The sequence below is a fragment of the Pseudomonas sp. xss_2 genome (assembly GCF_043104195.1).
Classification (GTDB): domain Bacteria; phylum Pseudomonadota; class Gammaproteobacteria; order Pseudomonadales; family Pseudomonadaceae; genus Aquipseudomonas; species Aquipseudomonas urmiensis.
In genome coordinates, this window is record NZ_JBICKL010000088.1 from 1 (window position 1) to 50,236 (window position 50,236).

General features: G+C 60.2%; 50 protein-coding genes and 1 riboswitch. Of the genes, 23 read left to right on the forward strand and 27 right to left on the reverse strand.

Going from position 1 to position 50,236, the window contains the following annotated elements:
* Positions 1–145: 145 nt before the first annotated feature.
* A complete protein-coding gene (gene arfA / locus ACF8K2_RS22210) occupies positions 146–310 on the forward strand; it encodes an alternative ribosome rescue factor ArfA (RefSeq protein ID WP_186556672.1) in 165 nt (54 codons plus the stop codon).
* A gap of 61 nt (positions 311–371) precedes the next feature.
* Complete coding sequence (locus tag ACF8K2_RS22215; RefSeq protein ID WP_392467645.1) at positions 372–1,688, forward strand: lytic murein transglycosylase; 1,317 nt, start codon at positions 372–374, stop codon at positions 1,686–1,688.
* A gap of 82 nt (positions 1,689–1,770) precedes the next feature.
* Here the strand turns inward: ACF8K2_RS22215 and ACF8K2_RS22220 are convergent, their stop codons facing one another.
* The 13 genes from ACF8K2_RS22220 to ACF8K2_RS22280 all read right to left on the reverse strand — a co-directional run bounded on the left by ACF8K2_RS22220 (position 1,771) and on the right by ACF8K2_RS22280 (position 14,288).
* On the reverse strand, positions 1,771–2,709 hold the full coding sequence (locus tag ACF8K2_RS22220; RefSeq protein ID WP_186556670.1) for an LD-carboxypeptidase: 939 nt from the start codon (positions 2,707–2,709) through the stop codon (positions 1,771–1,773).
* 134 nt (positions 2,710–2,843) lie between these two features.
* Entirely contained in the window at positions 2,844–3,860 is a 1,017-nt protein-coding gene (gene lipA / locus ACF8K2_RS22225) for a lipoyl synthase (protein WP_225915626.1), read from the reverse strand.
* A 2-nt stretch (positions 3,861–3,862) separates the two neighbouring features.
* Positions 3,863–4,510 carry a lipoyl(octanoyl) transferase LipB gene (gene lipB / locus ACF8K2_RS22230; RefSeq protein ID WP_186556669.1) on the reverse strand — a complete coding sequence of 216 codons (648 nt, stop codon included), beginning with the start codon at positions 4,508–4,510 and terminating at the stop codon, positions 3,863–3,865.
* Positions 4,510–4,785, reverse strand: coding sequence for a DUF493 domain-containing protein (locus ACF8K2_RS22235; RefSeq protein ID WP_186556668.1), 276 nt, complete (start codon positions 4,783–4,785; stop codon positions 4,510–4,512). Before ACF8K2_RS22235 ends, lipB begins: the two co-directional genes overlap by 1 nt.
* 76 nt (positions 4,786–4,861) lie before the next feature.
* Positions 4,862–6,022, reverse strand: a complete 1,161-nt coding sequence (locus tag ACF8K2_RS22240; RefSeq protein WP_186556667.1) for a D-alanyl-D-alanine carboxypeptidase family protein — start codon at positions 6,020–6,022, stop codon at positions 4,862–4,864.
* A 308-nt stretch (positions 6,023–6,330) separates the two neighbouring features.
* On the reverse strand, positions 6,331–7,326 hold the full coding sequence (locus ACF8K2_RS22245) for a septal ring lytic transglycosylase RlpA family protein (protein ID WP_186556666.1): 996 nt from the start codon (positions 7,324–7,326) through the stop codon (positions 6,331–6,333).
* On the reverse strand, positions 7,326–8,336 hold the full coding sequence (gene mltB, locus ACF8K2_RS22250) for a lytic murein transglycosylase B (protein ID WP_186556665.1): 1,011 nt from the start codon (positions 8,334–8,336) through the stop codon (positions 7,326–7,328). Before mltB ends, ACF8K2_RS22245 begins: the two co-directional genes overlap by 1 nt.
* 17 nt (positions 8,337–8,353) lie before the next feature.
* A complete protein-coding gene (gene rodA, locus ACF8K2_RS22255; protein WP_186556704.1) occupies positions 8,354–9,457 on the reverse strand; it encodes a rod shape-determining protein RodA in 1,104 nt (367 codons plus the stop codon).
* A 38-nt stretch (positions 9,458–9,495) separates the two neighbouring features.
* Positions 9,496–11,394 carry a penicillin-binding protein 2 gene (gene mrdA / locus ACF8K2_RS22260; protein ID WP_392467649.1) on the reverse strand — a complete coding sequence of 633 codons (1,899 nt, stop codon included), beginning with the start codon at positions 11,392–11,394 and terminating at the stop codon, positions 9,496–9,498.
* 17 nt (positions 11,395–11,411) lie between these two features.
* On the reverse strand, positions 11,412–11,879 hold the full coding sequence (rlmH, locus tag ACF8K2_RS22265) for a 23S rRNA (pseudouridine(1915)-N(3))-methyltransferase RlmH (protein ID WP_009397919.1): 468 nt from the start codon (positions 11,877–11,879) through the stop codon (positions 11,412–11,414).
* Between the two features lie 12 nt (positions 11,880–11,891).
* Positions 11,892–12,311, reverse strand: a complete 420-nt coding sequence (rsfS, locus tag ACF8K2_RS22270) for a ribosome silencing factor (RefSeq protein ID WP_186556663.1) — start codon at positions 12,309–12,311, stop codon at positions 11,892–11,894.
* A gap of 44 nt (positions 12,312–12,355) precedes the next feature.
* Positions 12,356–13,048 carry a nicotinate-nucleotide adenylyltransferase gene (nadD, locus tag ACF8K2_RS22275; protein ID WP_186556662.1) on the reverse strand — a complete coding sequence of 231 codons (693 nt, stop codon included), beginning with the start codon at positions 13,046–13,048 and terminating at the stop codon, positions 12,356–12,358.
* On the reverse strand, positions 13,017–14,288 hold the full coding sequence (locus ACF8K2_RS22280) for a glutamate-5-semialdehyde dehydrogenase (protein ID WP_392467651.1): 1,272 nt from the start codon (positions 14,286–14,288) through the stop codon (positions 13,017–13,019). Before ACF8K2_RS22280 ends, nadD begins: the two co-directional genes overlap by 32 nt.
* 318 nt (positions 14,289–14,606) lie before the next feature.
* Here ACF8K2_RS22280 and ACF8K2_RS22285 point away from each other — a divergent pair, with 318 nt between their 5' ends.
* Positions 14,607–15,299, forward strand: a complete 693-nt coding sequence (locus ACF8K2_RS22285) for a DNA-3-methyladenine glycosylase (protein WP_392467653.1) — start codon at positions 14,607–14,609, stop codon at positions 15,297–15,299.
* Positions 15,300–15,302: 3 nt separating this feature from the next.
* Positions 15,303–16,619: a bifunctional DedA family/phosphatase PAP2 family protein gene (locus ACF8K2_RS22290; protein ID WP_392467654.1), complete on the forward strand. Its 1,317-nt coding sequence runs from the start codon at positions 15,303–15,305 to the stop codon at positions 16,617–16,619.
* Between the two features lie 82 nt (positions 16,620–16,701).
* Here ACF8K2_RS22290 and ACF8K2_RS22295 read toward each other — a convergent pair whose 3' ends face one another.
* From ACF8K2_RS22295 to ACF8K2_RS22305, 3 genes are read right to left on the reverse strand one after another with little or no spacing between them, the layout of a single operon-like run.
* On the reverse strand, positions 16,702–17,292 hold the full coding sequence (locus ACF8K2_RS22295) for an LON peptidase substrate-binding domain-containing protein (RefSeq protein WP_392467656.1): 591 nt from the start codon (positions 17,290–17,292) through the stop codon (positions 16,702–16,704).
* Between the two features lie 9 nt (positions 17,293–17,301).
* On the reverse strand, positions 17,302–18,018 hold the full coding sequence (locus tag ACF8K2_RS22300; protein WP_186556657.1) for an LrgB family protein: 717 nt from the start codon (positions 18,016–18,018) through the stop codon (positions 17,302–17,304).
* Positions 18,015–18,377 carry a CidA/LrgA family protein gene (locus ACF8K2_RS22305; RefSeq protein ID WP_186556656.1) on the reverse strand — a complete coding sequence of 121 codons (363 nt, stop codon included), beginning with the start codon at positions 18,375–18,377 and terminating at the stop codon, positions 18,015–18,017. Before ACF8K2_RS22305 ends, ACF8K2_RS22300 begins: the two co-directional genes overlap by 4 nt.
* A gap of 159 nt (positions 18,378–18,536) precedes the next feature.
* On the opposite strand from ACF8K2_RS22305, the gene ACF8K2_RS22310 reads away from it, so the two are divergent.
* From ACF8K2_RS22310 to ACF8K2_RS22320, 3 genes are all read left to right on the forward strand, one after another.
* Positions 18,537–18,992 (forward strand): MaoC family dehydratase, encoded by a 456-nt coding sequence (locus tag ACF8K2_RS22310; RefSeq protein ID WP_392467659.1) that lies wholly within the window; start codon positions 18,537–18,539, stop codon positions 18,990–18,992.
* A 202-nt stretch (positions 18,993–19,194) separates the two neighbouring features.
* Complete coding sequence (locus tag ACF8K2_RS22315) at positions 19,195–20,928, forward strand: C13 family peptidase (RefSeq protein ID WP_392467660.1); 1,734 nt, start codon at positions 19,195–19,197, stop codon at positions 20,926–20,928.
* Between the two features lie 26 nt (positions 20,929–20,954).
* Positions 20,955–21,599 (forward strand): oxidoreductase, encoded by a 645-nt coding sequence (locus ACF8K2_RS22320; RefSeq protein ID WP_186556653.1) that lies wholly within the window; start codon positions 20,955–20,957, stop codon positions 21,597–21,599.
* Between the two features lie 43 nt (positions 21,600–21,642).
* Here the strand turns inward: ACF8K2_RS22320 and ACF8K2_RS22325 are convergent, their stop codons facing one another.
* From ACF8K2_RS22325 to ACF8K2_RS22340, 4 genes are all read right to left on the reverse strand, one after another.
* A complete protein-coding gene (locus ACF8K2_RS22325; RefSeq protein WP_186556652.1) occupies positions 21,643–21,930 on the reverse strand; it encodes a YceK/YidQ family lipoprotein in 288 nt (95 codons plus the stop codon).
* Positions 21,927–22,556, reverse strand: a complete 630-nt coding sequence (gene ubiX, locus ACF8K2_RS22330; protein ID WP_392467662.1) for a flavin prenyltransferase UbiX — start codon at positions 22,554–22,556, stop codon at positions 21,927–21,929. The genes ACF8K2_RS22325 and ubiX overlap by 4 nt, the downstream gene beginning before the upstream one ends.
* Positions 22,556–23,905 carry a UDP-N-acetylmuramate:L-alanyl-gamma-D-glutamyl-meso-diaminopimelate ligase gene (mpl, locus tag ACF8K2_RS22335; protein ID WP_264236624.1) on the reverse strand — a complete coding sequence of 450 codons (1,350 nt, stop codon included), beginning with the start codon at positions 23,903–23,905 and terminating at the stop codon, positions 22,556–22,558. The genes ubiX and mpl overlap by 1 nt, the downstream gene beginning before the upstream one ends.
* A gap of 66 nt (positions 23,906–23,971) precedes the next feature.
* A complete protein-coding gene (locus ACF8K2_RS22340; protein ID WP_392467664.1) occupies positions 23,972–26,020 on the reverse strand; it encodes a sigma-54-dependent Fis family transcriptional regulator in 2,049 nt (682 codons plus the stop codon).
* A gap of 268 nt (positions 26,021–26,288) precedes the next feature.
* On the opposite strand from ACF8K2_RS22340, the gene ACF8K2_RS22345 reads away from it, so the two are divergent.
* The 11 genes from ACF8K2_RS22345 to ACF8K2_RS22395 all read left to right on the forward strand — a co-directional run bounded on the left by ACF8K2_RS22345 (position 26,289) and on the right by ACF8K2_RS22395 (position 37,871).
* Positions 26,289–27,809 (forward strand): aldehyde dehydrogenase family protein, encoded by a 1,521-nt coding sequence (locus ACF8K2_RS22345; RefSeq protein WP_186556648.1) that lies wholly within the window; start codon positions 26,289–26,291, stop codon positions 27,807–27,809.
* Positions 27,810–28,033: 224 nt separating this feature from the next.
* Positions 28,034–29,482, forward strand: coding sequence for an ethanolamine permease (gene eat / locus ACF8K2_RS22350; protein ID WP_392467666.1), 1,449 nt, complete (start codon positions 28,034–28,036; stop codon positions 29,480–29,482).
* Positions 29,483–29,531: 49 nt separating this feature from the next.
* Positions 29,532–30,926, forward strand: a complete 1,395-nt coding sequence (locus tag ACF8K2_RS22355; RefSeq protein WP_392467668.1) for an ethanolamine ammonia-lyase subunit EutB — start codon at positions 29,532–29,534, stop codon at positions 30,924–30,926.
* 8 nt (positions 30,927–30,934) lie between these two features.
* Positions 30,935–31,753 (forward strand): ethanolamine ammonia-lyase subunit EutC, encoded by an 819-nt coding sequence (gene eutC, locus ACF8K2_RS22360; protein ID WP_186556645.1) that lies wholly within the window; start codon positions 30,935–30,937, stop codon positions 31,751–31,753.
* Positions 31,754–31,862: 109 nt separating this feature from the next.
* Positions 31,863–32,321: a GNAT family N-acetyltransferase gene (locus ACF8K2_RS22365; protein ID WP_186556644.1), complete on the forward strand. Its 459-nt coding sequence runs from the start codon at positions 31,863–31,865 to the stop codon at positions 32,319–32,321.
* Between the two features lie 275 nt (positions 32,322–32,596).
* A complete protein-coding gene (locus tag ACF8K2_RS22370; protein WP_186556643.1) occupies positions 32,597–33,244 on the forward strand; it encodes a DedA family protein in 648 nt (215 codons plus the stop codon).
* A 7-nt stretch (positions 33,245–33,251) separates the two neighbouring features.
* Positions 33,252–34,067, forward strand: coding sequence for a zinc-dependent peptidase (locus tag ACF8K2_RS22375; RefSeq protein WP_312151758.1), 816 nt, complete (start codon positions 33,252–33,254; stop codon positions 34,065–34,067).
* 105 nt (positions 34,068–34,172) lie between these two features.
* The gene (ppa, locus tag ACF8K2_RS22380; RefSeq protein ID WP_110737970.1) at positions 34,173–34,700 is read left to right on the forward strand and encodes an inorganic diphosphatase; all 528 of its coding nucleotides are present in this window, start codon (positions 34,173–34,175) and stop codon (positions 34,698–34,700) included.
* Between the two features lie 188 nt (positions 34,701–34,888).
* On the forward strand, positions 34,889–35,587 hold the full coding sequence (locus ACF8K2_RS22385) for an XRE family transcriptional regulator (RefSeq protein ID WP_392467671.1): 699 nt from the start codon (positions 34,889–34,891) through the stop codon (positions 35,585–35,587).
* Positions 35,588–35,981: 394 nt separating this feature from the next.
* Positions 35,982–37,208 carry a tyrosine-type recombinase/integrase gene (locus ACF8K2_RS22390; RefSeq protein WP_392467673.1) on the forward strand — a complete coding sequence of 409 codons (1,227 nt, stop codon included), beginning with the start codon at positions 35,982–35,984 and terminating at the stop codon, positions 37,206–37,208.
* Complete coding sequence (locus tag ACF8K2_RS22395) at positions 37,209–37,871, forward strand: hypothetical protein (protein WP_392467675.1); 663 nt, start codon at positions 37,209–37,211, stop codon at positions 37,869–37,871. It begins immediately after the preceding gene.
* Here ACF8K2_RS22395 and ACF8K2_RS22400 read toward each other — a convergent pair.
* Positions 37,861–38,964: an inovirus-type Gp2 protein gene (locus ACF8K2_RS22400; protein ID WP_392467676.1), complete on the reverse strand. Its 1,104-nt coding sequence runs from the start codon at positions 38,962–38,964 to the stop codon at positions 37,861–37,863. The two genes, ACF8K2_RS22395 and ACF8K2_RS22400, sit on opposite strands and share 11 nt — an antisense overlap.
* Positions 38,965–39,287: 323 nt before the next feature.
* Positions 39,288–39,527, reverse strand: a complete 240-nt coding sequence (locus ACF8K2_RS22405) for a helix-turn-helix transcriptional regulator (protein ID WP_392467678.1) — start codon at positions 39,525–39,527, stop codon at positions 39,288–39,290.
* A 353-nt stretch (positions 39,528–39,880) separates the two neighbouring features.
* On the opposite strand from ACF8K2_RS22405, the gene ACF8K2_RS22410 reads away from it, so the two are divergent.
* Both ACF8K2_RS22410 and ACF8K2_RS22415 read left to right on the forward strand, forming a co-directional pair.
* Complete coding sequence (locus ACF8K2_RS22410) at positions 39,881–40,210, forward strand: hypothetical protein (protein ID WP_392467696.1); 330 nt, start codon at positions 39,881–39,883, stop codon at positions 40,208–40,210.
* Between the two features lie 69 nt (positions 40,211–40,279).
* Entirely contained in the window at positions 40,280–41,248 is a 969-nt protein-coding gene (locus tag ACF8K2_RS22415) for a DUF932 domain-containing protein (protein ID WP_392467680.1), read from the forward strand.
* 37 nt (positions 41,249–41,285) lie between these two features.
* On the opposite strand, the gene ACF8K2_RS22420 is transcribed toward ACF8K2_RS22415, so the two are convergent.
* Positions 41,286–41,531 carry a helix-turn-helix domain-containing protein gene (locus tag ACF8K2_RS22420; RefSeq protein ID WP_392467682.1) on the reverse strand — a complete coding sequence of 82 codons (246 nt, stop codon included), beginning with the start codon at positions 41,529–41,531 and terminating at the stop codon, positions 41,286–41,288.
* 142 nt (positions 41,532–41,673) lie between these two features.
* Between ACF8K2_RS22420 and ACF8K2_RS22425 the strand changes: the two genes are divergently transcribed.
* Complete coding sequence (locus ACF8K2_RS22425) at positions 41,674–42,366, forward strand: hypothetical protein (RefSeq protein ID WP_392467684.1); 693 nt, start codon at positions 41,674–41,676, stop codon at positions 42,364–42,366.
* Between the two features lie 107 nt (positions 42,367–42,473).
* Here ACF8K2_RS22425 and ACF8K2_RS22430 read toward each other — a convergent pair whose 3' ends face one another.
* Positions 42,474–43,559, reverse strand: a complete 1,086-nt coding sequence (locus tag ACF8K2_RS22430; RefSeq protein WP_392467686.1) for a BsuBI/PstI family type II restriction endonuclease — start codon at positions 43,557–43,559, stop codon at positions 42,474–42,476.
* Entirely contained in the window at positions 43,560–45,365 is a 1,806-nt protein-coding gene (locus ACF8K2_RS22435) for a class I SAM-dependent DNA methyltransferase (protein WP_392467688.1), read from the reverse strand.
* A 683-nt stretch (positions 45,366–46,048) separates the two neighbouring features.
* Here ACF8K2_RS22435 and ACF8K2_RS22440 point away from each other — a divergent pair.
* A complete protein-coding gene (locus ACF8K2_RS22440; protein WP_392467690.1) occupies positions 46,049–46,939 on the forward strand; it encodes an alpha/beta hydrolase in 891 nt (296 codons plus the stop codon).
* A 37-nt stretch (positions 46,940–46,976) separates the two neighbouring features.
* Here ACF8K2_RS22440 and ACF8K2_RS22445 read toward each other — a convergent pair whose 3' ends face one another.
* Positions 46,977–47,951 (reverse strand): zeta toxin family protein, encoded by a 975-nt coding sequence (locus tag ACF8K2_RS22445; protein WP_392467691.1) that lies wholly within the window; start codon positions 47,949–47,951, stop codon positions 46,977–46,979.
* An 87-nt stretch (positions 47,952–48,038) separates the two neighbouring features.
* Positions 48,039–49,244, reverse strand: coding sequence for an RtcB family protein (locus tag ACF8K2_RS22450; RefSeq protein ID WP_392467693.1), 1,206 nt, complete (start codon positions 49,242–49,244; stop codon positions 48,039–48,041).
* A 93-nt stretch (positions 49,245–49,337) separates the two neighbouring features.
* A riboswitch (FMN riboswitch) is annotated at positions 49,338–49,479 on the forward strand.
* Positions 49,480–49,559: 80 nt separating this feature from the next.
* Here ACF8K2_RS22450 and ribB point away from each other — a divergent pair.
* Complete coding sequence (gene ribB, locus ACF8K2_RS22455; protein ID WP_264236603.1) at positions 49,560–50,210, forward strand: 3,4-dihydroxy-2-butanone-4-phosphate synthase; 651 nt, start codon at positions 49,560–49,562, stop codon at positions 50,208–50,210.
* Positions 50,211–50,236: the final 26 nt, after the last annotated feature.

Here is a 50,236-nt window from a genome sequence, read left to right on the forward strand (position 1 = left end):
GGATCGGTGCTATTGCTGTAGGAGCTGGCTTGCCTGCGATGGGCCGCAAAGCGGACCCATTCACTGATCATATAAACAATCAATTGGCCCACCCGTTCCAAGCGACCTACAGTGCGCCCGTCACTCACTACGCTGGACCTTCAAGATGAGCAAAAAGCCGAAAAAACACGGCCCGAACAAGGCCAAATCCATCATCGCCCAGCCACTGTTCCGCAGCCGACAGGAACAACCAGGCAAAGGCAAAGGCAGCTACCGCCGCGAAGCCTTCCAATCGAGAGATTGGGAGGCTTGTTACTTTTTGGCCGCATGAAAGCATCAAAAGCGCAGGCATGGTATGGTCGGCACCTGACCTGTAATTCCTGGATCTGTGCATGCTCTTCAGTCTGTTCCCACGCTGGCAACCCCGCCAGCTGATCGCGGCCTCCAGCCTCATCCTGCTCGTCGCCTGCGCGGAGAAACCCACCGCCGCCGACGCTCTGCCGCTGGCCCCTGCCCAGCCCGCTCCGGTGGTCAACCTGCCCGGCAGCACACCTGACGTCAGTACTGAAATCCAGCCCCTGCAGACCTTCGCCCAATGGCAGGCGGGCTTCCGTCAGCAAGCACTGCAGGCCGGCATCAGCGCAAGTTTGTTCGACCGCGCCTTCAGCGGCGTCACACCCGATATGGACGTGATCAAGGCCGACCGCAGCCAGCCCGAGTTCACCCGTCCAGTGTGGGAATACCTCGATGGCGCGCTGTCGCCACTGCGCGTGCGCAACGGTAAGAAGTTGCTTGAGCAAAATGCCGAGCTGCTGTCGCGCATCGAACAGCGCTACGGCGTAGATCGCCAGGTGCTGGTATCGGTGTGGGGCATGGAGAGTAACTTCGGCCAGTTCCAGGGCAACAAGTCGGTGATCCGCTCGCTGGCGACCCTGGCCTACGAAGGCCGTCGCCCGCAGTTTGCCCAGGATCAGCTGATTGCGGCGCTGCAGATCCTGCAGAACGGCGACATCCAGCCCGAGGCAATGCGTGGTTCGTGGGCCGGGGCGATGGGCCAGACCCAGTTCATTCCGACAACCTACAACACCCACGCGGTGGACTTCGACGGTGATGGCCGTCGCGATATCTGGAACAGCACCGCCGATGCCCTGGCATCCACCGCCCATTACCTGCAAAGCTCAGGTTGGAAGCGTGGTCAACCGTGGGGCTTCGAAGTCCAGGTGCCGGCCAGCTTCGATTACTGGATCGCCGACGGTGCCCAGCGCAAGACGGTCAGCGAGTGGCTGCAACTGGGCGTGAAACTGCCCAGTGGCACGCAACTGCCTGCCGGTAGCAACCAGCTGTCGGCCGCGCTGCTGCTGCCTGCCGGCGCCAAAGGCCCTGCCTTCCTGGTGTTGGACAACTTCCGCGCGATTCTCAAGTACAACAACTCATCATCCTATGCCCTGGCGGTAAGCCTGCTGGGTGATCGCTTCTCGGGCTGGGGCTTCATTGCTGGCAGCTGGCCGAAAGAAGATCTGCCATTGAGCCGCAGCGAGCGCATCGAGTTGCAGAACTTGCTCAATGCCAGCGGGCATGAGGCGGGCAATGCTGATGGCATCATTGGCGCCAATACTCGCAAGGCGATTCGCAATGCGCAGCAAGCGCAAGGGATGCCGGCGGATGGCTACCCGACGCATAAGTTGCTCGACAGCCTGCGTAGCCGCTAGCGAGCTGTCGCGGGGCAAGCCCGCTCCCACGTTACGTCCACTGACGTTTACAACGTGGGAGCGGGCTTGCCCCGCGATAGCCTTACGACCTGAACAACGTCTGCTCCAAGCTCAGGCTGTGCTTTTCGCTGTCCAAGCGCACCCGCGCTCCCAGCGGCAAGCAAATATTCGGATCACAATGGCCACTGCGCCATCCGGCCAGCACCGGCACCGCCAACGGCGCGAAGATATCCTCCAGCAGCGGCGTCATGGCCGAAACCGTAACCCCGGCAAAATCCCCCACCAGCACCCCACGCACACCCTCCAGCTTGCCAGCCAGGCGTAATTGGGTCAGCAACCTGTCGACCCGGTACAGCGGCTCGTTGACATCCTCGATGAACAAGATGCTGTCGCGTGTATCGATCTCAGCCAAGGTGCCCAGTGTGGCCCCTAGCAACGACAGATTACCGCCCACCAGACGCCCGCTGGCAGCGCCTGGCAGCACGCTGGTCAATGGGTAGTTGTGCGGATGGGCAATCGCCGCGCCCTGCCCCAGCCGCCCGCGCAACTGCTCCAGCAAGGAACTGACCGTCGGCTCCAGCTTCTCTCCCAGTAGATCGGCATTGAGCATGCCGCCATGGAAAGTGAGCAATCCTGCGCGCTGGTTGATCGCCGTGTGCAGCGCGGTGATATCGCTATAGCCGATCAACGGCTTGGGATGGCGCGCGATAAGCTCGAAGTCGATCTGGTCGAGCAGGCGCATGCTGCCGTAACCACCGCGCATGCACAGGATGGCGTCGATCTGCGGGTCGCTGAAGGCATCATGCAGATCCTGCAAACGCTGCTGATCGGAGCCGGCCAGGTAGCCTTGGGCCTGGCTGACACCGGGGTAGATGCGGCACTGGTAGCCGCGGTCGGTAAACCATTGACCAGCCTTGGCCTGATCCAGCCGCGCAGGGCCTGCGGGAGCAATGATGGCGAAGCAGGCATTGGTCGGCAGCGCCTGGGGCAATGGGGCAACCCCGCGTTCAACACAGTTCATCGAGCAACTCCTTGTAGGGACGGGCGAGCCACGATGAGCGAAAGCATCAGCCTTGCCCAGCGGGTAACGATCCCCCAATAAAAATGCCGATGGCGCCTCTCGGCGCGCATCGGCATGTTTGACTCAAGCCAGGCTCAGAGCTTGATCTTGGCTTCGTGCGCCTGCTGGTCAGCATGGTAGGACGAACGCACCAACGGCCCGGATGCGACGTTCTTGAAGCCCATCTTGTAGCCTTCCTCGGCGAACCAGGCGAAGGTGTCCGGATGGACGAAACGCTGCACCGGCAAGTGGCTGCGCGAAGGCTGCAGGTACTGACCGAGGGTGAGCATGTCGATGTTGTGCTCACGCATGCGATGCATCACTTCAATGACTTCCTCGTCGGTCTCGCCCAGGCCCAGCATCAAGCCGGACTTGGTCGGGACATGCGGCACCAGCTGCTTGAACTTCTCCAGCAGGTCCAGCGACCAGTCGTAGTCCGAACCAGGACGGGCGGCCTTGTACAGGCGCGGCACGGTCTCAAGGTTGTGGTTGAACACATCAGGCGGCTCTTGGGCGGTGATCGCCAGCGCCACGTCCATGCGTCCTCGGTAGTCCGGTACCAGGGTTTCCAACTGCACGCCTGGCGACAGCTTGCGGATTTCGCGAATGCAATCGGCAAAGTGCTGGGCACCGCCATCACGCAGGTCGTCACGGTCAACCGAGGTGATCACCACGTACTTCAGGCGCAGATCGGCGATAGCCACGGCCAGGTTGTGCGGCTCATCCACATCCAGTGGCTTCGGTCGGCCGTGGCCAACGTCGCAGAACGGGCAGCGACGCGTGCAGATGTCGCCCATGATCATGAAGGTCGCAGTACCACCGGAGAAGCACTCGCCCAGGTTCGGGCAGGAGGCCTCTTCGCAAACGCTGTGCAGCTTGTGCTTGCGCAGCAGTTGCTTGATGCGATCTACCTCGGGAGAAACCGGGATGCGCACGCGGATCCAGTCAGGCTTCTTCGGCAGCTCTTCGGTGGGGATGATCTTGACCGGGATACGCGCCACCTTGTCGGCGCCACGCAGTTTCACCCCAGCTTCCACCTTCTTCGGCGCAGGGCGCGGGGTGACATCCTGGGATGGGATCAGGTTCGGCACGGCTTCTTGCACAATTGTCATATTCAGTCGATTCCGCCCGTGAGGGTCGTCTGCTCAGCATAGTCGAGGTGCTTGACCAGCTGTCCGCGCAGCCTTGTCCTGACCTCGGTGAGTTCGATCGGACCTGCCAGATCACGTAGCTGGGTCATGGCCAGCCCCGCATACCCGCAGGGGTTGATTCGGCGAAATGGCGCTAAGTCCATGTCCACGTTCAGGGCAAGGCCGTGGAACGAACGACCATTGCGGATTCGCAGGCCGAGCGAGGCGATCTTCGCCCCGTCGACATATACACCCGGCGCATCGGGTTTGGCGGCGGCGTCGACCTCATAGCTGGCGAGCAGATCGATCAGGCTGTGCTCGATCCGGCTGACCAGCTCCCGCACGCCAAAGCCCAGCCGGCGCACGTCGAGCAACAGGTAGGCCACCAGCTGCCCGGGGCCATGGTAGGTCACCTGGCCGCCGCGATCGGTCTGCACCACCGGGATGTCGCCCGGCACCAGCAGGTGCTCGGCCTTGCCGGCCTGGCCCTGGGTGAAGACCGCAGGATGTTCGACCAGCCAGATTTCGTCCTGGCTGTCCGCTCCACGCTGCTCGGTAAAACGACGCATAGCCTCCAGCACCGGTTCATAGGGCTGCAGGCCAAGCTCGCGAAAACCGAGACAAGCGGGCATCAGAGCACCATTTTCACGATGCCGGTAGCGCGCAGGGCGCTGTTGATATCGTGCAGCTGGTCCTCGCTCTCGGCAACGATGTGCAGTTGCACCGTGGTGTACTTGCCTTCCTTGCTCTGACGCTCGGCCAGAGTGGCCATGTCGACCTTGGCGTGCTTCTTGAGGATTTCGATCACCGTGTCCTTGAAATTGACTACGGTGTCGCCAATCACCTTGATCGGATAATCGGCGCAGGGGAATTCAATCTTGTGCGACTTGACGTCAGGTTCGCTCATGGCGGAAACGGCCTCGTAAGCCGTGGCAACAACGACGCTCCCGCTGGAGTGAGCGGGAGCGTGGCAGGTCACGTTATCAGTTGAACAACCCGTAGAAGAATAGACGAATGCTATCCCACATACGGCGGAAGAAACCACCTTCCTCGACGCCATCGAGGGCGATGAGGTCAGCGCTGTGGACCACTTTCTCGTCCAGTTTGACTTCCACTTTACCGATCACGTCACCTTTGGCGATTGGCGCGGTCAGTTGTGGGTTCATGGTCATCGAAGCGGCCAGGCGCTTCAATTGGCCTTTAGGCATAGTCATGGTCAGGTCGTTGGCCAGGCCCGCCTTGACTTGGCTGGTGGCGCCCTTCCAGACCGGAGCCTGAGTCAGCTCGGTGCCCTTCTGGTAGAAGGTCTGGGTTTCGAAGAAGCGGAAACCGTAGGTCAGCAGCTTCTGGGTTTCGGCAGCACGCGATTGCTCGCTGTTGGTGCCGAACACCACGGCGATCAGGCGCTGGCCGTCACGTACCGCCGAGGCGACCATGCAGTAGCCGGCTTCGTCGGTGTGGCCGGTTTTCAGGCCATCGACGGTCTTGTCACGCCACAGCAGCAGGTTGCGGTTCGGCTGCTTGATGTTGTTCCAGAAGAACTCTTTCTGCGAGTAGATCGCGTAGTGAGCCGGGTCTTCGTTGATGATCGCACGCGCCAGCAGGGCCATGTCGTGGGCCGAGGAGTAGTGCTCCGGGTTCGGCAGGCCGGTCGGGTTCATGAAGTGGCTGTTGCCCATGCCCAGATCGGTAGCGGTCTTGTTCATCATGTCGGCGAAGGCATCTTCGCTGCCGGCGATGTGCTCGGCCAGGGCGACCGACGCGTCGTTACCCGACTGGATGATGATGCCGTGCAGCAGGTCGCTGACGCTGACCTGGGTGCCGACCTTGATGAACATGCGCGAACCACCGGTACGCCAGGCGTTTTCGCTGACGGTGACCGGGTCGTTTTCGCCGATCTGGCCACGACGGATGTCGAGGGTGGCGATGTAGGCAGTCATCAGCTTGGTCAAGCTGGCTGGCGGCAGGCGCTCGTCACCGTTGTTTTCGACCAGCACGTTGCCGCTGGACGCGTCCATGAGTACGTAGGACTTGGCGGCCAACTGCGGTGGCGATGGCATCATCTGCTCCGCTGCGAAGGCAGCAGGCGTGATCATCAGCAGTACGGGCAGGCAAAGTCGTTTGGCAAGGTTGGTGATGTTCATCCGTCTCTCGAAAATCGCTAATGGTCTGATGTTTCGTGGGCAAGGCCCAACGGCTAGTCAGTCTAGTTATGCGAGCTGCGCTGCAGCCCAAACCCGAGGCCAGGGGCCTTGCGGGAAAAAACGGCCATTGTACATGGGCGCGTCTGGCAATTCATGACAAAACAGACAGGTCGGCGTCGACTTCTTCGCGGGCAAGCCCGCTGCCACAGGGTCATCGCTGTCCTTGTGGCAGCGGGCTTGCCCGCGAAAGGGGTGACGCAAATCAGTGCGTCGTGCCCCTTCAGTCCACCGTCTGGCGCAGGAGTTCCCTAGTCGGTCACCAGCTTGGCCTGGCCAAGATTGGCCATGCGCACGCTGTCCTGGGTCTGTTGGACTTCGCCCTGGCTGCTCATCGGCCCCAGGCGTACGCGGTGCAGGGTCTGCTGGTTACGTACGATCGAGCTGATGAATACCGGGGCGCTGACCATGGTGCTGAGTTTGGAGCGCAGCAGTTCAGCTGCGTCCGGGTTGGCGAATGCGCCCACCTGAAGGTACATGCCGCCATTGGCGCTTGGCGCGCTGTTGCTGGCGATCTGCACCGGTACTACCGCCGCAGCATGTTGCTGCGCTGGCGGAGTCCATTGCTCGACCTTGCCCGTGCTGGCTGGCAGCGCTTGGGTCTGGGCCACTTGCGGTTCCTTGAGCACCAACGGCGCCTGCTGACCACGCTGGGCCCACCACTGCTGCGGGTCGATCCCCTCGACGCGCACCCGCGCGGTGCCGGTTTCGGCGTAACCGAGTTTTTTCGCCGCCGCGTAGGACAGGTCGATGATGCGGTCCGAATAGAACGGGCCACGGTCGTTGACCCGCAGGATCACGCTACGGTGGTTGTCCAGGTTGGTCACCCGCACGTAGGCCGGCAGCGGCAGGGTCTTGTGCGCTGCGCTCATGCCGTAGAGGTCATAGACCTCGCCATTGGCGGTGTTCTGGCCATGGAACTTGGTGCCGTACCAGGAGGCAGTGCCCTCGGCCCGGTAGTTGCGCGAGTCCTGGATCGGGTAGTAGGTCTTGCCCAGCACCGTGTACGGGTTGGCCTTGTAATTGCCAGTGTGCACGGTTGGCGTGGCGTCAGGGATCTTGTTGACATCCACGTCCCACCACGGCGCGCCGTCCTTGTGAGCGCGGTTGATGTCCAGGCCAGGTTGCGAACGAACCACGTTGCCGCCGCTTTGCTGGGCCGGACGGCTGGACGAGCAGCTGGCCAGGACCACGCCAACGGCGATGCAGGTCAGCAGCTTGAAGGAATTCAGAGAAAATACGCGCATTACTTGACGCCCCGTGCAAGAACCAGCTGTTCCGAGAGCTGATGCACCGCCATGGCGTACATCACACTGCGGTTGTACCGCGTGATCGCATAGAAGTTCTTCAAGCCCATCCAGTATTCCGGACCGTTTTCACCCTCGAGCTTGAAGGCGGTCACCGGCAGATCATCGCGCAGCGCATCATGGCTCGACCAACCCAGGGCTTTCAACTCCCCGACCGTCTTGACCGGCTCGATACCCGTGGTCAGGCCTTCATCGGCCCGCTCGCCACGCACCTGGGCGCGACTGACCACGCCCTCGCCCGCAACCCAGCCGTGGCGCTTGAAGTAGCTGGCCACGCTGCCGATGGCGTCATCGGGGTTGTTCCAGATATTGATGTGGCCATCACCGTCGAAGTCCACGGCATAGTTGCGAAAACTGCTCGGCATGAACTGCGGCAAGCCCATGGCGCCGGCGTAGGAGCCCTTGAGCATCAGCGGATCGAGCTGCTCCTCCCGGGCCAGCAAGAGAAACTCGCGCAGCTCCTTGCGGAAGAACTCGGCCCGTGGCGGGTAATCGAAGCCCAGGGTCGACAACGCGTCGATCACCCGGTAGTTGCCGGTGTTGCGACCAAAGAAGGTCTCCACGCCGATGATCGACACGATCACTTGGGCCGGCACCCCATATTCCTGCTCGGCACGGGCTAAGGTGGCCTCGTGCTGACGCCAGAAGTCGACCCCGCGGGCAATGCGCGCGTCGGTAATGAACATCGGCCGGTATTCTTTCCACGGCTTGACCCGCTCGGCCGGACGCGAAATCGCATCGAGGATCGACTGCTTGCGCTGCACCTCGCGGAACACGCCCATCAGTTGTTCGCCGGCAAAACCGTAGTCGCGGGTCATTTCGCCAACGAACTCGGCCACCTGTGGCGAGCCGTCATAGTCGCCGGCATTGGCTTGCTGGACAGCGCCGAACAGACCGATTGCGCCGATCCACGGCAGACAACGGGCAGCCCAGGTACGCACTGCTTGCATGAAATTGGTCACCTTATTCAAACCTGCGCGATCCATTTGCGGTGTGTGTGGATCGACATCAGAACGCCAAACGCTGACAGCAGCGTCACCAACGAAGTTCCGCCATAACTAATGAAGGGCAGCGGCACCCCCACTACGGGTAACAAACCGCTAACCATACCGATATTGACGAATACGTATACAAAGAAGGTCATCGTCAGGCTGCCCGCCAGCAGCTTGCCGAACAGGGTCTGCGCCTGGGCCGTGATCACCAGGCCGCGGCCGATCAGCAGCAGGTAGACGATCAACAGCAGGCAGATCCCGACCAGACCGAACTCCTCGCCGAGCACGGCGATGATGAAGTCGGTGTGGCTTTCAGGAAGAAAATCCAGGTGCGACTGGGTACCGAGCAACCAACCTTTGCCAAACACCCCGCCCGAGCCGATCGCGGCCTTGGACTGAATGATGTTCCAGCCGGTGCCCAACGGGTCGCTTTCCGGGTCGAGGAAGGTCAATACCCGTTGCTTCTGGTAGTCGTGCATGACGAAGAACCACATCGCCACGGCCACCGGCACCGCGGCGGCCAGCACGCTGATAATCCAGCGCCAGCGCAGGCCCCCCATGAACAGCACGAACGCGCCCGAGGCGAGGATCAGCAGCGCGGTACCCAGGTCAGGCTGGCGGACAATTAGAATGAACGGCACGCCGATCAGCACCAGGCTGATCGCCACGTGCTTGAGATCCGGCGGCAAGGTGCGCTTGGACAGATACCAGGCCAAGGTTGCCGGCATGATGATCTTCATGAATTCCGAAGGCTGGAAGCGGATCACCCCCGGGATGTTGATCCAGCGGGTCGCGCCCATGGCGTTGTGGCCCATGACGTCGACCACCACCAGCAGACACACCCCGGTCAGGTACGCCAACGGCACCCAACGGGCCATGAAACGTGGTTCGAGCTGGGCGATGATGAACATCGACACCAGGCCGATGCCGAACGAGGTGGCCTGCTTCATCAGCAAGTCCCAGTTCTTGCCGCTGGCCGAATAGAGCACGAACAGGCTGCCAGCGGCGAGGGTCAGCAGGATGATCAGCAGCGGGCCGTCGACATGGATGCGCTGCAGGAAGCTGGCGCGCCGACGCATCACGTCTTCGCTGGAGAGCATGCGATCAAAGTTGTTCATCATTGCGGCGCTTCCTGGGCGACGGTGGGCGGCGCGAACTCGGTTTTCAGCCGGCCGCTCTCATCGAGCAACCAGGCATCCATCACCTGACGCATCACGGGGGCGGCCACACGGCCACCGGCTTCGCCGTTCTCGATCATCACCGAGACCACGATCTTGGGGTCTTCTGCGGGCGCAAAGCCAACGAACAAGGCGTGGTCACGATGGCGCTCCTGGACTTTGTTGCGGTCGTACTTCTCGCCCTGCTTGATCGCCACCACCTGGGCGGTACCGCTCTTGCCGGCAATCCGATACTGGGCGCCAGCGGCGGCGGCGCGGGCAGTACCGCGGGCGTTATGCATGACCTGCTCCATCCCATGGGTGACTCGGGTCCAGTCGGACTTGTCGCGCAGGATGATGTCATCGATCGGGTTTTCGTCCACCGGCGGCTGGCCTTCGATGGTCTTGGCCAGATGCGGCCGGAACCACTTGCCTTTGCTGGCGATCAGCGCCGTAGCCTGGGCCATCTGCAAGGGCGTGGTCTGCATGTAGCCCTGGCCGATACCCAGGATCAGCGTCTCGCCCGGGAACCAGGCCTGACGACGGGTGGCGCGCTTCCACTCACGGGTCGGCATCAAGCCGGAAGACTCCTCGAACATGTCCAGCGAGACTTTCTGGCCGAGGCCGAACTTGTTCATGTAAGTGGACAGGCGATCAATGCCCATCTTGTGCGCCAAGTCGTAGAAGTAGGTGTCGTTGGAACGCATGATCGCCAGGTCCAGATCGACCCAGCCATCACCACTGCGGTTCCAGTTTCGGTATTTGTGGTCATAGTTGGGCAACTGGTAGTAGCCCGGGTCGAATACCCGGCTGCTGGCGGTGACCACGCCACTGTCCAGCCCGGCAATCGCCACCGCCGGCTTGATGGTCGAGCCTGGCGGATACAGGCCGCGCAAGACGCGGTTGAACAGCGGCCGGTCGATCGAGTCGCGCAGCTCGGCATAGGCCTTGAAGCCGATACCGGTGACGAACAGGTTGGGGTCGAAGCTCGGCTGGCTGACCATCGCCAGGACTTCACCCGAGCGCGGATCCAACGCCACCACCGCGCCACGCCGCCCGCCCAGGGCAAGCTCGGCCGCTTCCTGCAACTTGATGTCCAGGCTCAGGACGATGTCCTTGCCAGGAATCGGGTCGGTACGCTTGAGCACCCGCAGGACACGACCGCGCGCGTTGGTCTCGACTTCCTCGTAACCGACCTGGCCGTGCAAGGCGTCTTCATAGAAGCGCTCGATGCCGGTCTTGCCGATATGGTGGGTGCCGCTGTAGTTGACCGGATCGAGGGTTTTCAGCTCTTTCTCGTTGATCCGCCCGACGTAGCCGACCGAATGGGCGAAATGCGCACCTTGTGGGTAATGGCGCACCAGCTGCGCCGCCACCTCAACCCCCGGCAGGCGGAACTGGTTCACCGCCACCCGGGCGATCTGTTCTTCGCTGAGCTCGAACAGGATCGGCACCGGCTCGAACGGTCGGCGCCCCTGCTTCATGCGCTTCTCGAACAGCGCACGGTCATCCGGGGTCAGCTCCAGCACCTCGACGATCACGTCCAGCACTTCCTGCCATTTGCCGGAGTTACCGGCCCGCTCGCGGGTCATGGTCAGGCTGAAGCTGGGCCGGTTATCGGCGATGATCACCCCATTTCGGTCGAAAATCAGCCCACGGGTCGGCGGAATCGGCTGCACATGCACCCGATTGTTCTCCGACAAGGTGGAGTGATAGTCGTACTGGATGATCTGCAGGTAATACAGCCGCGCGATCAGCACGCACACCAGCAACATGATCGCCACAGCGCCGACCACGACGCGGTTGCGCACCAGGCGGGCGTCTTTCTCGTGGTCTTTGAGGCGAATCGGCTGCGACATCGGGCGGGCTTACAGGCTCATTTGTGGTAGGGATGCCCGGACAACACGGTCCAGGCGCGGTAGATCTGTTCGCCGATCAGTATCCTTACCAACGGATGCGGCAGGGTCAGCGGCGACAGCGACCAGCGCTGTTCGCTACGCGCGCACACCTCCGGCGCCAGGCCCTCCGGCCCACCCACCATCAAATTCACCGTGCGCGAATCCAGGCGCCAGCGATCCAGCTCGACCGCCAACTGCTCGGTGCTCCAAGGCTTGCCGTGCACCTCAAGGGTGACGATACGCTCGCCCGGCTGCACCTTGGCGAGCATGGCCTCGCCCTCCTGACGAATCAGGCGAGCGACGTCGGCATTCTTGCCCCGGGTGTTCAGCGGTATTTCCACCAGCTCCAGCGACAGCTCCGAAGGGAGGCGCTTGGCATATTCATGCCAGCCTTCCTCGACCCACTTGGGCATACGCGAGCCGACCGCGATCAATCGCAGACGCACGGCGCTTCCTTATTACTTGGTGAGCTTGTCGAAGAACTCGTTGGCACCGGTTTCCGAGCTGTGGTGCTTGCCATCGGCGGCACGGCTCTGCTCGGCACCCATCCACAGGCGCTCCAGGTCGTAGAACTGACGCGCTGCGGCGGTCATCATGTGCACGATGACGTCGTTGAGGTCGAGCAGGACCCAGTCGCTCTCGCCCTTGCCTTCTTCGCCCAGCGGCTGCACGCCCTTAGCCTTGACCAGTTCGCGAACCTTTTCCAGCATCGCGTTGATCTGGCGGTTGGAGGTACCGGTGGCGATGATCATGTAGTCGGTCAGGCTGTGCTTCTCGCGTACGTCGATGACCTGGATGTCCTGGGCCTTGACGTCTTCCAGTGCGGCCTTGGCCAGCTCGACCAGTTCTTCGGCCTTGATGATGTTTTGCTTGGTCATATAAAACTCGTTCAACTCATTGAATGAGGCGCCCAATGGCGCCGTCAGTTGGACGCACGATACAGATCGTGCGCCTCGATATAGGCCAGTACTGCGTCCGGCACCAGGAACCGCACCGACTTGCCGCTGGCCAGCAGCTGTCGGATTTGCGTGGCAGACACCGCGAGCGGCGTCTGCCAGACGAACGAAATATGCCCCGCCGGGCCAGACATGGCGGCGGGATCGCTCTCCGAGCGCGCCGCCAGAAGGTTGCGCAGCTCGTCAGGGGGTTCGACATCGGCATCCGGGCGTTGCAGCACCAGGATGTGACAGTGTTGCAGCAACTCTTCCCAGCGATGCCAGCCAGGCAGGCCGCAGAATGCGTCCCAACCCAGCACCAGGAACAATTGGTCGTCGTCCGCCAGCTCGGCCCGGATCGATTCCAGGGTGTCGATGGTGTACGACGGCTTGTCGCGTGCCAGCTCCCGGGCATCAACGCTCAGGCATTCGACCCCGCTAACCGCGCTTTGCACCATGGCCAGGCGATCCTGCGCCGACACCTGTGGCGTGTCGCGGTGTGGCGGTCGAGCGTTGGGCAGCAGGCGCAGCTCGTCCAGGCCCATGAATTCGGCCACTTCCAGCGCGCTGCGCAGGTGGCCGATATGCACCGGGTCGAAGGTACCGCCGAGAATGCCGACGCGCCGCACTGGCTGGGCGGTGCTCAACTCAGCAGGACTCCTGGCCGCGCAGTTGACCATCGCCGATCACTACATACTTCTCGCAGGTCAGGCCTTCCAGGCCGACCGGGCCGCGGGCGTGCAGCTTGTCGGTGGAAATCCCGATTTCTGCGCCCAGGCCATATTCGAAGCCGTCGGCAAAGCAGGTCGGGGTATTGAGCATCACCGACGCCGAGTCGACCTCGGCCATGAAGCGCCGGGCCTGGCCCTGGTGTTCGGTGATGATCGAATCGGTGTGGTGCGAGCCGTAATGGTTGATGTGCTCGATAGCCTGGTCCAGGCCGTCGACCACACGAATCGACAGGATCGCGTCGAGGTATTCGGTGTGCCAGTCGTCTTCACTGGCAGGCTTGGCCTCGATGATCGCCTGGGTACGCTCGCAGCCGCGCAGCTCGACGCCCTTGTCCTGGAAGCGGCGGGCCATTTCCGGCAGGAAATCGCTAGCCACGCTTTGATCGACCAGCAACGTTTCCATCGCGCCACAGATGCCGTAGCGGTAGGTCTTGGCGTTGAAGGCCACGCGCCAGCCCTTGTCCAGATCAGCGTGCTGATCGATATAGACGTGGCAGATGCCATCGAGGTGCTTGATCACCGGCACGCGGGCATCACGGCTGATGCGCTCGATCAGACCACGGCCGCCGCGCGGGACGATGACATCGACGAACTCCGGCATGCTGATCAGTGCGCCGACGGCGTCGCGATCGGTGGTCTCGACCACTTGCACTACCGCCGCCGGCAGGCCGGCGGCAGCCAGGCCACGCTGGATGCAGGTGGCGATGGCGCGATTGGAATGAATCGCCTCGGAGCCGCCACGCAGGATGGTGGCGTTGCCCGATTTGAGGCACAGGCTGGCAGCGTCAATGGTCACGTTCGGGCGCGACTCATAGATGATGCCGATCACCCCGAGCGGTACGCGCATCTTGCCCACCTGGATCCCCGACGGGCGGTAGCTCATGTCACGGATGGCGCCGACTGGGTCCGGCAGGCTGGCAACCTGGCGCAGGCCAGTGATCATGCCGTCGATGCGCGCCGGGGTCAGGGCCAGACGGTCGAGCAGAGCTGGCTCAAGGCCATTGGCACGGCCAGCGGCCAGGTCCTGTTCATTGGCTGCGGTCAGCTCGCTGCGGGCAGCGTCCAGCGCGTCGGCGGCGGCCTGCAGGGCGCGGTTCTTCTGCGCGGTGCTGGCACGGGCGATCACACGAGAGGCCTCGCGGGCGGCGCGACCCAGGCGGGTCATGTAGTCAAGAACGGACTCAGTCATGGGCTCGGTGTCTTGGCGAAAGGGGAAATCGGCTGATTATAACTGGCACGCCCCTATACGCCCAGCGGCGGGTGGCGGATGGTAGAAGATGGCGGGGGTAATGGGTAGGAAAGATGTAACGGGCCTTATCAGAAATTTCCTTGTCCGAACCGACGCTATCGCGGGACAAGCCCGCTCCCACGGGGATTTCTCACAGTCTGCGTGGGAGCGGGCTTGCCCCGCGATGAGGTCTTCACTAACAGCGCACAAGCGCTCAGTTCAGCCTCGATTAAGCGATTAATTGCTATGATCCGCGCCACTCAACCACGAACGATCAGCATGCCCGACCCAGCCCCCTGCCCGGCACGTGCCCTGCCCGACAGCTTTTTCGACCGTGACGCCCAGACCCTGGCCAAGGCATTGCTGGGCAAGGTCATTCGTCATCGCCACGGCAATCTCTGGCTGGCCGCGCGGATCATCGAGACCGAAGCCTACTACCTGAGCGACAAAGGCAGCCACGCCTCGCTCGGCTTCACCGAAAAACGCAAGGCGCTGTTTCTCGATGGCGGGCACATCTACATGTATTACGCCCGTGGCGGCGATTCGCTCAATTTCAGCGCCCATGGGCCTGGCAACGCCGTGCTGATCAAATCCGCCTACCCGTGGCTGGACGCCATCTCCGATGCCAACAGCCTGGCACAGATGCAGCTGAACAACCCTGACGCCAACGGCAACATCCGCCCAGACGAGCGCCTGTGCGCCGGGCAGACCTTGCTCTGCCGCGCGCTGGACCTGAAAGTGCCGCACTGGGACGCCAAGCGCTTCGACCCAGATCGTCTCTATGTCGAAGACTGCGCCATCAGTGTGCCGCAGATCATCCAATGCGCGCGCCTGGGCATCCCGCACGGGCGCGACGAACACCTGCCGTACCGTTTCGTCGATGCTCAATTTGCCCGCTTTTGCACACGGAACCCGCTGCGTCGGGGCCAAGTCGAAGGCCGGGACTACTTCATTCTGGAACAAGGAAGCTGACTCATGGGCCAATGGCTCGACAGCCTGACCGGCTGGCTCAGCGCCAACCCGCAGTGGCTTGGCCTGGCAATCTTTCTGGTGGCGTGCATCGAATGCCTGGCCATCGCCGGCATCATCGTACCGGGCACAGTGCTGCTGTTTGCGGTCGCGGTGCTAGCCGGTAGTGGCGCCTTCACCCTCGGTGAAACCCTGCTGCTGGGCTTTGCCGGCGGGCTGCTCGGCGATGCGCTGTCCTACAGCATCGGCAAGTACTTCCACCAGAACATCCGCCGCCTGCCATTGATCCGCCATCACCCGGAATGGATCGGCAGCGCCGAGACCTACTTCCAACGCTACGGAATCGCCAGCTTGCTGGTCGGGCGCTTCATTGGTCCACTGCGGCCGATGCTGCCGATGGTCGCAGGCATGTTCGACATGCCCCTGCCGCGCTTTATCGCCGTCAGCATGGTGGCTGGCGCCGGTTGGTCGGTGGCCTACCTGCTGCCCGGCTGGGCCACTGGCGCGGCCATGCGCCTGCCCTTGCCCGAAGGCTTCTGGCTCGATGCCGGGCTGATCGCCGGGACACTGGCGGTACTGATCGGCCTGAGCCTCAATAGCAGCATCCGCGACCAGCGCCATGGCACCCGCTTGATCGCTGCCCTGAGCTTCCTGGCGCTGGCCGGGCTGTTCATCGGCTGGCCTTATCTGCACGAGTTCGACCAGGGCGTGATGACCCTGGTGCAAGAGCATCGCAGCCAGGCCGTGGATGGCGTGGTGGTGCTGGTTACCCGCCTGGGCGATTTCCGTACCCAGCTGTTCCTTGGCGCGCTGCTGACTGGCTTGCTGTTATTGGCGCGGCAATGGCGCCATGCCCTGTTTGCCGGCGCGGCGTTGATGGGTACTGCGCTGGCTAACGGCACGTTGAAGTGGTTGTTTGCGCGGGCACGACCTGAAGTGCTGACCGACCCGCTGACCAGCTACAGCATGCCCAGCGGACATAGTTCGGCGTCGTTTGCGTTCTTCTTGGTGATGGCCATTTTAGCCGGACGTGGCCAACCGCCGCGGATGCGGCTGACCTGGGTGCTGCTTGGCTGCCTGCCGGCGCTGTCGATTGCGCTGTCGCGGGTGTACCTGGGCGCGCATTGGCCGACCGACATTCTCGCCGGTGCGCTGCTGGCGTGCTGTGTGTGCGCTGTGAGCCTGACCCTGGTGCAGTATCGCCAGCCGCTGAACGCCTTGGGCCAGCGGGTTTGGTGGCTGGTGTTGCCGGCGTGCGTGGCGTTGTTGGCGTTCTTTGCCTTGCATGCGTTGCCGCAGGCTTTGCTGCGTTATCAGTATTGAGTGAGTCAGGGCCGGCCTCATCGCGGGGCAAGCCCGCTCCCACGCCAAGGATGTGAATGGAGCCGCACAGGCAAACGACCTATCAGGCAAACAACTCGCCCTGAATCCGCTCGAGCAGGTTCTGAATTGCCGCCAAACGCTCCTGCGGCGAATCGATCGTCAGCAAATCCAACTTGTCCTCTTCCATGAACGGCAATAGGTAAGCCAGCTGATTGGCCAACGACAGCTGGCCGTCGACCGGCCGAGGCATACCCAGTGCCTCGACCATCGGGTGCTCACCCAGGGCCAGCAGCAGCGCGAGTAAATCATCCTCATGCTCGGTCAATTCGCTGTCCGCGCCGTCCGCCAGCCAGTGCACCTCGCCCAGCAGCAACTGGTCCTTCTGCACCTCGGTCTGGATCACCTCGAAGCGCCGCACGCCCTCGACGCGGATCCCCAGCAAGCCGTTGTCCTGTTGGGTGAAATCGCGAATCAGCGCCTCACAGCCAATCGAAGCCACCACCGGCGGCGCCTTGCCAACCTGCTCGCCCTCCAGGATGCATACCACGCCAAAACCACTGCCTTGCTTCATGCAGCGGCCGATCATGTCCAGGTAGCGCGCCTCGAATATCTGCAAGTCGAGCATGCAACCTGGAAACAGCACGGTATTGAGCGGAAACAGCGGTAGCGTCATCACAAATCCTCAGGCCACCAGGCTAACCGCCAACGGCAGGAACACCGCCGTGGCCACACCCATCAGGCTCATCGCCAACGCGGCGAAGGCGCCGCATTCGTCACTTTCCTGCAAGGCCACCGAAGTGCCCACCGCGTGCGCGGTCACGCCCAGCGACATGCCCCGCGCCTCCGGGCTGAGCACGCCAAAGCGGGTCAGCAGCGCCGGGCCGAAAATCGCCCCGATCACTCCGGTAATCAACACGAACACCGCCGCCAACGCGGCCACGCCACCGATTTGTTCGGCCACCAGCATGGCAATCGGCGAGGTCACCGACTTTGGCGCCATGGTCATCAGGATCATGTGCTCTGCACCGAACCACCAACCCAGCAACAGGCACGCCAGGGTGGCGAACAGGCCTCCGATTACCAGCGTAGTAAATGTCGGCCAGAACAGCTGGCGAATGCGCCGCAGGTTCAGGTAGAGGGGTACCGCCAAGGCCACCGTGGCCGGGCCGAGGAGGATATTCATGATCTCGGTGCTTTTGCGGTACTCGGCATAGTCGATACCACAGGTGACCAGCACGCCGATCACCAGCAGCATCGACACCAGCACCGGCTGCAGGAAGATCCAGCGTGTTTTCTCATAGCCTGCCAGCACGATCTGGTAGGCCCCCAAGGTGATGCCGATGCCAAACAGGGGGTGATGAATGACCGCGTTGAGCGCGCCGTGCCAGTCGAGGGTCATGGTTGCTCCTCGCGTTTGCCTTGGCGATGGATGAGCTTTTGCATCAATACGCCGACGAACACCAGGGTGGCCAGGCACGACAGCACCAGCGCACCGACAATTGCCCAAAAGTCTGCGGCAATGTCATTGGCATACACCATCACTCCTACCGCCGGCGGTACCAGCAACAGCGGCAAGTAGCGCAGCAGACTGGAAGCGGCCTCGTTCAGCGGCTTGCCGACCTCGCCGCGAATCATCAGGAACACCAGCAACAGCAGCAGGCCAATGATCGGCCCAGGCAGAATGGGCACACACAGATGGTTGATTGCCGTACCCAGCAGTTGGAACAACACCAGCCAGGTCAAACCACGCAACAGCATAAGCATCTCCTTCGGGCATGGCGGCCATTATAAGCACGCGTTGGTTATGCCTATAAGCCGATATTCGCCGAAAACATGGCAACTTGACCGCAACCGCGCGACGTGCTGATCTTGGACTTTCGTACCACCCGAACAGCAATGACAATCCGGAGAGTCACGATGCCCTATGTACCTGTTGCAGAGCTTTCGCAGTACGTTGGAAAGGAACTGGGACGTTCCGAATGGCTGAAAATCGATCAGCAGCGCATCAACCTGTTCGCCGAGGCTACCGGCGACTTCCAGTTCATCCATGTCGACCCTGAAAAAGCCAGCAAGACCCCTTTCGGCTCCACCATCGCCCATGGTTTCCTCACCCTGTCGCTGATTCCCAAGCTGATGGAAGACATCCTGGTCCTGCCTGAAGGACTGAAGATGGTGGTCAACTATGGCCTGGACAGCGTGCGCTTCATCCAACCGGTGAAGGTCGATAGCCAGGTTCGGCTCAAAGTCGAGCTGACCGATGCCACCGAGAAGAAGCCGGGGCAATGGCTGCTCAAGGCTACCGCAACCCTGGAGATCGAAGGCGAAGAGAAACCCGCGTATATCGCTGAGCCGTTGTCGCTGTGCTTCGTCTGATCCTTCCCTGCACTGATCTGTAGGCGCTGACGAAGCCTGCAAGCGAGGGTGTATTGCCCTCGCTTTAGCGACTTAATGCCGTGGGGCTGCTGGGCAGCCCATCACAGGCTGCGTCAGCCCCACGCATTCCCTGGCTCGCCAGCGCTGTCTGTGCCAGCGCATTCTGCGGCATACTCGGTAGATCTATCGCCCGGAATCCGCCATGCGTCCTCTGCTGCCCCTCGCCCTGACCTTGTTGCTCGCCGCCTGTGGCGAAGGCGAACCGCTGTCGCCGCCAGACGCGCGCCTGCCCGATGGTGGCCGCTACCGCGGTGAAGTGGTCAACGGCCTGCTGCAGGGCGAAGGCCGCATCGACTACCCCAACGGCAGTTGGTACGCCGGCACCTTCAACAATGGCCAATGGCATGGCCAAGGTGAATGGCACGGCAGCAATGGGGAGGTCTACCGCGGGCAGTTCGCTGGCGGCCTGTTCGATGGCCTGGGCGACCTGACCACCCCCGGCAGCCACTATGCCGGTACCTTCAAGCACGGCCGGCGCGATGGCGAAGGCACCCTCAAGCAGAACGACCAGGTCTATCGCGGCCAATTCAAGGACGACCAGTACCACGGTGCCGGCGAGCTGGATTTGGCCGATGGCAGCCGCTATCAAGGCCTGTTCGCCAAGGGCAAGCCCAATGGCGCCGGGGTGCGCAGCGATGCCAGTGGCAACCAGTTCAGCGGCCGCTTCATCGATGGCCAGCTGCAAGGCAGCGGCACCTACGACAGCGTCGAGGGCGAGCAGTACATCGGTGAGTTCAAGGACAATCGCCTGGAAGGCCGCGGCCGCTACGAGAACGTCGACGGCGACGTGTGGATCGGCGAATTCAAGGACGGCTCGCTCGACGGCGAAGGCGAACTGCTCGGCAGCGATGGCAGCCGTTACAAGGGTGGCTTTCGCCAATGGCGCTTCAATGGCCAAGGCCACCTGCACCTGGCTGACGGCAGCCAGTACCTGGGCGGTTTCGTCGATGACGCTTACCAGGGCCATGGCCGGCTGACCCAGGCCAACGGCCGGGTCGAGAGCGGCTACTGGGTCAAGGGTGTGCGGGTGCGTGACGAAAAAGGCAAGCTGTTGCCCGACCCGCTGGACCTGGCCCTGCTCAATCAAGGCAAACTGCTCGCAGACGCCCTGGCCAAGGTCCCGCACTCCAAGCCGCCGATCCAGCTCTACAGCCTGGTGGTCGCTGGCGATGGCCAGCAGAGCGTATTCCTGCGCGAGGCCGACTACGTCAGCAACATGCTCAAGGTACGCTTTGGCGCCCATGGCCAGATCACCCTGGTCAACCACCGCGATCACCTGACCGACCGCCCCATGGCCACCCGCGAGAACCTCACCCGCGCCGCCAAGACCCTGGCCGAGCGCAGCGGTCCGGAAGACCTGGTGTTCGTCTATCTGACCAGCCATGGCAGCCACGACCATCAACTGGTGCTCGACCAGCCGCGCCTGCAGTTGGCCGACCTGTCCGCCGACGAACTGGCCAGTTCATTGGCGCCGTTAAAAGATCGCGACAAAGTCATCGTCATCTCCGCCTGCTATTCAGGGGGCTATATCGCCCCGCTCAAGGACGACCGGACCTTGATCATGACCGCCGCGCGCCCCGACCGGGTGTCATTCGGTTGCTCGGAAGAAGCCGACTTCACCTATTTCGGCGATGCCCTGTTCGCTGAAGCGCTGAACCAGACCGACGACTTGAAACAGGCGTTTGAACTGGCGCGCGCCAGCGTTGCCGAACGGGAAGCAAGGGAAGGCTTCGAAGCCTCGGAACCGCAGCTGTGGGCGCCGCCCGCCGTGCTCTCGCACTGGCAGCGCCTACGCCGGCAACAGGCCGAGCAAGCCTTGCGCAATGAAGCTCAGACAGCCACCCCGGCGCAGGAAAAAAACCCTGCCAGCCACTAAGCTGTGTGTAACAAGGGAGAGACATCATGTACTTGACGCCTCAGCATGTCCTGCTTGCCGGAGCCACCGGTCTTACCGGTGAACACCTGCTCGACCGCCTGCTCAACGAACCGACCATCAGCCGGGTGCTGGCGCCAACTCGCCGACCCCTGGCCGAGCACCCGCACCTGGAAAACCCAGTGGGTGACCCGGCAGTGTTTCTCCCGCAGTTGGGCGGGCGCGTCGATATCGCGTTCTGTTGCCTGGGCACCACCCTCAAGCAGGCAGGCTCGGAGTCGGCCTTCCGCGCAGTAGATCTGGACATGGTCGTGGCCTTCAGCAAGCGTGCCCGGGAGATGGGCGCGCGGCACCTGCTGGTGGTCAGCGCGATTGGCGCCGATGCCAAGTCGTCGATTTTCTACAACCGGGTAAAGGGCGAGATGGAAGAGGCGCTCAAGGCCCAGGACTGGCCACAACTGACCATCGTGCGGCCGTCGCTGTTGCTTGGCGAGCGGATCGAACCGCGCCTGGGCGAGCGTTTGGCGGCGCCGTTCTCCAAGTTCATGCCGGGCAAATACCGCGGCATCGAGGCGTGCACCTTGGCACGTGCGCTGTGGCGGCTGGCGCTGGAGGAGGAAGACGGGATTCGGGTTGTGGAATCGGATGAGCTGCGCAGGCTTGGCCGCAAGTGATGGTCACTTAAGATCCTGGGGCCGCGTTGCGGCCCCAACACTCTCACAGACCACCAGTAGCGTTGAAGCTCACCCCAAGCGCCGTCAACACCGACAATGGCAGCAACAAGGTATCGAGCAACAGGCTCCCCGGTAAATCCAACCGCGGATAAGCCGGCGCCTCGGCGCCAAACCTATCCAGCGGGCAACAGCCGCCGTTCATGACATACCAATCCAGACGCGTCCCGGCATACACCAAGGGCGCCCCCGGCTTGCTGGCATCCAGCGTACGCACCGTGGCGCAGCCACCCAGCTGGGCCAGCACCAGCAACCCCAGCAACGCCCGCCTCAATCATCGACCCCATAATGATGCTCGCCCCAACGCGGCAGCATGTCCTGCGGGATGTTCAGCAGATTGAGAATCCGCGCGACAACGAAGTCGACCAGATCATCGATGGTCTGCGGCTGGTGATAGAAGCCCGGCGCCGCCGGCAGGATCACCGCGCCCATCTGCGACAGCTTGAACATGTTCTCCAGGTGAATGGTGGAGAACGGCGCCTCACGCGGCACCAGAATCAACTGGCGACGCTCTTTCAGGGTGACGTCGGCAGCGCGTTCGATCAGGTTGTTGCAGGCGCCTGTAGCGATCGCCGACAACGTCCCCGTCGAGCACGGCACCACCACCATCGCCGCTGGTGCTCCGGAGCCGGAGGCCACCGGCGACATCCAGTCTTCCTTGCCGTACACGCGGATCTGCCCATCGGCGGCGCCGGTGTATTCTGTGAGGAAGGCCTGCATCGCCTGGGGCTTGGCTGGCAGCAGCACGTCGGTCTCGGTGGCCATCACCAGTTGCGCGGCCTTGGAGATGAGAAAGTGCACCTCTCGGTCCTCGCGCACCAGGCAGTCGAGCAGGCGCAGGCCGTACTGCGCCCCGGAGGCGCCGGTCATGGCCAGGGTGATGCGTTCCGGCCCGCTCATCACTGCAACGCCTCGGCCAGTTTGCCGTGCAGGCCGCCGAAGCCGCCGTTGCTCATGATCACCACGTGGGTGCCCGGCCGTGCCTGGCCTTTGACCCGCTCGATGATCGCTTCCAGGCTGTCGGCAACCACGGACGGCACCTTGCACTGGGCGGCAGTGGCTGCCAGGTCCCAGCCGAGGTTGGCCGGGGCGTACCAGATGACCTGGTCGGCGTCGTTGACGCTTTCCGGCAAGCCATCGCGGTGAGCGCCCAACTTCATCGAGTTGGAGCGCGGCTCGATCACTGCAATCACTGGCGCTTCGCCCACCCGCTTGCGCAGGCCGTCGAGGGTGGTGGCAATGGCGGTCGGGTGGTGGGCGAAGTCATCGTAGATGGTCACGCCCTGTACTTCGGCGACCTTTTCCATCCGCCGCTTGACGCTCTTGAAGGCGCTCAGACCGTCAATCGCCATCGCTGGCACCACGCCCACGTGGCGGGCAGCGGCCAAGGTAGCCAAGGCGTTGGCGACGTTATGCTGGCCGGTCATCTCCCACTTCACGATGCCTTGGGCAACCCCGTCGAACAGCACTTCAAAGTGCGAGCCATCGGCACTGAGCAGGCGCGCTTGCCACTGGCCGCCTTCACCCGTGGTTTGCACCGGCGTCCAGCAACCCATGCCGATCACCCGCTCCAAGGCTTGCTCGGTGGTCGGATGGATGACCAGGCCTTCGCTTGGAATGGTCCGCACCAAGTGATGGAACTGCCGCTCGATAGATGCCAAATCCGGGAAGATGTCTGCGTGATCGAACTCAAGGTTATTGAGGATCGCGGTACGCGGGTGGTAATGCACGAACTTCGAACGCTTGTCGAAGAAGGCGCTGTCGTATTCATCGGCCTCGACTACGAAGAACGGCGTGTCGCCCAGGCGCGCCGACACCGAGAAGTTCTGCGGCACGCCGCCGATCAGGAAGCCCGGGCTCATGCCGGCATGCTCCAGGACCCAGGCCAGCATGCTGCTGGTCGTGGTCTTGCCATGAGTACCGGCCACCGCCAGCACCCAGCGCCCCTGCAGCACATGGTCGGCCAGCCACTGCGGGCCGGAAACGTACGGCAGGCCCTTGTTCAGGACATATTCGACCGCAGGGTTGCCGCGCGACATGGCATTGCCGATCACCACCAGATCCGGCGCCGGTTCCAGCTGGGCAGGGTCGTAGCCCTGGGTCAGCTCGATGCCCTGGGCCTGGAGCTGGGTGCTCATTGGCGGATAGACGTTGGCATCGGAGCCGGTGACCCGATGGCCCAGCTCCTTTGCCAGGACCGCCAGGGAACCCATGAAAGTGCCACAAATACCAAGAATATGAATGTGCATGATCGACCTCGCAAAACGTCGAGGCAGGGTAGCCCAGGGCGAGCGAAATCGCACCCGCTGTTTCGTTCAGCCAGCCCTGGCGATGCCGTGTTTGCGAAGTTTTCGATACAAGGTATTGCGGCTGATGCCCAGGTGGCTGGCGACGTTGGTCAGGTGCCAGCGGTTTTGTTCCAACACAGCCAACAAGACACTGCGTTCAGCATCCTCTAGAGGAAGATCGGCGCGTAAAGGTAGATCGGCGTGCAGAGGTAGATCAGCGTGTGGAGGTAGATCAACGTGTGGAGGTAGATCAACGTGGGAGCGGGCTTGCCCCGCGATAGCGCCGGCGCAGACACCAGCGAACTGACCCATGTCGCTATCGCGGGGCAAGCCCGCTCCCACGCAATCCGTATTAGATCGCACCAGCACAGGCAAGTCGGCATAGGTAATGCGCTGGTTGTCGCACAGCGCCACCAGCGTGCGCAGCACATTGCGCAGTTGCCGCACGTTACCCGGCCAGGCGAATGCCAACAGCGCCTGGCGCGCCTGCGGCTCGATCTCGATGCGCTGCCCTTCAGCTTCCTGGCGCAACAAAAAGTCCAGCAGCGGCGCTTTGTCACTGCGCTCACGCACCGCCGGCAACGCCACTTCCAGGCCGTTGAGCCGGTAGTACAAGTCTTCACGGAAGCTGCCCTGCTCCACCCGCTGCAAGAGGTTGCGGTGGGTAGCGCTGATGATCCGCACATCCACCGCCTGCGCCTCACCACCAATCGGCACCACCTGGCGATCCTCCAGCACCCTGAGCAGACGCGTCTGCAACGCCAGCGGCATATCGCCGATTTCATCGAGCAACAACGTACCGCCATCGGCCTGCAGCAGTTTGCCGCGCATGCCTTCCTTGCGCGCACCGGTGAAACTGCCACCGCGATAACCGAACAACTCGCTCTCGATCAAACTCTCTGGCAGCGAAGCGCAGTTGATGGCCACAAAAGGCTTGTGCCGACGCTGACTGGCCTGGTGCACGGCCTGGGCGAACGCCTCCTTGCCGCATCCAGTCTCGCCGCGCAGCAGCAGCGGCACGTCGCGCTCGAACACGCGAACGGCGCGGCTGAAATCAGCTTTCAGGGCCGGATCGAGCAGACAGATCTGCGCCTGCGCCTCGGCCGTTTGCAGCGGCATCGCCGCTGGCACTGCCCAAGCTGCTGTGCGGGCCTGGCCACGCAGGCTGGCGAACACCTGGCGACCGTCGCGGGTATGCAGTGGCCAGACTGCGCTGCCCTGCGGCGTGGCACGGCCGAGCAAATCATCATGGCTACAGGCAAAAAACATATCCACAGGCTTGCCCAGCACTCCACCACGAATAGTGCCGAGCAGATTCAACGCACTCTGGTTGACCGCACTGATCCGCCCTTCGCCATCGAATGCCAGCAACCCTTCACTGAATAGCCCGACCGATTCGGCCTGCAAATGGAAACGCAGCAGCCACTGATGCTCGAAATGGCGCAGGAAATAACAGCTCTCGATCATCTTCGCCGAGAGGTTGACCAGCGCCATGGTATGGAACTGGCTCTGGCGCGAGACATCGGGCCGCGCCGAAGATACGTCGAGTACCGCCAGCAGCTCGCCATGCGGGTCGAACACCGGGCTCGCCGAGCAGGTCAGCCCGGTGTGGCGGCCACGAAAATGCTCGTTCTGATGGATGGTCAGCGCCTGACGCTCGACCAGACAGGTGCCAATGCCATTGGTGCCCTCGCTGGCCTCGCTCCAGTCGGCGCCCAACCACAGCCCGGCGCGCTCGAAAATACGCCGCTCGGTAGGCGCGGTGACGCAATTGAGGATCACCCCACGGGCGTCGGTCAGCAATACCGCGTGCCCCGCGCCCGATAGCTGCTGGTGCAGGCTGTTCATTTCGGTGCCGGCGATCTGCAACACCTGGCGCAGGCGTTCGCGGGTTTCCAGCAGGCGCCCGTGTTCGAGCACCACCGGCGCCTGGCCACGGTCAGGGTCGAGGTGATAGTCCTCCAGGCAGCGCAGCCAGGAGCGGGCGATCGAAGGGTCGCTAGCAGGTCCGCTGCCCTCGCCACGGGCAACTGTCAGGACTTGATGGGCATGGCGGCTGAACGCATTGCTCTGCATTTGTTGTTGTGCTCCGCAGATAGAGACTCAGGGCCAGCATCCTCCACCCGGCAAGGCTTTGCAATGGCGCACTGACCCACAGGTCACGCAGCGTGTCATTAGCGGTACAAACTGTCACTGCGCCCGTGCCATAGCGGGTACACAGGGACTCAACAATACCGGAATGAGCGCAGTAACTCCTTGATTCACAAGGAGCGCCCGGCAGTGGCCCAAGCTTTGCTCTACGCTTTCCAACTCCCCAACAAACACAATAGCCAGGAGAGACACCATGCGTTACGCACATCCCGGTACCGAAGGCTCCAAGGTCAGCTTCAAGAGCCGTTACGGGAACTTCATCGGTGGCGAGTTCGTAGCTCCGGTCAAAGGGCAATATTTCGAAAACACTTCTCCGGTGAACGGCAAGCTGATCGCCGAATTCCCCCGCTCCACTGCCGAAGACATCGACAAGGCGCTGGACGCCGCGCATGCCGCCGCCGACGCCTGGGGCCGCACCTCGGTGCAGGACCGCTCCAACGTCCTGCTGAAAATCGCCGACCGCATCGAGCAGAACCTCGAACTGCTGGCCATCACCGAAACCTGGGACAACGGCAAGCCGGTGCGCGAAACCCTCAACGCCGACATCCCACTGGCCGTGGACCACTTCCGCTACTTCGCTGGCTGCATCCGCGCCCAGGAAGGCGGCGCCGCCGAGATCAACGAAGGCACCGTGGCCTATCACATCCACGAACCGCTGGGCGTGGTCGGGCAGATCATTCCGTGGAACTTCCCGATCCTGATGGCCGCCTGGAAACTCGCCCCGGCCCTGGCCGCCGGTAACTGCGTGGTGCTCAAGCCGGCCGAGCAGACCCCACTGGGCATCACCGTGCTGGTCGAGCTGATCGGCGACCTGCTGCCGCCGGGCGTGCTCAACGTGGTGCAAGGTTATGGCCGTGAAGCGGGCGAGGCCCTGGCCACCAGCAAGCGCATCGCCAAGATCGCCTTCACCGGCTCCACCCCAGTCGGCTCGCACATCATGAAATGCGCAGCCGAGAACATCATCCCGTCCACCGTCGAGCTGGGCGGCAAGTCGCCGAACATCTACTTCGAAGACATCATGCAGGCCGAGCCGAGCTTCATCGACAAGGCTGCCGAAGGCATGGTCCTGGCGTTCTTCAACCAAGGCGAAGTGTGCACCTGCCCTTCGCGGGCGCTGGTGCAGGAGTCGATCTACCCGCAGTTCATGGAAGCGGTGCTGAACAAGGTCAAGAAGATCAAGCGTGGCGACCCTCTGGACACCGACACCATGGTCGGCGCCCAGGCCTCGCAGCAACAGTTCGAGAAAATCCTCTCGTACCTGGACATCGCCCAGGAAGAAGGCGCCGAGCTGCTCACTGGCGGCAAGGTGGAAAAACTCGAAGGCGCCCTGGCGACCGGCTATTACATCCAGCCGACCCTGCTCAAGGGCAACAACAAGATGCGCGTGTTCCAGGAAGAGATCTTCGGCCCGGTGGTCAGCGTCACCACCTTCAAGGACGAAGCCGAAGCGCTGGCGATTGCCAACGACACCGAGTTCGGTCTGGGCGCCGGCGTGTGGACCCGTGATATCAACCGCGCCTACCGCATGGGCCGTGGGATCAAGGCAGGCCGGGTGTGGACCAACTGCTACCACCTGTACCCGGCGCACGCGGCGTTTGGCGGGTACAAGAAGTCGGGGGTGGGCCGTGAGACGCACAAGATGATGCTCGATCATTATCAGCAGACCAAGAACCTGCTGGTGAGCTACGACATCAACCCGCTGGGCTTCTTCTAAACCGCGTCACGCCCTTCGCGGGCAAGCCCGCTCCCACAGGTACACCACTGCATTTGAAACTGTGTTGTCCCTGTGGGAACGGGCTTGCCCGCGAAGAGGCCGCCACTGACTTTTACCATTCCAGACCGGATCGCCCGAACGAACCGCTCTGGCTCGCTTCCTGCAGTACCCATCACCATCGGTCGGAAGCCTTCCGGCCACCAAGAAAAACAACAGGTGAATCTATGCCAAGCGATCAATCCACCGGCACGCCGGCAGGTGCTTCCGTCGACTTCGAAAAAGTCGGCTCAGACTATTTCCAGCAACGTGAACTGAAAAAAGGCGCCGCCGGCTGGGTCTTGCTGGTCGGCCTGGGGGTCGCCTACGTGATCTCCGGCGACTACGCCGGGTGGAACTTCGGCCTGGCCCAAGGCGGCTGGGGCGGCATGTTCCTCGCCACCCTGCTGATGGCCACCATGTACCTGTGCATGTGCTTCTCGCTGGCCGAACTGTCGTCGATGATCCCCACCGCAGGCGGCGGCTACGGCTTCGCCCGCAGCGCCTTCGGCCCCTGGGGCGGCTTCTTGACCGGTACCGCGATCCTCATCGAATACGCCATCGCCCCGGCCGCTATCGCGGTGTTCATCGGCGCCTATTGCCAGTCACTGTTCGGCATCGGCGGCTGGATGATTTATCTCGCCTTCTACATCGTCTTCATCGGCATCCACATCTTCGGTGTTGGCGAGGCGCTGAAACTGATGTTCATCATCACCGCGGTGGCGGCGATTGCCCTAGTGGTGTTCCTGATCGGCATGGTGCCCCATTTTGATGCAGCCAACCTGTTCGATATCGCCCCAACCAGCGCAGCAGGCGCCAGCAGCTTCCTGCCATTCGGCTACATCGGCGTGTGGGCGGCGATCCCCTATGCGATCTGGTTCTTCCTGGCGGTCGAAGGTGTGCCATTGGCTGCCGAAGAAACCAAGAACCCCAAACGCGACCTGCCGCGCGGTCTGATCGGGGCGATGCTGGTGCTGCTCGCCTTTGCCCTGCTGATTCTGGTGATCGGCCCGGGTGGCGCGGGTTCCGAAGCGCTCAAGGCCTCGGGCAATCCTCTGGTCGAGGCGCTGTCGAAGGCTTACGGCGGCTCAACCTGGATGGGCAACTTCGTCAACCTGGTCGGCCTTGCTGGCCTGATCGCCAGCTTCTTCTCAATCATCTACGCCTATTCGCGGCAGATCTTTGCGCTTTCTCGCGCCGGCTACCTGCCACGCAAATTGTCCGAGACCAACAAAAGCAAAGCGCCCGTGCTGGCCCTGGTCATTCCGGGGATCATCGGTTTCGCCCTGTCGCTGACTGGCCAGGGTGACTTGCTGATCCTGGTCGCGGTGTTCGGCGCCACCCTGTCGTACGTGCTGATGATGGCCGCACACATCACCCTGCGTATTCGTCGCCCCAAGATGGAGCGTCCGTACCGCACCCCAGGCGGCATCTTCACCTCGGGCGTGGCCCTGGTCTTGGCGTGCCTGGCCGTGGTCGCCGGATTCCTGGTCGATCCGCGCGTGGTGATTGGCGCGGCAGTGATCTATGGGGTATTAATTGCCTACTTTGCTTTCTACAGCCGCCACCACTTGGTAGCGGGGACGCCGGAAGAGGAATTCGCCGCGATCCAAAAGGCCGAAGAGGCCCTGCACTGATCGCCGATATGCGCCGCAGCTAGCTCCTGCGGCGCTCTGGAGAGTCTGTATGGCAAGTTTCGTACACACGGTAGGCAACCTGGTCTACCGATTCGACAGCCTCAAGGAAGTCATGGCCAAGGCCAGCCCGGCGCGCTCGGGCGACTTTCTGGCTGGGGTCGCGGCCAGCAACGACGGCGAACGGGTCGCCGCGCAGATGGCCCTGGCCAACATCCCGCTCACGCATTTTTTGAGTGAGGCGCTGATCCCTTATGAGCAAGACGAAGTCACCCGGCTGATCATCGACAGCCATGACGCCGAAGCCTTTGCCCCGGTCAGCCACCTGACGGTGGGCGGCCTGCGCGACTGGCTGCTCGGCGAAGACGCCACGCAAGACAGCCTGCGCGCCCTCGCCCCCGGCCTGACCCCGGAGATGGCTGCGGCAGTGTCGAAAATCATGCGCGTGCAGGATCTGGTGCTGGTCGCGCAGAAAATCCGCGTGGTGACCCAGTTCCGCGGCACCATGGGCCTGCGCGGTCGGCTGTCGACCCGCCTGCAACCGAACCATCCGACCGATGAACCGGCCGGGATCGCCGCGAGCATCCTCGACGGGCTGCTGTATGGCAACGGTGACGCCATGATCGGCATCAATCCGGCCACCGACAGTATTTCTTCGATCTGCGCCATGCTGGAAATGCTCGATGCGATCATCCAGCGCTACCAGATCCCCACCCAGGCCTGCGTGCTGACTCACGTCACCACCTCGATCGAGGCGATCAACCGCGGCGTGCCGCTGGACCTGGTATTCCAGTCCATCGCCGGCACCGAAGCGGCCAACGCCGGCTTTGGCATTAACCTCAATGTCCTGCAGGAAGGCTATGAAGCCGGCCTGTCGCTCAAACGCGGCACCCTCGGCCAGAACCTGATGTATTTCGAAACCGGCCAAGGCAGCGCCCTGTCGGCCAACGCTCACCATGGCGTTGACCAGCAGACCTGCGAAACCCGCGCCTATGCCGTGGCCCGCCATTTCAAGCCGTTTCTGGTCAACACCGTGGTCGGCTTCATCGGCCCGGAATACCTGTACAACGGCAAGCAGATCATCCGCGCCGGCCTGGAGGACCACTTCTGCGGCAAGCTGCTGGGCGTGCCGATGGGCTGCGACATCTGCTACACCAACCACGCCGAAGCCGACCAGGACGACATGGACACCCTGCTGACCCTGCTGGGAGTGGCCGGGATCAACTTCATCATGGGCATCCCCGGCTCCGACGACATCATGCTCAATTACCAGACCACCTCGTTCCACGACGCGCTGTATGCGCGCCAGACCCTGGGCCTCAAGCCCGGCCCGGAATTCGAGGCGTGGCTTGAGCGCACCGGCATCTTCACCCAGGCCGATGGCCGCATTCGCTTTGGCGACAACCTGCCGCCCGCTTTCCGCCAAGCCTTGGCGCAGCTGGCCTAGAGGTGACCATGGAACGACACACGCCCACCCACGACAACCCCTGGTTGGCCCTGCGCAATCTCACCCCGGCGCGGATTGCCCTGGGCCGCAGCGGCATCAGCCTGCCGACCGGCGCCCAGCTGGATTTCCAGTTCGCTCATGCCCAGGCCCGTGATGCGGTGCACCTGGCCTTCGATCACGCCAGCCTGCGCAGCCAACTGAGCGAACGCGGCCGCGACAGCCTACTGCTGCACAGCGCCGCCAGCGACCGCGACCAGTACCTGCAACGCCCAGATTTAGGCCGCCGGCTGAACCAGGAGTCGGTCCAGCAACTGCGCGAGCACGCCCAAGCCAATCCGGGTGGCGTCGATCTGGCCATCGTCGTCGCCGACGGTCTGTCGGCCCTGGCCGTACACCGCCATACCTTGCCGTTGCTCGCGCGCTTCGAAGAGCAGGCCGCCGCTGACGGCTGGAGCAGTGCCCCGGTGGTGCTGGTCGAGCAAGGCCGGGTTGCCGTGGCCGATGAAGTCGGCGAACTGCTTGGCGCACGCATGACCGTGATGTTGATCGGCGAACGCCCTGGCCTGAGCTCGCCAGACAGCCTTGGCCTGTACTTCACCTACGGCCCCAAGGTCGGCCTGACCGACGCCTATCGCAATTGCATTTCCAACGTACGCCTGGAGGGTTTGAGCTACGGCATGGCCGCTCACCGCCTGTTGTACCTGATGCGCGAAGCCTGCCGGCGCCAGCTGTCGGGGGTGAATCTTAAGGACGAAGCCGAGGTCCATAGCCTCGACACTGAAAACTCTTCAAGCAAAAGCGGAAACTTCCTACTTGGGGAAGAGTAAAAATCATGTCACGGAAGGTGGATTGCGCTTCTAGCCTGCATTGGGGCAGCATGCCCTTGAAAGCTGCTGGCAATCCGCTGTTTCCCCAAATGGACTCTGAGGGCCGCACATGCGCATCATCAAGGCAACCCTGGAACACCTCGACCTGCTCAACCCGTTGTTCGTGAAGTACCGCGAGTTCTATGGGCAGTTGCCCTATCCGGACAGTTCGCGCAGCTTCCTCGAGAAGCGCCTCAGGCTCAAAGAGTCGGTGATCTACCTGGCGCTGGCGGATGATGACGACAGCAAGCTGCTGGGTTTCTGCCAGCTGTATCCGAGCTTCTCGTCGCTGTCGCTCAAGCGCGTGTGGATTCTCAACGACATCTACGTGGCCGAAGACGCCCGGCGCATGCTGGTGGCCGACCACCTGATGCGCGAGGCCAAGAAAATGGCCAAAGAAACCAATGCCGTGCGCATGCGGGTGTCGACCAGCAGTGATAACGAGGTGGCGAAGAAAACCTACGAATCCATGGGCTTTCGCGAAGATACCGAGTTCACCAGCTACATTTTGCCGATCAACCAGGATTGAGCTACCCCACGCGAGGTCGCTATGCGGGTCGTGGCCAAGCGTGGGAGCGGGCTTTCCCCGCGATTGCGGCCGCCCGTTCCCACGTAGCCCTCATCCCAGCCAAAACCATCGTAACCCGCCGCTACAATCTCCCCGGGCACAATCTCCCCTTGTCCGTATAATGCCCCTCCTACATGTGTGAAAATTTACCCACTCGCAGGTAAACAAGCCTACGGCCTTGCCGATCTCCGTCTTTGCGCGCCCGTAGTCGCGGGTCAAGAACACAGGTGCTGTACATGGATTTCAACCCGCTGGACCTTATCCTGCATCTCGATGCCTACCTCGATCTGCTGGTCACCAACTACGGCCCCTGGATCTACGCCATTCTGTTTGCCGTGATCTTCTGCGAGACCGGCCTGGTGGTGATGCCCTTCCTGCCCGGCGACTCGCTGCTGTTCATCGCTGGTGCCGTGGCCGCAGGCGGCGGAATGGACCCAGTACTGCTGTCCGGCCTACTGATGGCGGCGGCAATCATGGGCGACAGTACCAATTATGTGATCGGGCGAACGGCGGGCGAACGCTTGTTCAACAAACCCGATTCGAAGATCTTCCGCCGCGATTACCTGCAGCGCACCCACGAATTCTACGAGCGCCACGGCGGCAAGACCGTGACCCTGGCGCGTTTCCTGCCGATTCTGCGCACCTTTGCGCCGTTCGTCGCCGGCATCGCCCACATGCATTACCCGCGCTTCCTGGCCTTCAGCGTCGCTGGCTCGCTGTTGTGGGTCGGCGGCCTGGTCACCCTGGGCTTCTTCTTCGGCAATGTGCCGTTCATCAAGCAGCACCTGTCGCTGATGGTCGTCGCCATCATCGTCTTGTCGCTGGTGCCGATGATCCTCGGTTTGCTGCGTGGCCGCTTCGGCCGCGCCGCCAAGGCGCACTGACCGGCCCATGTGGTCGTTACGCGCCTGGCGGCGTCGACGTACCCTGGCCCGTTATCCGATCGATGCCCAGCTGTGGCAGGCTGTTCGTGAACAGCTGCCACTGCTCGACGGTATCAGCGAGGAAGAAGACCGCTGGCTGCGCGAAGCCTGCGTGTTGTTTCTGCATGACAAGCACCTGACCACCCTGCCCGGCGTCGAGCTGGACGACCAGCAGCGCCTGCTGCTCGCCGCCCAGGCCCAGTTGCCACTGCTGCACCTGGGCGACCTGGACTGGTATCAAGGCTTTCACGAAATCATCCTCTACCCCGACGACTTCAAAAGCCCCCAGCGCCACCGCGACGCCAGCGGCGTCGAGCACGTGTATGACGGCGAACACAGCGGCGAAGCCTGGCAACAAGGCCCGGTGATCCTGGCCTGGGACGGCGTGCTCAGCGGGGGTGGCTGGGAGGCCTACAACCTGGTGATCCACGAGCTGGCGCACAAACTCGACATGCTCAACGGCGACGCCAACGGCCTGCCGCCACTGCACAGCGACATGCACGTCGGCGACTGGTCCAAGGCCATGCAACAGGCCTACGACGATCTCAACCGGCAGCTGGACGCCAACCCTGACGCCGAGACCGCCATCGACCCCTACGCTGCGGAAAACCCCGGCGAATTCTTTGCCGTCACCAGCGAGTATTTCTTCAGCGCCCCCGACCTGCTGCACCAGGCTTATCCACAGGTGTACCAGCAATTGGCGCTGTTCTACCGCCAGGATCCATTAGCACGCCTGAGCCAACTGCAGGCCGAACATCCGCTGTACCGCGATCATCAGCACTGACATGCTCCTGCACACGCCCGCACATCAGGCAGGGCGTGGCGTGGCCCAGCAGAATATGCCTATAATCGCCGCCAATTTTCCGATCAGACACGGGGGCACTGCCCAATGAGCTACAGCAAGATTCCGGCTGGCAAAGACCTGCCGAACGACATCTACGTCGCCATCGAGATCCCGGCTAACCACGCGCCGATCAAATACGAGATCGACAAAGACAGCGACGCGCTGTTCGTCGACCGTTTCATGGCTACCCCGATGTTCTACCCAGCCAACTACGGCTACATCCCCAACACCCTGGCTGACGACGGTGATCCGCTCGACGTGCTGGTCGTGACCCCTTACCCGGTCGCTCCAGGCTCGGTCATCCGCGCCCGTCCAGTCGGCATCCTGAACATGACCGACGACGGCGGCGGCGACGCCAAAGTCATCGCCGTACCGCACGACAAGCTGTCGCAGCTGTACGTCGACGTCAAAGAGTACACCGACCTGCCAGCGCTGCTGATCCAGCAGATCGAGCACTTCTTCGCGAACTACAAAGATCTCGAGAAGGGCAAGTGGGTCAAGATCGAAGGCTGGGACGGCGCTGACGCCGCCCGTGCCGCGATCACCAAATCGGTTGCAGCCTACAAAGGCTAAGCCCGATGGGTATCTAGAGCCCCGCTTCGGCGGGGCTTTTTTGTGCCTGCTCAACGGCGGTAAGGGCAATATCCAAGAAAAGTCCTACTCAGTCCTAGGAGCCGTCTCTCAATACACGCCATTTCTCACACACCACGCAAACCTCAGGTTCATTTTCCCGCAGCCGCTTGCCCGCTAGACTCGGCCCCATGACTACCTCTGGTGACCGCCTAAAGTCACTCCTTCAGGAGTGCGAACTAACCCCTTCCGACTTCGCTGCCCAGCGCGGCGTCACGCCCCAGCACGTCAACAACTGGTTCAAGCGCGGTATTCCTCTGGCCCGCCTCGATGAAACCGCCGACCTGTTCTGCGTGCACCGTCGCTGGCTGCTAAGCGGCGAAGGCCCTAAACATCCAAGCCCGATCCTGCGACAAAGCCTCTTAACGCCCACCCCGGCAAAAGCCAGCCCGCTGCTGGGCGACGATACGCGCATGGTAAACATCGCCCTACACAGCGTGCGCAACAGGCGTCTGCAAGCCGACCAACACAGCTATCTGCCGCTCCCCCAGCAAGCCCTCGAAGCGCTTGGCGTGGCAGTGGAACAGGCCATCTGCGTGAACATGCCCGCCGCCAACATGGCCCCGCTGATCCCCGTGAACGCCATCGTTGCCATCGACCGGGGCATGACTCAAGTCGTCGAAGGCCAAGCCTATGCCCTACTGCACAACGGCCAACTGAAAGTGCACAGTCTCAGCCTCGGCAACAACGACACCCTGTGTTTACACAGCCACGACCGACGCAATTACGCCGTCGAGCGCTACACCCCCGCCCAACGCCATGCGCAAGGCCTGGAAATCCTTGGCCGGGTGTTTCATTGGTCATATTTCAGCCAGCCAGTATCAGGCTGAAACACCCAGTGCCACTTTTTGCTGGGCAACACGAGCGAGCCCTAGTATCCTTGCCCGCACATTTCGCCCCAGACCGGCCAAGGCCGCGCTCCAGAGGGCCTGGCGACGCCTCATACAGCCGTCTGCCATCTTTTTCATGGTCCTTGAGGCCATACCGTTTAAGGCGGTTGCGGCTTACCAAAAATGAGCCAAGATCGTCCCCGAGAAGCCGGCCACAAGCCGGCTTTTTAATTGTCCGAAATAATCCTATCCCATCCGAAAATCCTGCCGATAGCCTAGCTATCATGCGCGTTTCAGGCGCTCCCGTGTCCGATGGTGTTCAACGCCATTTGACCTCATCCGACGATGAAGTGGGGGGCCCGATGGGGGGACGAGGGACGACAGGGGAAATCCAATGGGTAAGCTGAATCCGAAACAAGTCGAAAACCTGACCGAACCCGGCACCTATGAAGATGGTGATGGGCTTCGCTTGGTCGTCAAACCTACCGGGCGTAAATCTTGGTTGCTTCGCTACCAACTGGCAGGTCGTCGAAGGGAGATGGGATTGGGCTCATTTCCTGAGGTAAGTCTCAAGAAAGCTAGGCTTGAAGCCAGTGCCAAGCGCAGCCTACTAAGCAACGGAATAGATCCGCTAGCTGCCCGTGACATCGAACGAGCAGCACAGCGCGAAGCTCAGAAAGCCAGTGAGGCGAAACAGCTAAAATTTGAGGCCATCGCGAAAGACTATTGCGATGCACACAGCGCCTCTTGGTCGGATAAGTGGCGCAAAGGCTGGTTACGCAAGCTTGAGCTGTATGCGTTTGAGCACATTGGTAGGCTTCCTGCTGATGAAATTGACACACCTCAAGTACTTAAGGTCCTTCAACCTATCTGGCAGACCAAAACCCGCACAGCCGACGAAGTGCGCGGGCAGATTGAGCAGATTCTAGACGCGGCAAAAGCACGCGGCCTGCGCCAGGGAGAAAATCCCGCTCGCTGGCGGGGACACTTGGACAATCTGCTCAGTCGTGCTGAAAAGAAAAAAGCCCGAAAACGAGAGCATTTTGAAGCTCTGCGCTGGCAGGATGTCCCTGCCCTAATGGTCAAACTCAGAGCAAGCACCGCGCCAGCGTCGTTGGCCGCTCAGCTCCTGATAACGACAGGCGCACGCGCTCACATGGTGAGATTTGCACGTTGGGACGAGTTCGACCTTGATGCTGCCACCTGGTCTCTTCCTGAAGAGCGCATGAAAATGCGGGTGGCCTTTGTAATCCCACTACCCGATCAAGTCGTGGAGCTAGTTCAAAGCATTCCGAGAGAATCAGGATCCCCCTTTCTTTTCCCTGGCCAAGGCAAGACAGGTGTAATGCACGCCAATGCCATACGCACTCTGCTACATGGCATGGACTACAAACATATTACCCGGCACGGCTTTCGATCCTCATTTCGTGACTGGGCAGGCGAAAGCACAAATTATCCTCGCGAAGTATGCGAAATGGCGCTTGCTCACGACGAACGCGGCCAAACCGAAGGGGCATACTCTCGCTCCGATTATCTCGACAAGCGACGCGCACTGATGACCGAATGGGCCAATTTCCTAATTAAAACAGAGGCTCAGCCAGCAGTGAATAGAGAGGAATAAATGCTTTTTAAAGACTTGTCCAACACTTCACCAGAGGTAATTATTTCAAGAATCTGGGAGTCTCTTCGTGAAACGCACGAAAACCTATTTGAAAACTCCCGGTTCGATGAATTCATCCTAGCACTAAGGGAAAGCATAAAAAACGGCGATATTACCGAGGCCTTGCTTGACGATCTGAGGCTGCAACATATCGCTGCCAATCAAATGAGTGCAGAGTACCCTTTCCTTTATGCCTGCATTCTGAACGAGCTGGCACAGCAGGCTCTTAATTCTGGAAATCATAATCGGAGCTGGCCTTTAATTACCCATGCTAGCGCAAGCGCAGAAGGTGCTGCCACCCATGCGTTCTATAGCACTGTAATAGACACCACAGCAGCTCTAAATCATCGTAGAGCGATGGCAGGTGCAAATGCCCGCAATGCTAAATTCCAAGCAGTGAAAGATTACGCTTTAACTCTCATGATAGAGAAACGTCCCAAACACGGCTGGGACGACTTTACGCACGCGGCTGAATCAATCAAAAATGAATTAGGTAATTTTATCGACATGAAGAAAATCGGCCTAAGAAAAGAGCTAATCACAAAGACTCTACGGAGATGGCGAAGAGACGATGAGATCTTTCGGAGCGCCATCGCCGAAATCATTCCCTCGCTCAAACAGTAGAAACACCACCCATCGATGAGGGCGACTGCCTAGGGCGCCCCATCTTCTTACTATCTCTTTTAGGCATTTCACCACGACCAAATGTTCGAGCCTGCCCCTCAGTTGCAATACGTATGTAATACTCTATCTTTGTAAGGTAAAGCGCCGCTTTTTGTAGGTTTTTACGCATGCCTCTATCAGTGTGCTCAATCATGCCAATCCCACAGGCGCGATAATTACCCTTTGCACGATTACAGTTATAATACACCCCCTTCCCGCCTGTAGCTCTTTCAGTCCATAGCTCACCAATAGTCCTTGCCCAAGCGACATCCTCACGCAATTTTGAGCCATCCAAAAAAAACACACAGTGATAATGATAAGACTTAGACAGCCCAAACTCCAACTTCCACGCATGACCTAGAAAAGTTTTAGCTGGCAGTTTACGCCTCAATAACCTTAATAATTTTTCACGATGCTTTTTTACCTCATCAAAACTTAGATCCTGTCGAAAACTCCTTTGAACTAGTGGCTTTGAGTAACCCAAGTCAACTCTTAAGACTAGCACTCGCGACCGCTGCTCGAAAATAGCCTCAATATAACCAAGCAAACTCTTGTAGTTTTTATTTGAAAGCCGACGATGTGCATTTTGCTCAGCCTTAAATGCACGCCCTCTAACGATGGATCTTATACGCTCAACCACGTTATTCAGAGACTCTATAACCGCCGAAGGACTACCATCAAAAAGTCGAATATCCCTGCGATAATAGAAAGCCCTGGCATACTCCTTAGTACACTCGAAAAAAACCTTTACGCCTGGAGTGAAGTCATGGATTGGATAGTAACGCTCTATTTCCTCCCATGCCCACATATTCATTAATAATCGCTTCCCAGTCCTTGTCAAATCAGCCCTAGCCACACCATGACTGATTTTTTCATAGAAATGGACTTCATTACTAACAGATATTTCCTTTACCAACCTTTCTATATCTTTAATTTTTAGTACAGCGTTTCTCTCACCACCAACAGCCATAACGTTAGCATTGCAGGTATCGAAATACGTAATGGTACTTTCCAACAAAGCTGCTTCAACAGACAGAAACTCTTTCTTCTTCATGCTTTAATCTTTATCCGAACCCTTAAATACCTGTGCTCGATACGCACAGGCTTATGCCCATTCCCCATCGACCAAAAAAGCGACAGCAACCATGACACTCACCACAGGAGACTAACATCTCCTGGCTCACAGGCATTGACACAGCAACCAATAGCTAATACCCAATTAATATCTAATTAATTATCTAATAACAAATAATCCAGAACCACTGAGCTAAACGCACCACGACAAAATCAAGCTATCCAATCCATAAGCCAAAGCAAAGCCCATAGATTCATAGCCAATTAAAACAATAACTCTCTGTCGAGTTAGTGCAAATCCAATCACTCAGTCTTTCCGTGATGCGCCCTATCCATCTTTGATCGAATCCATTCATTTACGCTCTCCTCCAACCAACCGACAGCTGAACACCCAATTTTCATAGGCTTGGGAAACGTACTGTCGTAACGAGGAGAGTCAACATTCATCCGGTCATAGATAGTGGACCGAGATAAACCAATACGGTCCTGCACCTGCCTTAGTCGGAGCACCCTCATGGTTGCGTAAGTTTTTGCGTCCATCATCAACCTCCAGCCAGTCGAATTAGCTACGGAGCAGACTGTAATTGATCACCGAAGGCGCGTGCAGAAAGGTGCTTACGTAAAAAAATACACCAAGCACATTAGCCCAACAATTCCTGAAATAAGAACCAACCCGACCACAACCCACTTTCACAAAAGAACCAACCAGCACAGTCATTGGAGAACCAACCCGACCACACTCAAAACCTAAGACACAACGCAACCAACCAAATTAAAACCAGCCACAACCACACTTACAAAACCACATTCAAAAATAATTCAAATACACACTATTCAACGTGAACCACCACAATTCTCAAGCGCAAGCAAACCATTAAATAAACATGGAAAAACATATGTACACCCTATGCCCAAATTGCAACTCCAGTCGTATAGTAACTAAGAATCTTGGGAAACAAACAGGGGGATTAATTGGTGTAGCGGGCGGTGCTGCCAGTGGTGCCGCTGGTGCTATGTCCGGTGCAGAAGTCGGTGCGGTGCTAGGCGTGGTCGGCGGCCCGGTAGGAATTGCCATTGGTAGTATTGCTGGCGCTCTTCTCGGTGGACTATTTGGCGGAGTAGCTGGTGGGATAGCTGGAGCCACGATTGGCGAACAGGTGGATGAAAAAATCCTTAACAACTATCAATGTCTGCATTGCGGCTACACCTTCAGCATCAAACATTAAGTCTTTGCGGGCAGGCGTCATTTTTGGTGAAACGGTCCTCTTTCTGCTCATTCGTCAGGAACATTTCTTATGGCTCATCTCATTGAACAAATGGCTTACGTTGGCGCAACTCCTTGGCATGGCCTGGGCAGTCGCCTCTCCCCGAAACAACCAATCGAAGTTTGGCAGCGTGAAGCGGGTATGGACTGGAGGATCCAGGACAGCCCGGTGCATTTCAAATCCGACAGCATCGGCGCTCTCGGCTCAATTCACTCATACCCAGAGCAGAAGGTGCTATATCGCTCCGACACCAAGGTCCCGCTGTCGGTGGTCTCCTCTCGCTATCAGGTGGTGCAGCCTCGTGAAGTGCTGGAGTTCTATCGGGAACTGACTGAGGTCTCAGGCTATGAGCTGGAAACTGCAGGAGTCCTCAAAGGAGGTCGTAAGTTCTGGGCTCTAGCCCGTACAGGGCAAGGCACGGCATTGAAAGGCAATGATCAGGTAAATGGCTACTTGCTACTAGCCACCTCCTGTGATGGCACGCTGGCCACTACCGCCACACCTACTGCTGTGCGCGTGGTCTGCAACAATACGCTGACGATTGCTCTAGATGGAACCTCCCGCGCGATTAAGGTGCCGCATAGCACTTGCTTCAATCCGCAGGCAGTTAAAAAGCAGTTAGGGATCGCTGTCTCGCAATGGGACGAGTTCATGTACCAAATGAAGTGTATGGCTGAGCGCAGGGTGCAATGGCATGAGGCTATGGGCTTCTTCATGAACGTGCTGTGCGATACCAGTCCGAACAGCCCTCTGCCCGAAACCCTGCCAAACGAGCGCGCGTTGCGCAAGGTTCAGAGCCTTTACGAGGGCCAAGGACGCGGTGCCACACTGGTGTCAGCCCAAGGAACCGCGTGGGGCTTGCTAAACGCCGTTACAGAGTATGTGGATCACGAACGCAGGGCACGTAACGTTGAGTACCGCAAGGATTCAGCATGGTTCGGACAAGGTGCGCAAATAAAGCAAAGGGCCTTAGACGCCGCCTTACGACTCACAGCTTAACGTGCGGCCAGCATTCAGGATACGAAAGCAATGCGCGTTAGAGGCCAGCCTCGGCTAGGAGCACGGAGGGTTTACGATCAAGAGCTTTAGCAATGCGGAGGATGTTAAGAAAAGTGACATTGCGCTCACCGCGCTCGATTTTCCCCATGTGGGAACGGTCTATTTCAGCGGCATCGGCCAAGGCTTCCTGCGAAAGGCCGAGAGCAACGCGGTGAGCGCGCACGACCATCCCGAGACGAACCAAATCGCGATTTTTATCAAGGCTAGCGGATACTCTTCCCATGCATGGAATCGTCACGCTATGATGCGTTTACGACCACGGCATTTACGACCCAAATCCATCAAACCACTTGCCTCTGGTATCTAAAATCTGCGGATACCCTTGAAGTCAAGCCAGTCCCTTAACCACCAATAAAGGAATAATTGTGGAAACCCTTGCCAAGACTGCACTCGCTGCGGCTATTTTCTTTACGGCGCAAGCTTACGCAAATGGACATCCAGAGTTCGACCAATACAAAACTTCTGACGTGATTCTATGCGAAAGCACCGGACGAGTGATGTATGGGTTCCCGCTTACTCTCTGCTTAGAAGAAAGCCGACCCGGAAAACACGTAGTTCGCTACCAGAATCGCGAGACTGGTGAAATCACCATGAAAGAGGAGGAAACATTCGAGTACATACGCTGCTCTAAAGCGCAGGATAAATGTACCGACCGCGATGGGAATTATAGAGGTAAGTTTACTGCCCCCCGAGACACATACTACGCAATCTTTAAAGATTTCTATGTATACCCAGGAAATGATGGTAAAGATTATGCCTATAAGACGGGAACAGGCCCTCTATTTGGCGGTGCGGCTGCTGCAAGTGCAGCAACACAGCCTGCGGCACGTTTAACTGCAACCCCGACGGCGAAGGGCACTTATGACGTCTGGTGCGACCCACAAGGCGATTCATGTGAAATAACCATTGATGGAGGTGATGATATGGTCAGTCGTGAACGACTGCCAGTATATGTGCCAATGGCATCAGTCACCAACAACTGCACACTAGAGTTCTGCTACAATTCAAACCAAGATGTAATAGGCCTAAACCCCGACTACCATCTTTGGAAAAAATAATCCTCCTCTATTGAGAAGTCATAATCTGCCGCCTACTACTGGGCGGCAGTTATGAACAGAAGAGAATCGAGTTTTAAATTTGCAGATAGCATACCACCGGAATGCAGTCACCCCCTCTGATCTGCAAGCAGCCGATTTAGATTAGACAACTGACTAGTTCCGTCGCGAAGCATGAAGATTTTATCGGGCTCACTCATGAACCATGCAAACGAGCCCCAGGCCAAGCCTGTAACTGTTTTCTTAAACCCAGCCGACTCCCGATCTGCATATGCAGTGACAAATGCCACTTGTGAGCGCTTAAAGCCGCCTTTGTCCGTTAGCTCGAACAAGGCCTCTTGACGACGCGCGGTTATCGCACCATCAGTGGCCACCACCTCGATAAAGACGATCAAAGGCTGACTCGGCCCCAAGTCCACCAAAATCAGATCAGGAAGGTTCTTCTGAGCCTCAATATCGAGACCAATGGTAGAAGCCATGCGTAGGTCTTGCATGGCTACCTTATTACTCGACTCACTGAGCCACAGCACCGCAGGCTTCTCTAAGAACTGCTGAGAAAATACCTCGACCACCGCTCGTGAAATCAATGAACTAGGACCATAGGCCAATGTGCGCGTCTCACCGTTTGGAAAGTGAACCATCACACCTTCTTTATCGACAGCACCAAGGCGCATCAACGAAACACGGGCAAGGGCCCCCTTGTTCAAGTGCTCCTCTTGCCACTTGTAAATCGCGGCCTCTAGGGAGTCTCCCTGAAGCTCGGGATCAAACAAACCCGCGAGGTCAGACTTGAGTGCGTAACGCGGCTTGCCAGACGTAGTGGGCACGTCTTTGTCTTCTATTACGGCACCAACTGCTACCAGACCTTCACGGAGGGTCTCATCGCGGATGGGTTCACGAGTATTGTCGGCATACCAGCGCTTGCCGGGAACCTCGAACGACTTCTTGCGCAAGTTTGACCTGTAGCTGAGGCGCTCCTCATCGCTGTCACTCGCTGCCTGTACGTCAGTCATGCGATAGACATGCACCGGCCCCAATCGCACGCTGCTGTGCTCGACGGCCCCGATATACAACATGGAGAATACCGTGCTGGCGGCAAGCTCGCGGGTGCAGTAAACCCGGTTCGGAGTTCCTTCCGGGAAGATAAGCGGAAGCCTTTCAGCGACCAGATCCCTTGGTACATACGGTGGCAGCACTCACATATCCCCTTCAAACAATCGGCTGCATGCAGCCTCAATGGCCTCACGGTCTGCGCCAGCATCGAGCAGCCGGGTCAACAACCCGAGGTCCTCAGGCGCTGGCAGCGGCAGCGACTCCAGTTCATAGGCAGAAACCGCTACCGATCCGCTTACACAGCGAAACGCGCGATCTGCAGCCGCGCTATTGATAAATGCCCCCAACACCTCGGCGCTGACCTGAGGAGCCTCGGTAATCGGCCGAATCATGTTGATATGGTTCTCGACGACGACACCGCCATGCTCCTCTAGGAACTCTGCTGGCAGAGCAGTCGCGATCAGGCGACGGCTTTGCTCCTTAGCAGTAGTCCGTTGCAACAGAACGCAGGGTTTGGTGGTGACCAGCCAGTTGTCCCCGGCCTTCAGTTCGAAGTACAGGGTGTGATTTTTCTTGTCCGCGCGGAATACGAAACGACCATCCGCCGTGATCGCCTCTGCCCATATCAACGGCAGCCGCTTACTACTCGGGCGATTCGCGAGTTGGCTCTTGAAGCGATTCCACACTAATGGCCCGGTACTCACGCCATAACCCCAATCAGCCAGGCGGTGGGGCATGTGCGTCAGGCGTTCGACGAGGGCACTTTGCTCAATCGTGCGCGGCAACAACCAAGGAAGAGAAGGGTCCGCAGGTAACGTGATTTCGCCCGTCTGCTGGACCTCCAGACCGCCCAGAGCAGGAGCAATCTCAGAGACCACTATCGGGGCAGCGTCTGCGCCGCGACGATAGGTAGCCAGGGCAGTTTCTTGCAGTACGTCATCAAAAACACCCTTGCGGGCGGTTACAAAATCAATGGACAGTGGCGGAGCTGAACGCCCCAGTAAAGCCCGTAAGTTTTTGAAATAGACCCCGGCCAAGAATGAGGTCGGTGTGACATAAGCAATCACACCACCCAGTTTAGTGTGGCGCAGCGCCAAGTCGGTGAACAGACCATATAAATTGGCATGTCCGTACAGTGAGCGTTTGTAGCGCTCGCGGGTCTCAGCATCAAGCTTGGCCCGGCCATATGGCGGATTGCCTATAACTAGGTCGAATCGGTCTTTTGGTGGGCTGCGACGCAGCGAATCGCAGACGGTGACCATGATGGGCAGTTTACGTCCGGCCAGCCGGCTGATCGGCAGAACTACGGCATCTAGGGTAACTTGACTAAGCCAAGCCCCAAAAGGATCAATCTCGTAACCACGCAGCCTATTACCGATGCTCTGCATGAGAAGCTTTGGACTGCAATCTTTCAGCTCATCCATAATTCGTTGGGCGATAGGGGCCAGAAAGGCACCGCCGCCGCAGGCTGGATCGAGCACGCGGCACTTCGCCCAATCGACATTTGCGAGCGTTACTTGGTCGATTAGTCGGGCGGTAAGCGCGGGCGGGGTGTAGAAAATGCCGTACTGTCCACGATGCTCTGCTGGAAGCATCCCGGTGTAAGTCAGTCCGATCTGGTAGGCGGCGGTCTCGGCATCGAAATACGCGGCGGTGCGACCGATGGTTTCCGCCAATGCTGCGGCCGCCTCAGGCAGTTGTTCCGTAGCAAACGGCTGGAGTGGGGCGCGCAGCTCCTGGGGAACGATGTCGACATTCGTCAAACCACGCCACCAAGCCTCAATCAAGCGAACACCGAATGCACGCGCTAAGGCCAGTTGCTGATCGACTGGGAAGGTGATGGCCAAAGCTCGGGCCATGACTCGCGCGGAAGCGACTACCTGGCTCGGGGTTTCCGCAGCGATGTCGTCTGCCTGCCGTGCCTGTTTTGCCTGTGCCTTATGAGTCATAATCCCCCCTTTTTTGCCGGCCGAGAGTGTACAGGATTCAGCACCCCTTCGGACCGCTATCGCACTACATTGCGTGATAAAGTGATAGCCAATAATTGCTGGGGTGTCAGTCACTCACGCGCATCACCCTCAATGCGAACCGGATGAAGCCAGTGCGCTGAATGTCGGCAAGCGTGTCTCTCCCCAGCAGTGCAAGCATCAGCACTACTGTTTAAGTGTACAGCATGGAGTGCTCGACCGGAGGCACGCCAAAGCGATATGGGGGGACAAATGTGGGGACAAAACAGATACACTCCGAGAACACCAGTAAAATAGCGGTATTTACTACAAAAAACGCCGGCCACAAGCCGGCTTTTTAATGCGTAAAATTTGAGTTGGCACTGACACACCACGTGACACAAGGATCGTTGTGCCCTGGCCGCTATGCGCGCACGTCCCTAAAAGACATCGAGACTTACGCGCCGCAGTGTGTGGCCATCGCCGATGCCAAGGTAAAAATAGCAACCTTGAGCAATCCGCCAAAATTTCCTGCGTTAGGACAAATCCAGTGCCGGCTCTGGTCGACCCCACCTACCAAGCCTCCCCTGCTGACCCAACCGGCTGGACGATGCTTGTATAGCGAAGTCTTCTGAAGACTCGTCACAGCAGATGACGCGCGGAGCAAGCCATAACGAGATCGCCTGATGAAACTGACCACCTTCACCCTGGCATTGGCCCTCGTGATAACCAGCGCCCCCGCCCTGGCACGACCCATGCCGGAGCAGAAAATGGACACCCGCCTGCTGCAACGTCAGGACCTGGCCTACCGCTTCACCACCCTCACACTGGATTCGGCCGACGGCAAGCGCCACTACCAGCTATGGATCGGCACGCCCCGGCGACCGGCCCCTGCCACAGGCTATCCGGTGCTGTGGATGCTCGATGGCAACGCCGCCCTCGGCGCGCTCGACCCAGCCCTGCTCGATCAACTCGCCAAGGGCCAGGCACCACTGCTGGTTGCGGTGGGCTATCAAACCGCGCAACGCATCGAGCGCAGCGCCCGCACCTACGACTACACCCCTGCCCTGCCGGGCCAGCGCGAGCAGCTCGATCCGCTGAGCGGACAGCCCAGCGGTGGCGTGCAACAGTTCTTCGATCTGCTTAGCCAGCGCATGCGGCCGATGGTGGCCGAGGTGGCCCCCATCGACGCCAGTCGGCAGACCCTGTGGGGGCACTCTTACGGCGGCCTGGCGGTACTCCATGCACTGTTCACCCGCCCTGGCGAGTTCAGCACCTACGCTGCCGCCAGCCCCTCGCTGTGGTGGCATGATGGCGCCGTCGTCAATGAGGCGCAGGGTTTGCAACAACGCCTGGGTGACGCCCGACCGAACCTGCTGCTGATGCGCGGCGGTGACGAGCCATCCAACCCGCGCGCAGCGGTCAAGGGTGATGTCGAGCGTCCCGCACGCGAACTAGTCGCTGACCTGGCGAAGGTGCAGGGGCTACAGGTGCGCTTCGAACGCTTCGACGGGTTGGGGCATGGGCCGATGTTGCCGGCGTCCCTGCGGCGAGTGATCGAGACGATGGCCAAGTAATCTCAGCACAGCCCGTCAACACGGCCTGCCATGGGGCTCAAGGGTTTACATATCTGAGGACATACAGGCACAACTCACGGAACACAGCGGTCGGCATGTCAGTAATCTGTGCCTTGCCCAAGGTTTTACAACAGGCCGCTGCCATTTTTTGGCGCACTTCCATGCCCATCAATCCGGCATGCACAACTTGCGAGTATTGAATGTATGAGCAAGGAAAGCTCTCCCTGGCGTTGCGACTGATCTTGAAGCTCAAATGCGCTAGATAAACAAACGCTTGCCCTAAGTAGTTCTGCTGCGGGGCTAGTTCGCCGATGACATTGCACGTGCTGTAGCAGACTGGGCGACTTTCCATATCGGTCTCCATACCGCGCAGATACAGGACAATTTGCGATCCAACCTTCTGTGTGCAGGCATTTTCGAACGCATCGAGAATCTTTCGCGCGTTGGCCTGTGCTTCCTCGATCTGGGTCAAGGTCACCACCCGCTCCAGCTCGCCTTTAGCCACGCTTTTAACCACCCGGTCGAGCGAGGCCCAATGACTGAGCTCCTTCTGGCAAGCGATCACATGCACTTCGAACTGGTAGCCAAGATTCGCCGCTGCGGGGGGAAACTCAGCGAAAGCTGGGTTATCCAGGGCCGTTTCCATGATGATGTTGTACTTGTTCTCCAGGGCGTAGGTACAGATCATTTCGCCCAAGCGCCAGATAAAATCCTCGGTGTGCTCATAGACATGCAGCACGCCGTTGGGCTTCATCGCCTGGTAGGAGGGGTGCAGTTCGCGGAAGGAAGGTAGGTACAAGCGCACGTAGTTTTCGTAGCGCCCACTGGGTAACAGGGTGTTTTCCAGCAGGTAGGTCTTACCCGAGCCCTGGGCGCCGGCGAGGATGAGGATCTTCGGGCTGGGCAAGCTATCGCCCGCATCGATCTCACGGGTCTTGTCGAACAAGCTGTCTTGGAGCTGCTCGAAAGCATTTTGCACATCGGCAGTGCTGAAGGGGTACTGGGTACTCATAATCGTCTCTTGATGGTCAGCCCCGAATTGGGCAGAGCACCAAGGTAGAGCAGGGAACAAAACCGACGAGGTAGATAGTTAAGCCGCTCAACCCTTGACGCAAACTACCTGGCGCAAAGTATGCACAACCTCCACCAGCTCACGCTGGGCCAGCATGACAGCATCGATGTCCTTGTAGGCCATGGGAATCTCGTCGATCACTTGCTTGTCCTTGCGGCACTCGACATGGGCCGTGGCGCGGCGCTGATCCTCGACAGTGAAACGGCTCTTGGCCTTGGTTCGGCTCATCACTCGCCCGGCACCGTGGCTGCATGAGCAGAACGACTGCTCATTACCCAGCCCACGCACGATAAAGCTCTTGGCGCCCATCGAGCCTGGAATGATGCCCAGCTCGCCCTGGCGCGCCGACACCGCGCCCTTGCGGGTCACCAGCACTTCGCGACCAAAATGCTGTTCGCGTTGCACGTAGTTGTGGTGACAGTTGACCGCCTCCAGGCTGGCCTCGAAGCGCTTACCCAATACCTTGCGCGTGGCGCCAACCACCGCCAGCATCATCAGTTCGCGGTTGTGTCGGGCAAAATCCTGAGCCCACTGCACCGCCTCGACATAATCGGCAAAATGCCGGCTGCCCTCTTCGAAATAGGCCAGGTCCTTGTCGGGCAGGTTGGCCAGGTGCTGACGCATGTCGGCCTGGGCCAGCTCGATGAACAGGTTGCCGATCGCATTGCCGACCCCGCGTGAGCCGCTGTGCAGCATGAACCAGACCCGGTCGGCTTCATCCAGGCAGACTTCGATGAAATGATTACCACCGCCGAGCGTGCCCAGGTGATGGCGGTTGTTGGTTTTCTCCAGCCGTGGGTACTTGTCGGTGATGGCCTTGAAACGCGCGGCCAGGCCACTCCACACGCGCTCGGCCTGGTTGGGCACAGTGTCCCAGGCGCCCTGATCCCGCCGGCCGAAAGTCTTGCCGTGAGGTACGGCCTGTTCGATGGCGCTGCGCAGGCCATGCAGGTTGTCCGGCAGGTCGCGCGCATGCAGCGAGGTACGTGCGGCGATCATGCCGCAACCGATATCCACGCCCACTGCCGCAGGGATGATCGCCCCCACTGTGGGGATCACACTGCCAATGGTCGAACCCTTGCCCAGGTGCACGTCCGGCATCACCGCCAGGTGCTTGAAGATGAACGGCATGCGCGCGGTGTTGAGCAACTGCTGGCGGGCTTCCTCCTCTACCGGCACGCCGTCGGTCCACAGTTTGATCGGCTTGCCGCCGGCGACTTGGAGAATGTCCATGGTGTCGTTTCCACAAAAAGCTTTCACCCATGATACCGCCGAAGGTCGTAGGCCGGCGGCTTGCCAACCAGGTGGCACAGTGCTGTATGCTTGGCCGGTCTTCAGGGCGGGGTGAAAGTCCCCACCGGCGGTAAATCGAAAGATGAGCCCGCGAGCGCCCCGACCCTGTCGGGGGACAGCAGATCTGGTGAGATTCCAGGGCCGACGGTCATAGTCCGGATGAAAGAAGGCGTTTGGTAGCAGCCAAAAAGGTGCTGCTGCGCGCGCGTTTTGTTCGCCCCGAGACGTTCATCGATTATTCACGAGGAGCGTTTCATGTCCCCCATGCTGCAAAAGCAATTCCCCAATGTCGCGGCTGCCATTGCCGCTTTCCAGGCTGGCCGACCGGTGCTGTTGCTCGACGACAACGATCGCGAGGACGAAGCGGATATCATTGCCGCCGCCGAAAACATCTCGATGCAGACCATGGCCATGATGATCCGCGATTGCAGCGGCATCGTTTGCCTGTGCCTGGATGAAGCCACCGTCGACGCCCTGCAACTGGCGCCGATGGTGCAGAACAACCAGGCCCGCCATGGCACCGGCTTCACCGTTACCATCGAAGCGGCCGAAGGCATCACCACCGGCGTTTCTGCCCAGGACCGCATCACCACTATCGAAGCTGCGCTGCGCTCGACTGCCGAACAGCGCCAGATCGTCAGCCCTGGCCACGTGTTCCCGCTGCGTGCGCGCAACGGTGGCGTACTGACTCGCCGTGGTCACACCGAAGGTACCGTGGACCTGGCGCGCCTGGCTGGGCTGCGTCCGGCCGGCGTGCTGTGCGAGCTGATGAACCCCGACGGCACCATGGCCCGCGGTGAGCAGGTGGCGGTGTATGCCCGCCAGTACAACATGCCAATGCTGACCATCGAAGAGCTGGCGCAGTACCGCGTAGCGATGATGGAGCGCGAGGCGGTGCCCGCCTGATCCATCGTCTACAGCACTGGTTGTGC

What these genes read in the sequence shown, in the direction of transcription:
- lipA (WP_225915626.1), bottom strand. Translation starts at nt 3,860, where the DNA reads ATGACAATTGTGCAAGAAGCCGTGCCGAACCTGATCCCATCCCAGGAT.
- ACF8K2_RS22410 (WP_392467696.1), top strand. Translation starts at nt 39,881, where the DNA reads ATGTACACCCTATGCCCAAATTGCAACTCCAGTCGTATAGTAACTAAG.
- rodA (WP_186556704.1), bottom strand. Translation starts at nt 9,457, where the DNA reads ATGCGTCGGCGCGCCAGCTTCCTGCAGCGCATCCATGTCGACGGCCCG.
- ACF8K2_RS22295 (WP_392467656.1), bottom strand. Translation starts at nt 17,292, where the DNA reads ATGACGCTACCGCTGTTTCCGCTCAATACCGTGCTGTTTCCAGGTTGC.
- ppa (WP_110737970.1), top strand. Translation starts at nt 34,173, where the DNA reads ATGAGCTACAGCAAGATTCCGGCTGGCAAAGACCTGCCGAACGACATC.
- ACF8K2_RS22365 (WP_186556644.1), top strand. Translation starts at nt 31,863, where the DNA reads ATGCGCATCATCAAGGCAACCCTGGAACACCTCGACCTGCTCAACCCG.
- ACF8K2_RS22235 (WP_186556668.1), bottom strand. Translation starts at nt 4,785, where the DNA reads ATGAGCGAACCTGACGTCAAGTCGCACAAGATTGAATTCCCCTGCGCC.
- ACF8K2_RS22290 (WP_392467654.1), top strand. Translation starts at nt 15,303, where the DNA reads ATGGGCCAATGGCTCGACAGCCTGACCGGCTGGCTCAGCGCCAACCCG.
- ACF8K2_RS22385 (WP_392467671.1), top strand. Translation starts at nt 34,889, where the DNA reads ATGACTACCTCTGGTGACCGCCTAAAGTCACTCCTTCAGGAGTGCGAA.
- rsfS (WP_186556663.1), bottom strand. Translation starts at nt 12,311, where the DNA reads ATGACCAAGCAAAACATCATCAAGGCCGAAGAACTGGTCGAGCTGGCC.
- ACF8K2_RS22240 (WP_186556667.1), bottom strand. Translation starts at nt 6,022, where the DNA reads ATGAACATCACCAACCTTGCCAAACGACTTTGCCTGCCCGTACTGCTG.
- ACF8K2_RS22300 (WP_186556657.1), bottom strand. Translation starts at nt 18,018, where the DNA reads ATGACCCTCGACTGGCACGGCGCGCTCAACGCGGTCATTCATCACCCC.
- lipB (WP_186556669.1), bottom strand. Translation starts at nt 4,510, where the DNA reads ATGCCCGCTTGTCTCGGTTTTCGCGAGCTTGGCCTGCAGCCCTATGAA.
- ACF8K2_RS22445 (WP_392467691.1), bottom strand. Translation starts at nt 47,951, where the DNA reads ATGAGTACCCAGTACCCCTTCAGCACTGCCGATGTGCAAAATGCTTTC.
- ACF8K2_RS22405 (WP_392467678.1), bottom strand. Translation starts at nt 39,527, where the DNA reads ATGATGGACGCAAAAACTTACGCAACCATGAGGGTGCTCCGACTAAGG.
- ACF8K2_RS22390 (WP_392467673.1), top strand. Translation starts at nt 35,982, where the DNA reads ATGGGTAAGCTGAATCCGAAACAAGTCGAAAACCTGACCGAACCCGGC.
- ACF8K2_RS22220 (WP_186556670.1), bottom strand. Translation starts at nt 2,709, where the DNA reads ATGAACTGTGTTGAACGCGGGGTTGCCCCATTGCCCCAGGCGCTGCCG.
- ACF8K2_RS22420 (WP_392467682.1), bottom strand. Translation starts at nt 41,531, where the DNA reads ATGGGAAGAGTATCCGCTAGCCTTGATAAAAATCGCGATTTGGTTCGT.
- mpl (WP_264236624.1), bottom strand. Translation starts at nt 23,905, where the DNA reads ATGCACATTCATATTCTTGGTATTTGTGGCACTTTCATGGGTTCCCTG.
- ACF8K2_RS22450 (WP_392467693.1), bottom strand. Translation starts at nt 49,244, where the DNA reads ATGGACATTCTCCAAGTCGCCGGCGGCAAGCCGATCAAACTGTGGACC.
- eat (WP_392467666.1), top strand. Translation starts at nt 28,034, where the DNA reads ATGCCAAGCGATCAATCCACCGGCACGCCGGCAGGTGCTTCCGTCGAC.
- ACF8K2_RS22310 (WP_392467659.1), top strand. Translation starts at nt 18,537, where the DNA reads ATGCCCTATGTACCTGTTGCAGAGCTTTCGCAGTACGTTGGAAAGGAA.
- ACF8K2_RS22320 (WP_186556653.1), top strand. Translation starts at nt 20,955, where the DNA reads ATGTACTTGACGCCTCAGCATGTCCTGCTTGCCGGAGCCACCGGTCTT.
- ubiX (WP_392467662.1), bottom strand. Translation starts at nt 22,556, where the DNA reads ATGAGCGGGCCGGAACGCATCACCCTGGCCATGACCGGCGCCTCCGGG.
- ACF8K2_RS22245 (WP_186556666.1), bottom strand. Translation starts at nt 7,326, where the DNA reads ATGCGCGTATTTTCTCTGAATTCCTTCAAGCTGCTGACCTGCATCGCC.
- ACF8K2_RS22395 (WP_392467675.1), top strand. Translation starts at nt 37,209, where the DNA reads ATGCTTTTTAAAGACTTGTCCAACACTTCACCAGAGGTAATTATTTCA.
- ACF8K2_RS22355 (WP_392467668.1), top strand. Translation starts at nt 29,532, where the DNA reads ATGGCAAGTTTCGTACACACGGTAGGCAACCTGGTCTACCGATTCGAC.
- ACF8K2_RS22345 (WP_186556648.1), top strand. Translation starts at nt 26,289, where the DNA reads ATGCGTTACGCACATCCCGGTACCGAAGGCTCCAAGGTCAGCTTCAAG.
- eutC (WP_186556645.1), top strand. Translation starts at nt 30,935, where the DNA reads ATGGAACGACACACGCCCACCCACGACAACCCCTGGTTGGCCCTGCGC.
- ACF8K2_RS22375 (WP_312151758.1), top strand. Translation starts at nt 33,252, where the DNA reads ATGTGGTCGTTACGCGCCTGGCGGCGTCGACGTACCCTGGCCCGTTAT.
- ACF8K2_RS22215 (WP_392467645.1), top strand. Translation starts at nt 372, where the DNA reads ATGCTCTTCAGTCTGTTCCCACGCTGGCAACCCCGCCAGCTGATCGCG.
- ribB (WP_264236603.1), top strand. Translation starts at nt 49,560, where the DNA reads ATGTCCCCCATGCTGCAAAAGCAATTCCCCAATGTCGCGGCTGCCATT.
- arfA (WP_186556672.1), top strand. Translation starts at nt 146, where the DNA reads ATGAGCAAAAAGCCGAAAAAACACGGCCCGAACAAGGCCAAATCCATC.
- ACF8K2_RS22440 (WP_392467690.1), top strand. Translation starts at nt 46,049, where the DNA reads ATGAAACTGACCACCTTCACCCTGGCATTGGCCCTCGTGATAACCAGC.
- ACF8K2_RS22400 (WP_392467676.1), bottom strand. Translation starts at nt 38,964, where the DNA reads ATGAAGAAGAAAGAGTTTCTGTCTGTTGAAGCAGCTTTGTTGGAAAGT.
- ACF8K2_RS22280 (WP_392467651.1), bottom strand. Translation starts at nt 14,288, where the DNA reads ATGACTGAGTCCGTTCTTGACTACATGACCCGCCTGGGTCGCGCCGCC.
- ACF8K2_RS22415 (WP_392467680.1), top strand. Translation starts at nt 40,280, where the DNA reads ATGGCTCATCTCATTGAACAAATGGCTTACGTTGGCGCAACTCCTTGG.
- ACF8K2_RS22285 (WP_392467653.1), top strand. Translation starts at nt 14,607, where the DNA reads ATGCCCGACCCAGCCCCCTGCCCGGCACGTGCCCTGCCCGACAGCTTT.
- mltB (WP_186556665.1), bottom strand. Translation starts at nt 8,336, where the DNA reads ATGCAAGCAGTGCGTACCTGGGCTGCCCGTTGTCTGCCGTGGATCGGC.
- nadD (WP_186556662.1), bottom strand. Translation starts at nt 13,048, where the DNA reads ATGGTCAACTGCGCGGCCAGGAGTCCTGCTGAGTTGAGCACCGCCCAG.
- mrdA (WP_392467649.1), bottom strand. Translation starts at nt 11,394, where the DNA reads ATGTCGCAGCCGATTCGCCTCAAAGACCACGAGAAAGACGCCCGCCTG.
- ACF8K2_RS22315 (WP_392467660.1), top strand. Translation starts at nt 19,195, where the DNA reads ATGCGTCCTCTGCTGCCCCTCGCCCTGACCTTGTTGCTCGCCGCCTGT.
- ACF8K2_RS22340 (WP_392467664.1), bottom strand. Translation starts at nt 26,020, where the DNA reads ATGCAGAGCAATGCGTTCAGCCGCCATGCCCATCAAGTCCTGACAGTT.
- ACF8K2_RS22370 (WP_186556643.1), top strand. Translation starts at nt 32,597, where the DNA reads ATGGATTTCAACCCGCTGGACCTTATCCTGCATCTCGATGCCTACCTC.
- ACF8K2_RS22305 (WP_186556656.1), bottom strand. Translation starts at nt 18,377, where the DNA reads ATGCTGTTGCGTGGTTTGACCTGGCTGGTGTTGTTCCAACTGCTGGGT.
- ACF8K2_RS22435 (WP_392467688.1), bottom strand. Translation starts at nt 45,365, where the DNA reads ATGACTCATAAGGCACAGGCAAAACAGGCACGGCAGGCAGACGACATC.